Origin of the sequence: Alteromonas sp. AMM-1 (assembly GCF_047290655.1) — a bacterium.
GTDB classification, from domain to species: Bacteria; Pseudomonadota; Gammaproteobacteria; order Enterobacterales; family Alteromonadaceae; genus Alteromonas; species Alteromonas mangrovi.
Genome location: NZ_JBLBUE010000001.1, coordinates 115,343 through 157,557, shown reverse-complemented (window position 1 = coordinate 157,557; position 42,215 = coordinate 115,343). Strand labels below are relative to the sequence as shown.

The window sequence follows — 42,215 nt, the reverse complement described above, 5'->3', positions numbered from 1 at the left end:
GAAATACAACTGTGTTCTCGCAGCAAAGCTGAAACCCCCGTAACGGCGAAGTGAGTTCTATCTGCTCCAGTTTTAAAGAGAGCAAGCTTAACCAATCCTGAGCATTGTGAAGGGGCGCACCTGAACGGATATCAATCTGTAGCTGAGGAGAATCGGCCAAATGCAACATTAACACGAGTGAGTCTGTGGTGAGGTTATGGCTTTTCAGAAATGCACAGCATTGCTCTACCGGGTGAGTTAAAAAGCGGAGTAACCTGGTACTGTCTTCTAATTCAAAAGGTAATTCACACTGATACTGAAAACGCTGTGAGGGATGGAAAACGGGTCGTGGAGTGTGCTTGTTTCCTTTCAGTGCCAGCACATAACTAATTAACGTATTGTCGAAACGCTTGCCTAATTCTTCCAATGGTATCTGAAATACGGCATGTAAGCTGCGGATCCCCATACGGTTAAACTGGGTGATGTGTTTTTCTGACAGCGCAGTTACGGCCAAACTGGCCGATTGTAATGCGCAAATCGCCTGAGCGTTTGTTTCATATATTGTATCTACTTTACCCTTTGCCAGCGCCTGTGCGGTTTCTACAGTTGGGCCAGTGGCAAAGTGATATCGCAATCCAGTTTGTTGAAGCGTGTGATGAAACAACGCCACGAAATTTCCCACAGACTGGTAATAATGAATGATAGGGTCCAGTTTAATGGCTAACCCCTGAGGCGCTAATAACACAATGTCTGATGCGATCTGGTAAAGTTGACTTGCTAACAGTGTGAGTAACCGGTTTTCAGACTCAAATGAATACGGTAAAAGCTGAATGCTGCTTTGCAGAGCACTTGCCTGAGCCAGGCCCATGCCTCGTTGAATGCCTGCACTGGCAGCTGTGCCAGATACTTGTAATATCTCATTGTTAACAGGGCAGAACACAACCAGCGCTGCGTGCTTATCTTCAGCAAGCTCATGAATAAAGTGATCGAGCTGCAAAAAGGGAAAGTCAACATAAAGCCATTGCATAATCGCGTACTGCCTAACTGGCGGTGAGACTGGCTTCATGCAGGGTACTTGTTTGGCGCATGGCTGATTGAATAGCTTCATTGCTGGCAGGCAAGGGATTGCTAAGCCTGATGCCTGCTTTGGGCCAGCTGCCAACTACCCGGTGTACGTCAATAAACCATTGCTCTCCCTGCAAATACAACTCGCAATCTATATTTACCGGTAAGGTAGCGAGTGAATGCCGGGTATAATCTACATTCAGTACCAAACACTGATATTGTTTGCTCAAAACCTGCAATCTGCGTGCAGCTCGGACATCCAGCGTATCGAAACTATATACAATCAGACTGCAGGCCTGACTGCGAATACACTGTTCGCACGCCCACAATGCTTGTTGCGAGGTAGAGGGTGTTATCAGCCAACTGTGTTCGATTAGTTGTTGCCTGGCAAGCCATACCGGATTAATCCGATAGTACCCGTAGATCCAGAGTATTTTTTTTCCTTGATGAATAAGCGGGTTGAAGATGGCTTGCAATAACTGTAATTCGCCACTCCCTACACCACAGCGAATGCGCGACAAACCAGCACGGGGAATGCCTCCCGCAAGCGCACTATCCAGTGTTTCTATGCCGAGCGGAAGCCGCTCAATCCCTTGATGAGAAGATGAGTTTGCGTTCCCCAGATAGATATCCGGGTGTTTGGTGAGAGATTGGATTGCGCTTTTCATAATTCAATTTACTGTATTTATATACAGTATTGTAGCGCAAAAAAATGCCTCTGCAAGAGGCATTCATGGTGTTCAGTTGTGGGTAAAATCCCTAATTGCTGGCTGCTTCCGTTTTTGTTACGGGAAAGCTCATGCCTTTACAGGCAATAATAAAACCTTCCAGCGTATTTTGACTCCAGGCCACACGGATTTCACTGGGTTGCAGTTTTACTTTTTCCCGCACGGCTTCAATGGTTAAGTCGGAATCGTGTAACACAGAATTCAGCGCTTCTTCAACAGTCATGCCCTTGTCCATACAGAGTACAGCGATGGTGCTGATATTGTGAAAAACGAATTGAAATACTTCAAATGCGCCCGTCTCTATCAGGCCGCGTTTGTGCGACGATTCAAGACGTTCTACCAAAAAAAGCTGAATTTGTTTAGCCAGAACAACCATACCGCTGGTTGAGTCATTGATGCGGCGATTACTGGCTTTTAAATTGGATTGCGATAACACTAGCGCTCTTTGCAGATTCTGCACGCGCATTACAAAATAAATGAGTAACAAAATCAGCGCAGCTATAAAAGCAAACATCACCATCGGTTTCTTAATCCTGTTTTATTGGTGTTTATATTGTCAGTCTTTCTTCGGTGTATAAATTGGACTGGGGAATGCAGTTACTTTATCAGATAGTTGGGTGATTTTGGCAGTCCCTTGTTTTTTTACTGTATCAATTCGTAACACATTGTGCATTGGAATATAGGTACGAGTGACGTCAGCAAACTCATTCTTGAGTTTTTCATGAGACGGGTCAAGGACTAACTGGGTGTGGTTGTCCCAAACAAAATCGCCAATTTCCACAAAGCCAAACAGTCCGCCCTGAGACAATTCCCTTACGTACAGCTCATAACGTTCACCGTTACTAACAAATTGAATACGATACAAAATTTGCTTATCGGTCATAACTTCTCGCTAATTACACAACAGATATACGTGGATGAAATTGATGTTGAACGTGGCAGCCAGGCTGCCAACAGCGAATTATAACTATTTCTGACCGGCGTACCAGAGGAGGTCGATGTGATTATGCCGCCAGAATCGGGTTGATCAACGCGTGAGTCGCTATGTGCAGTTCTTCTTTGGATTCGGCCAGAATACTGTTAATGGCAAAGCCCTGAACAAAGCAGGTAAGCTGAAGTGCGATAGCCTCCACGTTAATCCCTGCTTTAACAGTTCCCTGGCGCTGAGCTTGTTCCAGGCAGCCAATAAACCCAAGCTGCAAGCGATCAAGGTAATGGCGGCCCATCGATCGAATCGTGTCATCGTCATGACCCAATTCCGTAACCATATTGATCAATAAACATCCGCGGCCAAACATGGCGGAAATATACGCGTCAAAAAAGGCTTCAACAGAGGCAATACCGTGATGGTTTTCTAACTGCGCAACAATGGGCGCCAGCTTATTTTCCTGATAGAACTTCAGGGTTTCGTACAGAAATTGCTGCTTACTGCCAAATTCCAGATAAAACCCTCTGCGGTTGAACTCGGTGCGCGCAATAATTTCTTCCATCACTGCACCGTGATAGCTGTGCTCAAGGAAAATATCAATGGCTTCACCCATGATAGTGTCTACATCATACAAAGACTGTCGTGGCATGCGCTCGCCCGGCTCAATAAAGAATAAACGTTCTAAAGGTAGTGCGAATTTTCAAAAATGCAAGCAGCGGTGCAACACACCGCTGTATCAAACTAAATGAAAAAAGACTGCTTAAAGCACGCCCAGTGCTCGTTGAAATGCTCGGTAGGTTTACGCTGAAAACCACTGCGAATAAACTGATTAATTCTGCCGTCGGTAAAGCAAATCATTGTGTTAGCAATTAAGGCTTCGTCGGCAGACAACTGCTTACCTTCACGTAAACGGCGTTCGCGTAGAATTTGCTTGAGTTGTGTTTCCAAACGTTCGAACAGCTTGGCAATCCGCAAGCGCAAGCGCTCTTGCTCACCCAATAGTGCATCGCCATTTAAAATTCGGGTAATGCCCGGATTCTTTTCCGCAAAACCCAAAATCAGATGCAGAATCAACTGACAACGCGCTGCGGAGTCCTTTTCTTCATTAATGATTTTGTTGATACGCGAAAACAGGGTTTCCTCAATAAATTCTATCAGGCCCTCAAACATCCTGGCTTTGCTGGGAAAGTGCCGATAAAGAGCCGCTTCTGACACGCCTACTTTTTCTGCCAGTTTGGCTGTGGTAATGCGTTCACCCGGATTGGTCTCGAGCATCCCGGCTAACGCCTGAAGAATTTGTGCTCTGCGATTGGTTTTTTTTGCGGCAGGCATAATGAGCGTGCTTCCTCCATTGTCGGCGTGCCTTCTGGCTTACCGAATAATGCGTTCAATATAAAATTAACTGTTTTTTAATTGGTATCGTTCGTTAATCAGCTTTAATAATGCCAACGCCAATTCCGTTTTTGGCTGCGGCGGTAGTTCAATGCTGCCGTCTTTCCAAAATACCTGTAGCGCATTTGCGTCACTATTAAAGCCAAGTCCTGCCCGTGTAATATCATTGGCAGCAATCATATCCAGTTTTTTATCGGCCAGTTTCTTTTGAGCATAAGCTTCAACATTCTGGCTCTCTGCCGCAAACCCTACACAAAAGGGAGGATTAGGCAATCCGGCAACCGTTTTTAGGATATCAGGGTTTTTTACAAAAGTAAGTGTTAACGTATCGGCTTGCTTCTTTATTTTGTTGTCTGCAATATCCGACGCCCTGTAATCGGCAACAGCAGCGGTAGCAATAAAAATATCATGGGCAGACACATGTGCCATCACGGCTTCAAGCATTTGCTCAGCACTTTCAACATTAATGATGTTGGCGCCAGGCGGCGTTGCCAAATTAACCGGACCCGCAACCAGTGTTACCCGCGCGCCCAAAGCAAGGGCTTGCCGGGCAATGGCAAAGCCCATTTTTCCAGAGCTGTGGTTTGAAATAAATCGCACCGGATCCAGGCTTTCCCGCGTTGGGCCTGCGGTGATGAGTATGGATTTCCCAGTCAGGGGCTGCTCCCGGCTAACAAAGGTTATCAGGCTTTCAACAATATCCTGTGGTTCCAGCATACGCCCTGGCCCAACATCGCCGCATGCCTGCTCCCCATCAGCGGGTCCTACCAATAACGCGCCATAGTGCTGAATGCGATTAAGATTGGTCTGGGTTGGTATGGCTTTCCACATTTGCTGGTTCATTGCGGGGGCAATAACAACCTGCGCGGTCGTTGCAAGAAACAGTGTAGTGAGCAAGTCGTCGGCAATACCATTTGCCAGTTTCGCAATGGTATTGGCGGTGGCCGGGGCAATCAGTAAGATGTCTGCCCATTTAGCCAGCTCGATATGGCCCATTGCAGCTTCGGCTGTTGGATCAAGTAAATCCGTACTCACCGGATTGCCGGATACCGCCTGTAACGACAGTTCACTCACAAAGTGTGTTGCTGACTGGGTTAACACCACTCTGACTTTTGCGCCCTGAGCAGTGAGTTTTCTTACCAGATCCGGGGTTTTGTAAGCAGCAATCCCACCGGTAACACCCAATACAACATTTTTACCTGCTAACGACATATATATTCACCTGACTGAATAAACGCCGAAAGACTACCACGCACACACTTTTCTGTGTAGCGATAGATCAACAGCATGGTGCACTTTGCCAGAGTGTGCGCCAAAAATGTGCATAAAACCCGGCATAAGTGCAGTAGGCAGCGATTTATTGTCTGTTTAAGCTATCGACTTCATCACTGGCAGGGACCATTCATGACATTACTGAAGTTGCCTGAACAAGCCCGGCCCCGGGAGAAATTATTGGCACAAGGGGTGGCACAGCTTTCTGATATTGAATTGCTGGCAATTCTCATTCGCAGCGGCAATCAGGGGCTATCGGCACTGGATATTGCCCGTTGCCTTTTGCAGACATTTGGATCGCTACGGGGTGTAATGACCGCCTCAAAAGCGCATTTGTGTAAGGTAAATGGTATCGGCGACACTAAATACTGTGAGTTTCAGGCGGCGCTGGAAGTCAATCGTCGTCAGCTGGCAGAGCCATTACACGAGCGTTCAATGTTTCACAGCGCCGACGACGCCAAGCTCTTTTTGCGCGCGCAGTTGCGCGATCTCAACCAGGAGGTATTTGCCATAATGATGCTCAATAGCCAGCACCATTTACTGGCGTTTCGCAAGATGTTCACCGGTACGATTAATGCGGCCGCAGTATACCCTAGAGAACTGGTAAAGCAGGCCCTGACCGATAACGCCGCCGCGGTCATTCTGGTACATAATCACCCTTCTGGTAACCCCACTCCCAGTCAGGCAGACATTGCTCTTACTCGTGATGTAAAAAAAGCCATGGATTTAGTGGATATTCAGGTACTTGACCATTTTATTGTGGCAGACAATCAGGTAAGCTCACTGGCTCAGCAAGGATTGCTGTAGAAAATTTAGCCAGATTTTATTGTAAAACAGCTTTTTTGGCATGAAACATGGATAGTTTTCAGACTCAGGGCAAGGACAATTAATGACTGATTAATTTTTCTTATCCTATAGTCATCTTGTGCAAAATGCACTAATATGCCTCACTGGCGGATATCCAAAGAAAGGACTAATCATGAAGAAAACATTACTTGCTACGTTGATAGGTGCGTCTACTATCCTGTCAGCTGGTACTTATGCCCAGGACCAAGGTACTGGTGGTGCAGGTGCTACTGGTGCTGCGAGTGGTAGCGTGGTATCTGCTGCTATTGCAGCGGGTGCAATTGTAACCTCTCTGGCTGCATCAATCATTGCTAACAACAAAGGCAAATCTACAATCATTGGCGACGGTGATGGAGATGGCGACGGCGATGGTGATGGCGATGGTGACGGTGATGGCGATTGTAACGGCGACGACGAGTTGGTTGATGGCGTTTGTATCGGTACCACCGTAACAAACACAGTTACCGTATCTGGTACGCAAACAATCACTGTGCCTGTAACAGTTACCTATATCTACGCGCCTGGCGAACAGTAAGCGTAAAAGGTTTTGAAAAAGCCGCCTTCTGGGCGGCTTTTTTATTGTGTACTATGGAACCTGTTTATTCTAAGGCTTAATTTGCAGCATGACCGTTAGATTATTTCGCAACCTGGTGTGTATCGGCCTGGTTGCCACATTTCTTGCAAGTTGTTCCTCAACGCATCGCTTATATCTGGATTCACTGCGATTGGCGTTTCGCTCCGGTCCGGAAAAAAGTCTGGCTGATATTCAACAAAGCAACATCGATTTATTGCAGCTGAAGCTTGGCAATAAAAATGCGGTTTTTCTGGCGCTGGCTTACATAGAAGACAATACGGCGAAGTGGGTATCAGCCGATCACGCGGTGTTTGTATTTCATCACGATAAACTGGTTAGAACGTCTGGTTTCCCTAACGATTTACTTCAAACCAGTAATCTCACAGAAAACCATCTTGCGCCAGCGTTGAAGCCCAGCAGTTCATCCTGGCAATACACCCTGGACATTGCCAATCACGAATACGGGTTACCGGTGAATGCAACGCTGGAAGCTTCTGGCAGCGAAACCATGGAATTTTACGGGCACACATTTCAATTGCAGAAATGGGTTGAGACCCTGCAGATAAAACCCTCCACGCCTTACTGGGATTCTTCGTATACCTGGGAGAATATTTATCTGGTGGAGCCTGAATCTGGCTATGTGTTCTATAGCGAACAACGCGCCTCGCCGTTTACCGACGAAATGGTGATCACCTATGTGAGTCGTATTGCCAGACACCTTAAAGCACAAGAGGAGCAAGTACATGAGTAAGTATTGCGTTGCTCTGATGTTGGTGCTTGCAATGGTTAACGGTGCAGTGGCTGCACAATTATCTTTTAATGCTCAAAACACCATTATTACCTTTGATAACCCGGTAAAACTGGCTGACGTATTGGAAAAACTGCCCAATCCGCATGCCGCTTATTGGGCGGGAGCCGGTATTTACGAGCTCGATAGCGCCCAGGCTGAAGCGCAGCGTGCACACGTGATGAATCTGTTGGCAGCACTGATCCGCGAGCAAACCGCCGGCTCGGAACGTCACATTTTGCTCAGCAATATGTACAGGGATATCAGTAATTGGCATTTAATGCGGCGTTTGAATATTGATGTCGATTACGATCAGGCGCGGTTAAATCCAAAGCGCAATCCTGGCTTTGTGTCGGGCCGATATTACATTAAAGCGAAACCACAAGTAGCCAGTATCGACCTTATGGGTCAGCTACAAGAATCGGTTACGCTGGCCTTTGACAATGCGTTGACGGTAAGTGATTACCTGGAAAGCGTTGAGTCTTCCGACTACGCAGACAATGATTATGTGTATGTTATTGAACCTAATGGCAAGCTGACAAAACAGGGGATCGCTTACTGGAATGACACACACTACAAGCCCATGCCGGGCAGTGTGATTTTTGTGCCGCTTCAAACCGGTTTGTTCAGCAACGACATTGACCAGCTCAATGACCAGATTGCCAAACTGCTACAACACAGGATGTAACTCTTGACTGCATTAAACTTAAGACTTGCCGTTGCAACGGCATTAATGAGTGGTGTGGCGGTAGCAGATGAGATACCGGCCGCAGATAACCCGTACAGCGTTACGCCATCGCAGATGGTGCAAGGTGGCGTGGGATTATGGCAAACGCCAACGGCCAGAATGATGCCCGAAGGCGCGCTGTCGTTAAACTATACCGATAACAATGAGTACCGTTTCTGGTCGGTGAGCCTGCAGCTTTTCCCCTGGATGGAAGCCACGGCGCGCTATACCGATACCCGCACGCGCTTATACAGTAACGTAGACAGCTTTAGCGGCGATCAAACCCTGAAAGACAAAGGGTTGGATGTGAAATTCCGCCTGTGGGAAGAAAGCTATTACTTGCCTGATATTTCGATTGGCTTCAGAGACTTTGGCGGAACGGGTTTCTTCGACAGCGAATTTGTGAACATGAGCAAGTCGGTAGGGCCATTTGATTTCCACGCAGGTTTAGGCTGGGGATACATGGGTACACACGACGACCTCACAAGCCCCTTCTGTAAGCTGCGTGAAAGCTATTGTGAGCGGCCAACGGGGTTTTCTGGTCGGGGTGGTAAGGTTGACTATCAAAACTTCTTTAAAGGTCCTATGGCGTTCTTTGGTGGGGTTGAATACCGCACGCCGGTAGACGGGCTTACCCTGAAAGCAGAATACGAAGGTAATAATTACGTTGACGATCGCGCTGGTGAGCTGCCGCAGGATACGCGCTGGAACATTGGCGCCTTGTATCGCTGGAAAGGCTTTGATTTCTCGCTGAACTATCAACGCGGCAACACCGTCGGGTTTGGGGTGAGTTATCGATTGAATATGCACACCATGAAGCAGCAAAAAGTTGACCGTCCGCCCATGGATATTACCAACCGTACGCCTGCTGCCGATGTGGAATCCATTAACAAGCAACGCCTGGTCAGAAATTTAGTGTTCAGGGGCGGGTTTGTTCCCAACGACATGGACATCGAAGCAACCAGCGCAACGATTTACGGTGTGCAAACCTCTTATCGCGACAACGAAGAGGCCACTGAGCGGGTGGGGCGTATTCTGGCGGCGGAATTGCCCGATTCCATTAAGGAATACCATATTGTAGAGCACGCAGGTAACCATCTCATGGTGGATACCGTAATCGATGCCGACAAGTTTAAGCAGCATGCCAGATATGAAGTGCCGGAAACGGACCTGCCGTCCACCTACCACAGACAGTCTCCTGACGACAAGGCGCGGGCTAATTTCACACCCAAAACCGAGTCAGGACTGTTGTACGGGGCGGAATTCTTCTGGACCCAGTCTATTGGTAACCCGGAAGCATTTTACATGTACCAGGCAGGCTTGATGTTCACCGGCGGCTATCAGTTTAACCGCAATTTTGGCGTGTATGGCACGGTGAGCGCCACTGTGCTGGAGAACTTCGATAAGTTTAACTTTAAGGTAGATAACGAAGACTCAGCATTACCCCGCGTACGTACCCAAACCCGCGAATACGTTACTAATGGTGTGTTGTCGATGAACTCGCTGTATGGCGCGTGGCACGACACTTACGGCGAAGACTGGTATTACGCTGGCTATGGCGGTTACCTTGAAACCATGTATGCCGGTGTGGGCGCCGAGGTGATGTACCGGCCGCTCGACAGTCGCTGGGCATTTGGGATTGATGCAAACTACGTACAGCAACGCGACTTTGAAAATGAATATGGATTACTGGATTATAAAGCCTTTACCGGTTTTGCCAGTGCCTACTGGCAGCCGGAAGTGCTGCCCGATGCGCGCATTCGTGTGAGCGTTGGTCAGTTCCTGGCACGCGACAAAGGGGTCAACATTGAATTTGCCAAGCGCTTCGACAGCGGCGTAGTGGTAGGGGCGTTTGCGTCTATCACCAATGTGTCGGCTGAAGAATATGGCGAAGGCAGTTTTACCAAAGGGTTCTTTATTTCTGTGCCCTTTGATTTATTTGTGTTAAAACCAGCAACCGGACGCGGAACATTCCCATGGATCCCCATCGCACGCGATGGTGGACAAATGCTGAATCGCCCGGTTAACCTGATTAGCACTACAGAAAAACGGTCGCCCTTTTTTGACTGATACCAGCCGCAAACGCAGGCCGTGATCGGGTTTGCGCGACTTTTTTCGCTTTATGAGTTGAATTTGTCGCGCATTTGCTGTATAAAATGCGCCCTCTTTATTAAGGTTATATCGTCATTTGCGTTGCCATAAAAATATGAGCGAAAACAACTGACGCGACAAAATTCGTTGTTCTGGAGACAAATAATGTCAAGAGTATGTCAAGTAACAGGTAAGCGTCCTGCGGTAGGTAACAACCGCTCACACGCTCGCAATGCGACTCGTCGTCGTTTTTTACCTAACCTTCAAACTCACCGTTTTTGGGTTGAAAGCGAAAACCGTTTTGTGAAATTACGCCTTACTCCAAAAGGTATGCGTATTATCGATAAAAAAGGCATTGATTCTGTATTAGCAGACATCCGTGCCCGTGGTGAAAAGATCTAAGGAAGCCAAATCATGCGTGATAAAATTAAATTACTTTCTTCAGCTGGTACTGGTTTTTTCTACACCACTGACAAAAACAAGCGTAACATGCCGGGCAAAATGGAAATCAAAAAGTATGATCCAGTTGTTCGTAAGCACGTTATGTTTAAAGAGGCCAAAATCAAGTAACAAAACTTGCTTTTGTCTCCACGAAAACCCGGCCCGCGCCGGGTTTTTTGCGTGATAAAAATTCAAATTAACAGGTAGTCAACATGGCCCGAATGTCTAAACGTGGATTTAACAACGTGGTGATTTTTGCCATGCTGGGCATGATATTCCTGTTTAATCTGAACAGCTTTTTACCTTCTGCGCCTGTTCCTACTGCTGTGCCGCTACTTCCCGCAGACAGCTATGTGTTGAAAATCGAACAGGGCAACTACAAACTTGAGCGCGTTGGACAGCAATGGCGCTGGAGCGGTGTAAGGCAATCTCTTGCCAGCACCCCTGAACAACATATTGACGTGTGGCGAAGCGCCACCATGGAAATCACACAACCTCCGCGAACCGTGTTACAAACCGAGCCATTGATCACTGTGGTCTGGTTGGCCGGTGCATCGCAGGGTTTGGTATACGCAATTGTGCCTACTTCCCAAAAGGTCTGGATCCAGTTTAATGGCGACTGGTATGTGCTTAATCAGGTGTCGGTGAATGCACTGTTACCCTGGTTAGGTGATTCGGAGGAAATGTAATGCCCGAATTACCCGAGGTCGAAGTATCCCGAATGGGCATTGCCCCGCATTTAGAAGGGCAAACCATCAGCCAGGTAATTGTTCGTGATGCGAGGTTGCGCTGGCCGGTCCCTGACACTATTCAGAATGCCGTTGGCAATGACGTTATCTCAGTTGAACGACGGGCAAAATACTTACTGATCCGGCTGTCCAACCAGGCTGTGATTGTGCTGCACCTGGGGATGTCGGGAAAGCTACGCGTATTGCCTTCTGCCACACCACCCGTGAAGCACGATCACATTGATATTGTGCTGAACAATGGCGTGTGTTTGCGCCTGAACGATCCGCGCAGGTTTGGTGCTTGTTTGTATCAGGAGCCACATGAGCCGCCAGGTAAGCTATTTGCTAACCTTGGACCCGAACCACTCACTGACGAATTTGACGCCAAGCGCCTAATCACCCTGGCAAAAGGCAAGCAGGTTGCGATAAAGAACTTCATCATGGATAACGCTGTGGTGGTAGGGGTGGGAAACATCTACGCCAACGAAGCCTTGTTTATGTCGCGCATCGATCCACGACGCAAAGCCGGTAACGTAAGTGCAAAACGCTACACAGTGCTAACCGAATCTATCAAGATAGTATTGGCAAAAGCCATTGAGCAGGGTGGCACTACACTCAAAGACTTCACGCAAAGCGACGGTAAGCCGGGGTACTTTGCACAATCTTTGAATGTGTATGGGCGGATGGGTGATCCCTGCTTTATTTGCGAAACACCCATAAAAAGTGTGGTGATAGGGCAACGCAACACATTTTATTGCCCAAACTGTCAGTCTTAGCGAACGTTAGCGCTTGTGAAGCTTTTTCTCCAGCGCTGCTTTTACTGCCGGGTCGCAAAACTGGCCAACGTCGCCGTGGTGAAGTGCCACTTCTTTCACCAGCGTAGACGAAATAAATGAGTTTTCTTCGGCCGGGGTTAAAAACACGCTTTCCAGATCAGGATTCAAGCGGCGATTCATGTTCGCCAACTGAAACTCATATTCAAAGTCGGCTACCGCGCGCAATCCCCGAATCAAAATGGTTGCCTGCTGCTGACGAGCAAATTCTGCCAGCAAACCACTGAATCCAATCACAGTTACGTTCGCTAAATCCTTTGTCACTTGCGTGATCAGGCTCACCCGCTCTTCCAGCGTAAATAACGGCTGTTTACTGGGATTGGCGGCAATACCCACGATCACTTCGTCAAACATTCGCGCGGCACGCTCAATCAGGTCGGCATGGCCGTTGGTAATGGGATCAAAGGTTCCAGGGTAAATAGCTCGGGTTTGCATAGTAAATACCAAAAAAGTGGATAGGGTAAAGGACTGACACTAACGGGTATTGAGCTAACTTGCAATTGGCTGCAAATAGCCCGCAGTGAGTGCCTGCCAGTTGTCGTCATTGAAATAATAGTGTTGCTGCGCTCGCGATTGTTCCTTTAGCAAAGAGCGCTGTAAACGGTCCAGATTACCGGGCTTCCAATCGCTGCCCTTTTTTAAACCGCATTTATCAAAGTCGATGAGCCAAAGTTTGTCGTGCTGATCAATCAGTATATTGTGGATATTCAGGTCATGGTGGTAAACCTGCTTATCGTGCATGCGCCTGATCACGTGGCCAATATTCTGCCATACCTGATTATCAAGAGGTGCACCAAGCAAACGCTGGTGGACTTCCTGACAGTGGGGGATTTGCTCCATCAGTATCGAAGCCTCATAGGCCAGCCCAAATCGACTCACCCGGCCAGCCAGCCCCATGGGGACCGGTAAACCAGCCTCACGCATAAAGTGCAGTAGTTGTAATTCGCGAAAGGGTCGTGAAGACTCCAACGTGGTAAACATAAACCGGCGCTGGGAAAAATGCCGGATTAACCCGCCCCTGCAATAGGTGCGAAGTACCATGGGCGCCGGTTGATCAATCATCACAGCGTCGCCACGGCCACTGCCCGGGACGCTATGTGTGCGCTGAGTCCAGTAAGTGGTGAATAACCAGTCTGGCGCGGGAGGCGAAATCCCCATCTCTTCACATGCCTGCAGGTTGTAAAGCACAATGTTGCGGCCATGTCGTGTTGGTACAAGATCAATCAAACGTGTTTTTCTCAGACATTAGACTTGTTTCTTGCTCTTGATTGTAATCAAATTACGGCGGTTTATCAGTGAAATGTGGAAGTTTATTTGTCTACCCTCAGTAAAATTATCGTTCCTCAAAATGGGTCGTTATGCCTGTTGCGGCTCTCTGCCATTGGTGATGTGTGCCACGCCGCTGCAATGGTGCATCGCATAAGAACACACCGTCCGGATATACGTATTACCTGGATCATCGGTAAGATTGAATACCAGCTTATGAAAGGCTTGGATGGCGTTGATTTTGTGGTATACGACAAGAAAACCGGCCGCCAGGGAATGAAAGCCATTAAGGCGCAGTACAAAAACATGCATTTTGATGTGCTATGCGTTATGCAAATAGCACTGCGGGCTAACTTCTTGTCACGGGCGATCAGAGCCAGAGTACGGCTCGGCTTCGACAAAGCGCGTAGTAAAGAAGGGCACAGCTTGTTTATAAACAAGCGTATTGCGCCACAGCATCATCCGCATGTGCTGGAGGGGTTTATGGCCTTTGCCGATGCAATGAGTATACCGCCCGCTGAGCAATTGCAATGGGCATTGCCCTTGTCATCCGACGACCTAAAGGTGGGTGAGGGGCTTGCCGATACACTCGGAAGCTATGCCGTTATTTGTCCTGCGGCATCTAAAGCCGAGCGCAATTGGACTGCAGAAGGATACGCAAGTATATCAAAATGGCTGGTAAACCAGGGTTTTAAAGTATTATTGTGTGGTGGGCCTGCACCCTTGGACCGTCAAATTGGCGACGCCATTTTAGCTGCCGGTGGCCATGTTGAGCAGGACTTAATTGGAAAAACCACGCTTAAAGAACTTGCTGGCGTGCTGGCGAAGGCAAAAGTGGTTATTGCGCCAGATACCGGGCCGGCGCATATGGCAACAACGGTTGGCACACCTGTGGTTGGGCTATACGCACATTCAAACCCTGTGCGTACCGGACCTTACTTGAATCGGGACGATGTTGTATCTGTATACGCTACTTGTGTTGAAGAACAATTTGGCAAGCCTTGGCAGAATTTACCATGGGGTACTCGTGCCAAAGGAAGCACTTTGATGGAAAAAATAACGCCTGAACAGGTTACACAGGTACTATCCCGGGTACTCAATCAATAGAATTTCACAGACTGTTGCTTTAATTATTGCTGTTCTTTTCTACACTTAGAGAAGGCTTTCTTTTGCAGTATGATGTTAAGTCCGCAAGGGGATGTACCAGGCTGAAACCGAAGTCTGTTTGTTAAGGAGCAACGTTGCAAAGCGGAATGAATCGAGCGCTGTTTTTAGTATTGTTCATATTGGTGTGTTGCCCTGTCAGGGCCACTGATACCGTGATCAATATACTGGCGAATGAGACGGTGAATACCGAGGCTCTGTCGCCGGCACAAGTGCGCTTAATTTTTGCTGGCAGAACCCAGTTTTGGCCAAATGGCGAACGGGTGAAAGTATTTGTGTTGCCCGCTTCCAACCCCACTCACACCGATTTTTGTCGCAGTGTTCTGCAAATCTATCCTTATCAGCTGGAAAGGATCTGGCAACGGATCACGTATTCCGGGCAGGGTGATGCACCTGTCATTGTTACATCAGTTGAAGATATGGTGGCAAAGGTTGCCGCCACTCCTGGATCCATTGGCTATGTCAATTTCAACGGGACTCCACCAGAAGGAACGTACTTATTACAGATTGGGGAGCGGGAATAATGCAAAAACTCGCAGTTAAAGGGTTTATTGCCTTTTTGGGGTTGTTCGTTGGTTGTGTGCAGGCCAATGATGATCTTTCCTGGCACGGCTTTATTGCGCAAGGAATAACACAGTCTCAGCACAGCGCTTATATCACTGACGACAACGCATTTACCTTCGAGTCTACTGAAGTTGGTATCAATGCCATCTATACTTTTAATTCAAACGTAAGCGTAGCGGGGCAATTGGTATATCTGGATGGCGGAAACCGCTATCGCCAGGGATCGCGAGTAGATTACCTGTTTTTAGACTGGCGGGTTGCTCAGTATTTCGACTGGCAAATGAACCTGCACCTCGGTCGTTATAAAAACCGTCATTGGTTGTATTCCGCCACGCAGGACGTTCCCCATACGCGCCCTTCCATTATTCTGCCGCAATCGGTGTATTACGATGGCAATCGGGATATGGCGCTGAGCAGTGATGGCATCGCTTTACAGAGCACCAAAGTGGGTGATTCTGGCAGTTGGGAAGTACGTTGGAGTCTGGGGCGCTCGCCACTGGCCAGGGAAGAAACAGAAAAGTTCTTAAGTCCTCTAGCGCAAGGGCGCGTAAAACAGGACATCGTTCATCAGTTTAGTACCTACTGGCAGCCAAACTTTTCTCAGTGGCAAATTGGTTTCAGCTTGCTTCAATCTGATTTTACGTACAAGCCGGCAGAGCAGGATATATTGCTTAATGGCAATTCTACTATTGAACGATTAACACTGGCGGTGCGTTACGACAGTGAAAACTGGGAATTCAGCTCAGAACTGTTGCGCGATCGCTTGCGATACAGAGGCGACTTCACTCAAGGTGTTACGCTGGATATCGACAAAACCGGCGAAGGCGGCTATGCACAATTTCGTTATTTCCTTACCGACGCTATCACCGGATTAATGCGAATCGATAGCTACGACGTAGACAGAAAAGACCGTGATGGCAGGTTGCTCGATCTGAACCCGCTGGGACCGATTCCGCGCTACTACGGCTACATGGACACCGCTACGCTGGGTCTCAGCTGGGATTTTGCCCAGCAAATGCGGGTAAGTGCAGAGCTCTCCAGAACGCGCGGTGCGGGCAGACTGGCAACGGTATTATTTCCTAGCTCACTCATTCAGGCCGATCCTTTCTGGAATACCTGGTCGGTGCAGTTTATGTACTGGTTCTGACCATGCGCCGATTATCCATTAGCTACAAGGTACTGTTCGTTATGCTGATCATGGTCAGCATAGTGTGTACGCTAGTGGTTGGCTTACTGCTGAAACAATCCTCCAGCCAGGAACACGAAATCAATCAATCGTTATTTGCCAGAGATGTTACCCGTTATCACCAGCTTCAGTCTTTACTCGGCGACAGGCTGTCGGTTTGGGTAGAAAGCCTTAAGCACCAGGGCGAATGGGAAACGTTAACCGAAGCACAGTTGCAGCTACAGTTACAACGTAGCAGTGACTTTTTGTTGCTGCAATGGGATGTATCCAGTGTATGGCTGATAAATGAGCTTGGTGAAGTAAATTTCAGTGAAGGTATGTTGCTACCCGATTCACTCAGGCCGATGGTGATGCAAACTCTGCAACAAGGGCGCCCTCAACAGGGTGTATATTGCGGCAATTTTTGCGAAATGGTGGTTAGCACGCCGATAATGTTAGCCGGTGGCAAAACCTATGCAGTTGTCATGACCACATCGTTACAGGAGTTACTTGCGCTGCTGAGCGAAGCCTCCCAGGCTGAGCTTGCTTTGGTGAGACAACCTGATACCGAAGTTGGCTATCAGTCCAGCCGGCTGTATCTCAATAGCACATTAAGCGACAAGCAGTCGCTTATGATGCGAGGTGTGCTAAGAGATTTACCTAAGCAAACAACTATTAAACGACTGATTACCCGGGGCATCGAAGTAGTAAGTGGCAATAACGCCTATTACGCCATGTTATTGCCTTTGTTCAATAGCAACGCCAACGGGCATTATGTGATGTTTGTTCACGATATTGACGATCGCAAGCGCACCTTCAAAATTCAAAAGCTGATTATATTCTTAGGTGGACTGGGTTTGGTACTTACCTTTGTGGTGAGCATGTTTGTATTGTTACGCCGATACTCGCAAAAGCTTGAAGCGCTCTCTAACATGCTGCCATTATTGGCTAACAAGCGATTTGACGAATTTAAAGAGCAAAATAAGCGAAGCTTTTTTCGCAACCAGTGGTTTTCTGATGAACTGGATGTCTTGGGTAGCGCAGCCGAAGAACTGGCTGAAAAGCTGGAAACGTTGGATCAACAAGTAACAGTAAATACAGCAAAATTAGAAAAAATGGCTATGTTTGATAGCCTGACCGGTCTACCCAACCGTAACATGATGACCTTTCAAATTAATAAGTTGCTGGCGTCAGTTAATCGCGAAAAAGGGGGCATTGCACTGCTGTTTATTGACCTGGATAACTTCAAAAAGGTTAACGACAGCCACGGCCATCACTTTGGCGACGAGGTGGTAAAAGTAGCCAGTGAACGTTTGTCCAGAGCTCTACGTGAATCAGACCTTATCTCACGCTTCGGCGGCGACGAGTTCGTTATATTGCTGAATCATGTTGAAACCAACGAACAAGTGGAAAGTGTGGCAAAAAAACTCACGGCTGAATTCGTTGAACCCATGTGCATCGCTGAGCATACGTTTTATATTACTATCAGTATTGGTATTGCTTTCGTGCGGGATTCAAAGAGTAATGCGCTGGAAATGATGCGCCATGCCGACACGGCCATGTACGAAGCCAAATTACTCCGGGGATCCAGCTACCGGTTCTTCGACGCGAACATGAATAAGAAAGTCATGCGTCAGGTTGAGCTGGAGAGTGAAGCGCAGATAGCCATGAAAGAACAACAATTCTTCCTTGCACTGCAACCCCAAATATCACTTAAAACACTCAAGCTGGTGGGCTTCGAAGCATTACTAAGATGGCGTCATCCGCAGCGCGGACTGGTTTCACCTGGTGAGTTTCTGCCATTGCTGGAACATACGCCCATGATGGCAGAGTTGGATTTCTGGGTAATGGAACAAGCTATTATGTTGCTGTCGGAACTTCGAACACGGGGCTATCCGGGAGTGAAAATGGCGATTAACCTGTCGGCTGCGCAATTTGCTAACGAATCCCTGCAACCCTATCTTACAGAATTGATCGCCAAGTACTCGGTAGATGCCAGTTTAATTGAGCTGGAACTTACCGAAACTGTACTGGTAGCCGACATCGAGCGCGCCGTTCAGGTAATTCAGCAAATTCGTTCGCTGGGCTGCCAAATCGCTGTTGACGATTTTGGTACTGGCTATTCATCACTGACTTACCTGCGTTCGATCCCAAGCGACATCATTAAGATTGATCGTTCTTTTATAGCGGGCATGATGGAGGCGGGTACCGATCGCAATATCGTGGATTCAACCATTTCGATGGTGCGCAAAATGGGGCTGGAGGTGATTGCTGAAGGTATTGAAACCGCCGCCCAACTCAATCAGCTGCACAGTATGCAATGTCAGTACGGACAGGGCTATTTTATTAGTAAGCCCATAGAACAACATGTACTTTGGCAGGTGCTACAATCTCAGGTAATAAATGGGCGCTGGGTACTGCTTCACAACACCTGAGAACGTTTTTCTTTATCGTGGTAACTTCCAAGAAAGCGCAATGTTTACCTTTTGCGTGCTAAAAAGTTTACACCCCTCCCGTTTACGTAAAGGTCTGAAACGCGCTTCCGTAAGGCGTAAGTGCAGGCAGTTAGGTACAATAATCCGCATATTAAAACGAAGGGAGCCGCGCTATGTCAGCGTCATTCATTTCTCATATCGAAGCACAACTTGCCGCCACCAAAGAAGAAGGGCTGTACAAAGTTGAGCGTGTCATTTCATCGCAGCAGCAAGCCGATATTGAAACGCAGGACGGTTCGCACGTTATAAACTTCTGTGCGAATAATTACCTTGGTCTGGCTAACGATCCGGCACTTATCGAAGCGGCAAAAAATGGCCTGGACAGCCATGGTTTCGGTATGGCTTCCGTGCGTTTTATTTGTGGAACTCAAGACATTCATAAGGCGCTGGAAGCCAAAATAAGTCACTTCCTGGGCACTGAAGACACTATTTTGTATCCGTCTTGCTTCGACGCCAACGGCGGATTGTTTGAAACCATTTTAGGCCCGGAAGACGCGATAGTGTCTGATGCACTGAACCACGCCAGCATCATCGACGGCGTACGCCTTAGCAAAGCCAAGCGTTATCGCTATGCCAATAACGATATGGCGGCGCTGGAAGAACAGCTTATACAAGCAAGGGCTGATGGCGCGCGTTTTATTCTCATCGCTACCGATGGCGTATTTTCAATGGACGGCATTATTGCCAATCTGAAAGGCGTGTGTGATTTGGCCGACAAGTACGATGCCATGGTAATGGTAGACGACTGCCATGCAACCGGCTTTTTAGGCGATAACGGCCGGGGCAGCCACGAATACTGTGACGTTATGGGCCGCGTAGACATTATCACCGGCACATTGGGTAAAGCCTTGGGCGGCGCGTCAGGCGGTTACACGTCTGGTAGCAAAGCGGTAATTGAATGGTTACGTCAGCGCTCACGTCCGTATTTGTTTTCCAACTCAGTTGCGCCACCGATTGTATCGGCGTCACTTAAAGTGTTCGACATGATGGCTGACGGTCATGCCCTGCGTGAGCAGCTGTGGCGCAATGCAGCTCATTTCCGCTCGCGTATGGAAGCTGCGGGTTTTACCCTGGCAGGTAAAGATCACCCTATTATTCCGGTGATGCTCGGTGACGCTAAGCTGGCAAATGACATGGCAAACAAGCTGATGTCGAAAGGTGTGTATGTGATTGGTTTCTCGTTTCCGGTTGTACCGAAAGGGCAAGCGCGCATTCGTACGCAAATGTCGGCTGCACATACCATTGAGCATGTTGATAAAGCGGTCGACGCGTTTATTGAAGTGGGTCGTGAATTAGGGGTTATTGCATGAAGTCGCTGGTAAAAAGCCAATCCAAGCCTGGCATTTGGCTGGAAGATTCTGTCAAGCCAGAAGTCGGGCATAACGACTTATTAATTAAAATTCGCAAAACCGCCATTTGTGGCACCGACATGCACATTTACAACTGGGACGACTGGGCCCAGAAGACCATTCCGGTGCCCATGGTAGTAGGTCACGAATACGTGGGTGAAGTGGTGGACATGGGTCAGGAAGTGCAAGGCTTTAAAGTAGGCGACCGGGTATCAGGCGAAGGCCATATTACCTGCGGATACTGCCGAAACTGCCGTGCTGGTCGTCGTCACCTGTGTCGCAATACCCAGGGTGTAGGCGTCAATCGCGCGGGGGCGTTTGCCGAATATCTGGTTATTCCCGCGTTTAATGCGTTTAAGATCCCGCACAATATCAGTGATGACCTGGCGTCTATTTTCGACCCTTTCGGCAATGCGGTACATACGGCGCTGTCATTCGATTTAGTGGGCGAAGATGTATTGATCACCGGTGCTGGCCCTATCGGCATTATGGCTGCTGCAGTGGCTCGTCATGTCGGTGCGCGTCACGTTGTGATCACCGACGTCAACCCTTATCGTCTGGCGCTGGCTGAGAAAATGGGCGTCACCCGTGCGGTTAACGTAGCCAATGAAAGTCTGAAAGACGTTATGAAACAACTGGGTATGACCGAAGGCTTTGACATTGGTTTGGAAATGTCAGGTGTGCCGGTGGCGTTCCGCGATATGCTGAACAACATGAACAATGGCGGCAAAATTGCCATGCTGGGTATTCCTCCCCAGGACGTAGCAATCGACTGGAATCAGGTGATTTTTAAAGGTCTGGTGATCAAGGGGATCTACGGCCGTGAAATGTTCGAAACCTGGTATAAAATGGCCAGTCTTATCCAAAGCGGACTGGATATTTCGCCTATTATTACGCATCAGTTTTCAATAGATGAATTCCAGCAGGGATTTGATACTATGGGCTCAGGACATTCAGGAAAAGTAATCCTTAACTGGCAGTAGCTCATATTATGCAAGCGTTTAAACATATTTCTGTGGCACAAGTTGCCGAACAACTTGGTGATGTTGTGGTAGCCGACATCCGTGATGCCGGCTCATTTCAGGCGGGTCACATCGAAGGGGCGGTTAACCTGTCGAATGACAACCTGGCTGAGTTTATGGAAAACACACCCAAAACTCAGCCCGTGGTAGTGGTGTGCTACCACGGCGTAAGCAGCCAACAGGCAGCGCAATACCTGGTTGGACAGGGCTATGAACAGGTATACAGCATGGACGGCGGTTTTGAAGGCTGGCGATTAGGTCAACCTGTGGCAACCAAATAACAGTGGCCAAACCCCTCATAGCGATTCGCCAGCTACGGTATGCCGACCTGCTGGCGAGCTATTTAACCTCCCAACATATCGATGTCACTGTTGTTCACGACGCCGCACAAGACCAATACGTCGTGCAGCTTCATAACGAGCAGGACATGGATAAGGCATTGGCAATTTGTCATGCGTTTGTGAAGGCCCCTAACGATCCAAAGTATCAGCAGGCGGCTTGGCAACACTCTGAACGCACGGATGTTATTACACCATCCAAACCCACATTCGATACAAAACGCTGGCTGATCTGGCTTCGCAGAGCACCATTTTGCGGGTCAATGTTGTTTATCTGCACCGCTGTGTTTGTGTTGTCGTTTCTGGGCTTGTTCCCCTTTATTAAAGACCAGCTAATGATTCAGCCGCTGGGGCAGCTTGCTCAAAATAACCAGTGGTGGCGATTACTTGGGCCTGCGTTTATCCATTTCAGTATGCTGCACTTTGTGTTTAACCTGCTGTGGTGGTGCATGCTGGGTGGGCGTATTGAACACAAGCTGGGTAGCAGTTTTTTGATTCTGCTATTTGTCATTACTGCGCTAGTGAGTAACCTGGCGCAACTGATCGCTGCAGGGCCCAACTTTGGTGGCTTGTCTGGCGTGGTGTACGGTGTACTGGGCTTTGTTTGGATCATTGGCTGGCTTCGCCCTACTTGGGGGATTAACCTGCCTAAACCGGTAATTGGCTTTATGCTGTTGTGGCTGGTGCTCGGCTATGTCGACATTCTGTGGGTGAGCATGGCCAATGCGGCCCATACTGCCGGCTTAATCAGCGGGTGTATCATTGCCTGGATGTTGCACCTGGGCTCGGGTAACAAGGCCAGTCCCGCACAGTCAGCGGAAACCGGTGCAGACAGATAAAACAAAAACGGCAATACACCGTATTGCCGTTCAGTTCATTCGCACCTCGCATCGCGCTAGCTTTGATGCAGGTACTTGGTAAAGATAATTTCTTTAATCACCGGAGCGCCGGTTTCTTTCGACATAGAGTCCTGAAACGCAGCTAAAATAGCCCGGCGAATGTCTTCGCGTCCGGTTAGTGACTTCACTTTTTCTTCTGGCTGGCGGCCAAAAATTTCAATCGCAGTAGAGCGCAGCAATGGCATGTGGTGCTCAACTAGCTCGAGTTGATCAACGTTGCCTACCATCACTTCAATCATTACCCGAACGTAGCCCAGTTTAATAGCACTGGTGCCCAGGTAATTGGTAACAATTTCAGGTTCAATACCAATATAGGCGTAAGAAGGTTTGTCCTGGGCAAGCGCCGGGGTGGCGAAGAATACGGAGCCCACTAACATAACCAGCAGAGCAAATTGCTTCATTAAGAAGATTTCCAGAAAATTTAATTGCTTAAATTCTAGTTGAGAGAACGAACACGTACAACCTACTTTAGATTAATGTCGTAGGCTTTAAAGGGTGTTACACTGCCATTTTTAAGCATTAAGCCCTGAAACAGAGCTAAATAGCCTGTTCGCGGCAGAGTACTTTGATTGTAAAACATGTTGTTGACGCTACAAAACCTTCCTCACTATAAACGCTTAATGCGGCTGGATAAGCCCATAGGTATTTACCTGCTGTTCTGGCCTACATTGTGGGCGTTAATGCTGGCAGCCAAAGGCATGCCGCCGCTGCTGGAACTGGTGGTGTTTACGCTGGGCGTGGTAGTGATGCGTTCGGCCGGGTGTGTGATCAACGACTATGCTGACAGGCACTTCGATGGCAGTGTTAAACGCACGAATACCCGCCCGCTGGTGGCAGGGGATGTTACCGAAAAAGAAGCATTACAATTGTTCGCCATGCTCATTGGCGTGGCGTTCGTGCTGGTTTTACAGCTTAGCTGGCAAACTATCTTATTGTCGGTAGTGGCGCTTGGACTCGCCGCCTGCTACCCCTTTATGAAGCGTTATACGTATTTGCCTCAAGCTGTGTTAGGTGCGGCTTATGGCTGGTCGATTCCCATGGCCATTATGGCGGTGTACGGCGATATTCCCGCCTGGGGTTGGCTGCTATTCATCGCTAATCTGCTGTGGACGATTGCTTACGATACCTTGTACGCGATGGTCGACCGCGACGACGACGTGATCATTGGCATTAAATCAAGTGCCATTTTGTTTGGCCGGTTCGACAAACTGATTGTCGGCACGTTAGATATCATTGTGCTGGCTATGCTGGCAGTTGTGTTTGAACTAACCGGGCGGGGCTTGCTTGCTTACGTGGGATTGCTTGCGGCTGCTATGCTGTTTATTCACCAACATTACAGCATACGTTTTCGCGACAGAGACGCTTGCTTTAAAGCGTTCCTCGACAACCACTATGTGGGAATGGTGATTGCCATAGGATTAGCAGCCGACTACGCGTTCGCGCTGTAGCTGGCTATTTACCGGCTTGCTGGGCTTCAAGGGCAGCGATGCGGCTTTCCATGGCTTCCAGCTTTTCGCGGGTGCGAATTAACACCTGAGTTTGAATGTCGAACTCCTCACGTGTAACCAAATCCAGTTTGGACAGTTGTGCCTGCAACACCTGCTTAATTTTTCCTTCTGCTTCTTCAGCCATGTGTTTTACGCCGGGCGGAACAGAATCGGCAATCTGACGGGCAATCTCTTCCAGTTTCTTTGGATCTAACATGTGGGTGTCCTGATATTGCGTTTTACGTGATGCTCTATTCTAAAGTGATTACCCAGCGATGCAATACAATCAACACTCGGATTATTGCGCGGGGTCGATTACAATACCGCTCCTGCGTGTTCGCTATGCGCATCTGAGTCTGAAACTAAATTCACCGAGCCTTTTACGAGCTATTTGCGTACATGAAATTAAATCCCGCCCAAGAAACTGCTGTTACTTATGTGTCCGGCCCCTGTTTGGTGCTGGCCGGAGCGGGCAGTGGTAAAACCCGGGTGATCACCAATAAAATTGCCCACCTGGTACGCAATTGCGACATGCCAGCGCGCTACATTGCGGCGGTAACGTTTACCAATAAAGCGGCGCGGGAAATGAAAGAGCGTGTGGCACAAACGCTGGGTAAACCTGAGGCCAAAGGTCTGAAGGTGTCTACCTTTCACACTTTGGGCTTAAACATTATCAAATCAGAAGTAAAAGCGCTGGGGTTAAAATCGGGTTTCTCGTTGTTCGACGATAAAGACACCATGGCACTGCTGAACGACCTGACCGCACATTCCATAGACGGCGATAAAGATCAGCTGAAACTCTTGCAGTCGTGCATTTCAAACTGGAAAAACGACCTGCTCACGCCTGATGTGCTGCTAAATAAGGCGACCAGTCAGGGTGAAAAAGAATTCGCTGGTTACTATCAGGAATACCAGAATCACTTAAAAGCGTACAACGCCTTAGATTTCGACGACCTTATTATGCTGCCCACGTTGTTGCTGAAAGCCAACGAAGCGGCACGTACCAAATGGCAGTCGCGCATTCGCTATTTGCTGGTGGATGAGTACCAGGACACCAACACCAGTCAGTATGAACTGGTAAAACTGCTGGTGGGTGAGCGCGCAAGGTTTACCGTGGTGGGCGACGATGACCAGTCTATCTACTCCTGGCGGGGCGCCAGACCACAAAACCTGAACCTGTTGCAGGAAGATTTCCCGCGCCTGAAGGTAATCAAGCTCGAGCAAAACTACCGCTCCTCCGGTCGCATTCTGCACTGCGCGAATATCCTGATCCAAAATAACCCGCATATCTTCGACAAAACCCTGTTTTCAGCATTGGGCTACGGTGATCACCTGCGCGTACTGGTGGCAAAAAACGAAGAGCACGAAGCTGAGCGGGTGGTGGCAGAACTGCTGGCGCATAAGTTTACCAATCGCACGCAGTTCAAAGATTACGCCATCTTGTATCGGGGTAACCACCAAAGCCGGTTGTTTGAAAAGTTGCTGATGAGTAACCGTATTCCCTACAAAATCAGCGGTGGGATGTCGTTCTTTGGACGCACCGAAATTAAAGACATCATGTCTTACCTTCGCCTGCTGGTGAATCAGGACGACGACAACGCGTTATTGCGTATTATTAACACCCCAAGCCGGGGCGTAGGCAGGGCAACCCTGGAAAAACTGGGTAACTTTGCCAACCACCTGGGTGTGTCGATGTTCGAAGCGGCCTGTCACGACAGTTTAAACAGCGTATTAAGCGGCAAGGGCTATCTGGCGGTACACAACTTTGCGCGCTGGATTGTTACGCTGTCGGATGAAGCTGTTCGCGGAGATACCGCCGCCACACTGCGCGGCATGATCCGCGCAATGAGTTATGAAGAATGGTTGTACGAACATAGCCCAAGCCCTAAGGCGGCAGAAATGGCCATGGCCAACGTGAGTACGTTATTTGGCTGGGTAACCGACATGCTGGAAGGCAATGAACTTGATGCGCCCATGACGTTGCAGGAGGTGGTAAACCGCCTGATCCTGCGTGACATGATGGAGCGTGGTGAAGAAGACGGCGAAGCCGATCAGGTTCAGCTGATGACCTTACACGCCTCTAAAGGTTTGGAATTCCCGATTGTGTTCCTGGTTGGTATGGAAGAGGGATTGCTGCCGCATCAAAGCAGCATTGACGAAGACAACGTAGAAGAAGAGCGCCGGTTAGCCTATGTGGGTATTACCCGGGCGCAACGCGAACTCATTTTTACGTTGTCGAAAGAACGCCGCCAGTTCGGTGAGCTGATTCAACCCGAGCCGAGCCGTTTCCTGTATGAGCTGCCACCCGACGATCTGCAATGGGAAGATAAAAAGAAAACCGTAACAGCCGAAGAGCGCCAGCAAAAAGGGCAGGCGAGTATTGCCAATTTACGCAGTATGTTAGGGCAGTCGAAAAGTTAGCTTGTGCGCAGTTTAGCCTGGTTGGGATGACCTATTTGGCTTCTGCGCTGTGGCTCTCGGTATTTACCTGCATGCTGGGCAGCAATTGCGGTGGCTCTAGGAATCGTCCTTGTCCGTACACACATTCTATTTCTTTGAGGGCGTCCAGTTGTGAGATGGAATCTATCCCTTCTGCGATCACATCAAACTTCAAATGGCCCGAAATTAACATAACCGACTGGATCAGTTTTACGTTGCGCAGTGAGCGTGGCAGCGACTTAATAAACCGGTGGTCTATCTTGATAAAATCGAAGGGGTACGAGAACAAATAGCTCAGTGACGCCAGTCCACTACCAAAGTTATCCAGTACCAGTGTTACACCGGCGCGTTTGAGCTTTTTAATGGCTGGCAATATGTACTGTGAACGGCGGTTCAAATCGTTTTCGTCAAACTCAAATACCAACTGCGACGGCTTCACGCCAGACTCACTAATAATGGTCAGGATCTTGTTAACCAGCGAAGCTTGCAACAAGTGGTTAATAGACACGTTAACGCCAATACGCGGCTCGCGTCCGGCGTGGGCGGTTTTCGGCCACGATGCTAACAGCTGACATGCAGTGCGAAGCTGATACATATCCAAATCGAGGATCAAACCACTGTGCTCGGCAACCTGGCGGAATTGCTCGCGCGCCACTTTACCAATGGTGGGGTGTACCCAGCGAACATAAATTTCGTGGTAAAGCGGTTGCTGATTACGAAGATCAACAATGGGCTGTATATAGCACTCAAATTCTGAGTCGCGCAGCGAACGGCGAAATTCGTTCTCCAGCTCCAGTTCTTCCAGTAAGCGCTCGCGCATACTCTTATCGAACATCACATAACGGCCACGGCCCAGAGATTTGGCCTGATACATGGCTGCGTCGGCGTCGCGGATCACTTCGTCGGCGCTACGGTAGTAGTTTTCAAGATGCGCAATGCCAATACTCGCACCCGAATACATTTCTTTGCCGTCTAAAATAAACGGCTCAGAAATAGACTGGATAATGCGAGCAGACACTTCCTGCACATCATTGGAATCGGCAAAAGCGTCCAGCAACAACACAAATTCATCGCCGCCTAAACGGGCCAGTAAATCGTGACCGCGAATACAGTGGGTGATGCGTTTGGACACTTCAATTAAGAATTCGTCGCCGGCATGGTGACCCAGTGTATCGTTAATGATTTTAAAGCGGTCCAGATCGATAAACAGCACCGCAAACATGTTTTCCGGATGGCGCTGCTTGTTGGCAATGGCCAGTTCAAGGCGGCTGGTGAACATAGCGCGGTTGGGCAAGTCGGTAAGTGCATCGTGATGGGCGTCGTGGATCAGCTTGCGCTCAATTTCTTTACGTTCTTCAATTTGCTGGCGCAACACTTCGTTGGCTTCGTTTAGCTCCTGCGTGCGGGCTTCAACGCGCTCTTCCAGCTGCTCGTTGTATGCCTGAATCGCATCTGCCCTGAATTTGCGCTCCAATGCTACCGCAATGTGGTGCGATACAAAGCGCAGTAATTCCAGATCGCGCGGCGTGTACTTGGCCGACTTACCGTAGGTTTGCACGGCAATCACACCGTAAACTTCGCCGTCGATAATCAGTGGTGAACCCAGCCAGGAGTTCGCTTGTTGCAAAATTTCCTGGGCTACCGATACATCAATTTCACCCGATTCGGTGAGCGATAAAATACGCGATGGGTCAATTAATTCCGCCTGCCCCTTGCGAATAACGAATTCGGTAAGGCCAAGGCCCAATGCCCGGCGACCCGGCATTAACGCCTGGGTATCGCTAAAATACGGAAAATCCAGGTACTCGCGGGTTTCATCCAGCGTGGCAATGTAACAGTTTGGTGCACTGATCAGGCGGGCCAGAATATCGTGCAGTGCCTCGTAAAACGAATCCATATCCTTGCCGGCGGTGGCCGACAATTCCGATATTTCAAACAGTGCCTGTTGTAACGACTCTACCTTTTGGCGCTCCAGAATTTCTTCTTGTAAATCGTCGTTAATTTGGCGTAACTGGCGTGTGCGTTCACGAATGGTGCGCTCGGTTAACTCGCGGTTTTTAACCCGGTCTACCGTGGTAACAATGTGCTGAGATACGAACAGCAATACTTCTAAATCTTCGTGGGTGTAGGCAACATTGGGATCGTAGGTTTGTACCACCATGGCACCAATTACCTGGTTACCACGTTTTAGGGGAACACCCAGTAATTCATGTGGCGGGCTGCCAATTTCCTCAACCTGAACCTGTCGTTTGAATTCTTCTTTGTCTTCGTTGCGATAAAAGATGTGGTTGCCGGTATTGAGTATGTAACCAGTGAAGCCGTGCTTGAGCTTTTCTGCGGGGAGTTGCTTAATTACCTGCTCGTCGAATTCGTCAACAAAATACGCCATGTTCACGTATTCACTGTCGGCGTCGCAAAACGCAACGAAGAAATTCTCGGCTTCCATAAAGTCGCCGATAATTTCGTGAATAGCCGTATACAGATGAGACAAATTGCTCACCGAACTGGCTAATTCAGAAATATTAAACAGTGCCTTTTGAACGCGTTCGGCACGTTTATATTTGTCGGTAAGTTGTTGAAGTTGAGGAATAAGCTCCCTTAACTCCTCTTCAGACAACTCATATTTTGACGAATCGGATGACATGAAATTTGCTGCCAGCGCTCCTGCACACGATAAACGATTAACGTACCTTATTCGCAACAAAAATTCTAGCGCTTATTCAAGCGCCAGAATTCTAAAAATAAGGCAAATTTTTCCAGCAGTGAGAAGCGTTTACCTGAACGCAGAATTGGCTCAGGCTGGCTAAATCAGCTTATACGCCTTCGATCATGTACTCGATGGCAGCTTTGATATCATCATCGCTACACGCGCCACAGGTACCGCGAGGAGGCATTGCATTGAAGCCATTAATGGCGTGAGACAATACGGTGTCGAAACCTTGATCAAGACGCGGTTTCCAGTCTGCTGCGTTGTGTAAGCGAGGTGCACCCAGCACACCAGAGCCATGACACGCTACGCACGCTTTGTTGTAAACATCTTCACCAGACATAGCACCGGCAGGAGCAGCGGCAGCCGCGCCAGCAATGTGAACAGCGCCCACTGGCTTAATACGCTCTTTAATTGCGTCGTTAGACATTTGTTGTGCATTTACTGCGAAAACTGCAAAAAAAGCAGCGCCCATAGCTAACAAAGTTTTTAATTTCACTTTCGTCTCCAGGCAATACGGTCTTAAAAACATTAATCCGCATGATTATAATGGTTAATTGTGCGGCGACAACTGTTTGAGACTAATTGATTAGCCAAACTACAACAAAATAGCTAGAAAACTGTATTTTTTAGCCGCCTCACAGGCATTTAGATCACCGAACCTGCCAATATTCAGGCCCGTTCAATGTAAAAACACAGCAGATTAGTGTGCAAGCAATTGTGCCATGCTTTGATCCAATGTGGCTTGCATCGCCATAGCGGCCCTGCCAACCGCAGCATCGTTAATGCCTGGCACTTCTGACTGCACGGCTAACGTAAATTCCCGGCCGCCCTGAACTTTGGGCAAACATACATGCGCAAGCAGTACTGTTTCACCCTGTTGCCGGGTTTCACTGGGGCCTGCGCCGATTTTTTGGAATATACGCCATTTACCCGCAGTGAGTTCATCCAGCACCACGTTAGGTTCGCGTTTATCACCTGGCGCCAGGGTAGCAGCAATCGATCGAGCCAGCATCAGCCCAATCCCCGACATCATACCGCCCACGTTGCCAGCCGCACTGCTATGGCCCGGTGCATAAAGCAGCATGGTGAGGTCGCTGTTATCAAACCCGGGTAATTGTGTAAGTGGTTCGCGTTCGCCCGACATCAGGCGCTTTAAAAACTCCGCTTCGGCCAGCGTAGACATTGGCTTGTTACCGGTTAGTCCGCAATCGTCGCAGCGATAGGTTTGATAACCCGGATCGTCTGGCCCTTCCGCATAGTGTGCAACGGGGTGGGAATAGCTCAGCGACGCGGAAGTCCATAACTCAGATTCAGGTATAAACGCCAATGGCCCATAAGCCCCACGAAAACGCACGTTGGCATTAGGTGTATGAATCCAGTCAGCGTGAAACAACTGCGTTAAATAATCGCGCCCCGCCACATTAGCAAAGTACGTTGCAATGGCATTAGAATTGCCATCGGCCACGCCCGCTTCGGCATAGCTGTGTACACTCGTTACCAAATCGGCCAATCGCGTATTACCTACCAAGGTATCTGCCGCAACACCCGGTTCAAATTTGCTGAGCGCCCCCACAATGGCCATTACCTTAGACGAGCTCCAGGGCTCATACACCGCACTCTGTGTATTGGCATTGGCTAAGTAGCGATACCCCAGGCCTGAAGGGGTTTGCGCGTAGTCGATAACCGTAATCTTACTTTGCGAAGCCGGTACGTTAAAAAAGGCCCAGTCATGGGCAACACGATTGTGCCAACCCGCACCCATTCCAGACTCAGCAACCGTTTTATAGTCAGCAGAATCCAGCGCCCGCGCACACGAGGGTAAATAATGCGACGTATCCGCCGGTTCGTAAGGAGCCGCACTAAACACATCTTCATAAAACGCCAGATCACTTTGCTCATCGGCGGTACACACGTTAATTCCTGCCACAAAACAGGCCAAAAACGGTGAGACAAAACACAGTAGTTTACGCATAAAATGCCCGAGTATTGAACGAGTTAACCAGCCTAGGGTATTCAAATGGAATAAGCAAAACCTGTGTGCATTGACCAAAAACCAACCAACCCAACACCCCATTTGAATTTTTACTGTAAATCTTGCAGCCGACCTCTTATAATGCGCCACTCAATACGCACCCGTAACTCAGCTGGGTGAGTACCGTTCGCCTCAGGCGATTCGGGGTGACTTAACGTCACGCCGAAAGGCACGCAACGCCGCAACAGGACGTTGCGGCTGGAATGACCCACCAGGGACGGGTCAGAAACAAGTTCATAAAGTACGCACCCGTAGCTCAGCTGGATAGAGCGTTGCCCTCCGGAGGCAAAGGTCATAGGTTCGAATCCTATCGGGTGCGCCAGATACAAAAGAACCAGCCTCGTGCTGGTTTTTTTGTATCTGCTGTATTCCGTGGATGAGAACCTCAGTTCGACAAAATTGCAGGGAGCAATTTTGAACGCGCTTTAGCGCGGCCCGAAGGGCGAGGCGCAGGACGCGCCGAGTAATCCTATCGGGTGCGCTATTCCTTTTGTGAGTGATGGCAATGCAAGTCAACGGAATTTCGCCAATGCACCAGAAGTGAAAATAACCGCGAACGCATATATTTTGGATTATTAAGCCAGTTGTATGTCAATTTAACTGCGAACGCATAAATTCATTCAGCAATGCCGCTCACTTCTGCCTACTCAGACTGCGCTTAAATTACACGCTCACATAATCCGCAACGGATCCGCCAACACATTTTGTACTCGCATCAAAAGCATGAAATACTGAGCTTCTCATGGAGGTGAGGAGTAAAGCCTTGAGTGTAAGTAATCTTAACTATCAAACCGATACTGCTGCGGTTGAGCAGTTAACTGCCAGTCTTTACGAGCAATTAAAAAAGGTAGCCAGCACACAGCGATGGATCATTGGCACTGGCAGCGAAACATTGTGTACTACGGTGCTGGTACATGAATCGTTTTTACGGCTTCGCGATGTACACAACTGGCAAGACGCAAACCACTTTTTGCGCACCGCCAGCAAGGCAATGCGATTTGCCCTTATCGACTACATTCGTTCGCAAACGTCCAGTAAACGCAACGCGCTGGACTTGCAAAGCTGGGTCACAATTTTAGATGGGCAAACCCCACCCGGAGACTGGTTGCTTGAGCTTGACCAGGCCATTGTTGCGCTGGAAAAGGAAAACGAGCGGCTTGCCCGGGTAGTAGAATGTTTGTTCTTTGCTGGCTTAACCGAGCAGGAAACCGCCAGCTTGCTGGGCATAAATGAACGCACCGTGCGGCGCGACTGGCAAAAAGCCAGAAGCTGGTTGTGCGTAACGCTAAGCGAGCAGTAACGCTAGAAACTGGCCTGCTGCTTTGTCATCTCGTGATGAAAAGTAAAATACGCACTTTGCCGCGCGGTCCGAAATTTGTTTTTAAAACACACGATGTACTGCGCGCTTGTAACAATAACCACTACTTAATCTTCCAATAATCTTTCAAAAAATCACTAGCCCTTGTCCGCTTTTAAGCGCGTTTTGCGATTAATCAGGTAAACCCCAATACCCAGTGTGAGTGATTGTTTGTTATGCGCGTTCTGAAATTAATGGTTTTGCTGCTGCTCTGGCAGGGGCCGGTACTTGCCGATACCTGTTGCCCGGTGATCTATACCGGTAACCAGGGGGCAACCCTGAATCCCGGTGAGGTAGTAAGCTCGCCTGATGTACCTGTAGCGGATCCATCGGGCTTATTTGCCTGGGTAAAAACCGGCCAGCATGACGGCTACCTGATACCTGTTGAAGGCGATGCCAGTAAGCTGCATTTTAACCTGTTATGGCACCCAGCGTTGCCGTGGCAGGGCGGGCAGGCGCAAATTGTGTTAACCAACGGTGAGACTGCCTGCCCGGCGGTTACCGTTAACATTGCACCGTTGCAGCGGGCTGATGGTGCGTTTGATGCCATGTTAGCGTTGCTGCGGCAAGGCGTAGATAACGAAAGCGTGCCATTGGGGCAGGATTACGAAAGTCTGAGTACCCAAACCGACAGCGACGTGCCGGCATGGCAGGTGCTGGCGGCATTTTCGGCATCGCTGTACGACAATGACGATCCAAACGGTTTTGCCAATGCGCTGGCGCAGTTGCGTGCCGATCCCGAATTAAGTGAATCGCTGGCACTCATGGAAGGCTTGTTATTTGCCACTGGCATATTGGAAACCATGTACAACGACCTTGATTTAAGGGCTGAGGCATTGCGAGCGCCGGATAACACCGAACCTATGCCGCCGCAGTCGCAATTGTGGCGGCTGCCCGATGCGGGGCTTCGCCAATTGTATCCCCACACAGAATTAACCCCATTGTTATACGAGCCCGAGCTACACGATACCGCGCTTCAGGTGCAGGTGAATGCCACTACAAATGCCCCAGCGCCGTCACTTAATATTGCCGTATTTAAGGATGCCAGGTCGTTGTCGGAAGCCATGTATGCGCAGTTTCACTCTGAAACCGGCTTATTGCCCGATGTGCAGATATATCGCGACGCGGCGGGCTCATTACTTACTGCAGGCAGTGCGCTTGCCACGGCGCATGGTGCCAAGGCGCTGGCCTCTTTTTACAGTCGGGTAGGCGAGGGATTGTTCCTATGGACCATGTTAGACAAACTGCGCGACGGCCTGTACCCCAACGCCATGATCGACATGAAAATAGACGCGTCGAACAACCTTATTTACGTTCAGTCTAAACCCGACAGCGGTGTAGTGAATGCGATTTGGGTAACGCCCAAGGCCAAAGGGCTGGATATGAGCAAGATTGCACTGGACTTTGTATTGCAGGTGTTGCCAGTGAATAAGGTGGCTGGCGCGCGCACTGGATCACACGCCCGGCGAACCGCAAATCACGAAATTCTGGGGCGACCACTCACTGGCGCGGCTGAACAACAGTTTCAGCGTACCTTACAAAAAGCCCACCTGAACGACGGCATGCTGGAAGGGGTACTCGATACGTCAAAGTGGACAATACTGGGTAAGATCATTGAAAAACTACCGGGCAATGGTGTGATTGCGCCATTTACTTATCCGCCGGTGAATATTTATCAGCGCGGCTATGTGGATTTGAAACTGTCTAAAACCGGCGTGGTTACGGTGGATTTTCCGGAAGACGGACTTATGGTGTATCAGGCGTCGGCGGCAGGACGGGTGCTGTTAAATGCGTACACCCGTTCAGGCAAGTTTGGTAACACCAACGCCACGGCAGAATACGAAGTGCGGGTAAGAGAAAGTCAGGGGCTTTACATTAGCCCGGCCAATCCCATTGTGATGCCCGGTGAATCGGTGCGGTTATTTATTGCCTGGGGTGGTGAAGAGCAGGCGCTGCCGCCTCAGTTTGCAGTGAATGTAGATACTTTACCGGCTGGGCATCAGTTTAGGCTTTCCAGTAAACCCGAACGCCTTACCATAAACGGGTATCCGCAGTGGGCATACACTCTGGATGTAACCACCCAAAGTAACATGCAGTTGTTTCCGGTGCACGTAACGGCTTCATTAAAAAGCCGGCCTGAAATATCGGCAAAAGCGCGCATCGACCCCACTGCCATAGTGCCCGGCACCGGCTGTATAGAACCTGATAGCAGCGTAACGTTCTCAGTGCCGATAACCGGCGGTAAGAGCATGCCGGGTATAAGCTGGCGGGTGGCGCAGGGGCCAGGGCAAATTAGTCAGAGCGGCCTGTATGAGGCACCCGCCAACGCTAAAAAAGGCGAACAGGTACGTATTGAAGCCCGCTCACCCAAAGGCATGGTACTTACCCGTGACATGCGTTTGTCTTGCGGGTGCGAATGGCGCTTAAACGCCTATGGGCAGCAGTGGGAAGGCAACAATGTGTATGTTACCCGCTACAACGACACTAACAACCAGCCCAGCCATATGTTGCATGCGGGTAATGACGATTCAACCATTGTGGTGGCGTCGGGGCAGGCACCGCAACTGGGCTCACTGCTGGGCGTACTGAATGCAACGGTGGGGGCGTATAACCTGTTCACCAACGGCTGCAACGACGAAAACCGCGATAATCTTTGCGATCCGGATGAGCCGCGCGAAGGCGACCCGGTTGCACCGCCTCCTGCCAGTTATACCATTACCGCCACCGACGGCGGCTTTGTGCAAGGCGTGATCTCGGGGCAAGCCATTGAAGGACACCGGCTCACGGGTAAACAGTCTGTTCTGCCTGCCACGCCATTTAGTTTTCATTTTCGCGCAAAAGTGGCGCAGTTCAACATGCAGGATTTGGGCATTGCTCAGGCACTGGCGATGTCTGCGGGGGATACCTCTGAACAAACGCTGGCGCAATTTGCGCAATTAGGAGCCTTGTTTGGTGGCGAGAGCTGCAATACCGATCCGGAATGGGAAGATGCAAAGCGCAAGCGGGGGCCTAACGTGCAAGACGATGATGACGCGTATACCTACCCGGAGGAAGACGACGGCGCACAACCCCCTGAGGATGAATCAGGGCAAATGGATACCGAAGAGACGGACAACCCCTATGACTACGCCGATAACGAAGAAAATGCCGACGGCGCCGATTCATCACAAAGCACTAATGCGTTGCCCGATCACAGCATTCCCTTGCTGCCGGAGCTAACCTGCATAGCGCCGGGCCAGGTAATTAATTTTCACTTGCCGCCCACCCATAGCCCGCTGCGCGAGATGCTGGTGATAAAAGTAGATGAAACAAGGCAACTGGGGCCCGACTGGCGCTACCAGGCACCGGCAGTATTCAGTAGCCCATTTGTGCGCGTAGGCTTGTATGAGAAGTATACAGGCATGCGACTAGCCAACTATATTTACCCGGCTGGCTGTAGCCAGTCGCACTAAAGGATTAGCCCAATGAAATATACTTATTTGTTTTCAATGATGTTTATGCCGCTGGCGTTTGCCAGTAATACACCGCCTGCTGATGTACCAGCCAATGTAGCAGCCAATGTACCTGCCGCGATTATTGTGGATGCGTCTAATTCGATGTGGGGGCAGGTAAATGGCGTAGCTAAAATCGCTACCGCCAAAACGGCATTGCAACAGCTTTTGCAAGACTGGCCAGCCCATCGGCCGCTGTCGGTGTGGGCGTACGGCCATCGTTCCAAATCGTCTTGCGATGACATAGAGCAAATCGCCACGCCAGATAACGCCGATCCGGCCGCGCTTAAACGCAGTATTCTGGCGCTGTCTCCCAAAGGCAGAACCCCGCTCACTGCAGCGGTAGAGCAGGCAGCTACCGCCATGCAAGCCACTGGCGGTACCATCATCCTACTTACCGATGGCATTGAAAGTTGCGACCGCGACCCCTGTGCGCTGGCTGCTGAATTACAAGCCAAAGGCATTACCTTTACTGCCCACGTGGTGGGATTCGACATAACCAACGAGCGCGACAAATCCCAGCTGAGCTGCCTGGCTACCAGCAGCGGCGGGCGCTATTTTGATGCTGGCAACGAGCAGGCACTGCTCGATGCGTTAGAACAGGCTCAACAGCCGCAAGAACCAGCCCCGGCGCCGCAAATTGTATTGAATGGCGTAGAGCAAGTTGTTGCGACCCATCGGTTTACCTTAAGTTGGCAGGGGCAAGCACAAATCGAAGACAAAGTGGTATTAGTGCCGTTAGGCGTTGCGCCTTCGCCGGGCAATGGGGTTGCTGAAGCCAAAACCTATGGGCGTAGCGAGGCTGAATTACTCGCCCCGGCCCAGCCGGGTCAGTATCAGGCGCATTATGTGTTCGATAGTTATAACCGGCGCGAAAGTATTGCTACACACACGCTTAATGTGGTGCCACTCACTGCCACATTACACTGGCAATCTGCCCCAATGGCCGGTAGCGAACTCACGGTACAAAGCGATATTCAATCCGACGCCGAATTAAGCCTGGTGCTGGTGGAACGTGGGCAAAACAGGCTAAGTGCAAGTTCTCGCGCCAGTTTTGCTAACGGCACAGGTAAACTGCGCTTAAGTAACCAAAGCGGTGAGTACGATGTTATTCTGGTGTCGAACTGGCATGCCAATGCAGAAGAACTGATCCGCCAGCCACTCACAATTCAGCCATTGCAAACCCAGCTAAACGTAGCCTCGATACAGGGCCAAACCTTGCACATTGAATGGCAGGGGCCGGGTGCCGAGGGAGATAAAATCGTGCTGGTGGCTAAAGGTAATCAGGATAGCTGGGGCGGGGCACTCGACGGTGATTTTCCTGCGGGTACCACGCTTACGTTAACTGCCCCGGCACCGGGCCAGTACGATGTGCTGTATATCAGTGACTACTATGGCAATCAAACGGAGCTGGCGCGGATAAGTGTGGATCTGCCCTGAGCGGGCAGATCACAACGCAGATCACACTGCAGATAGTTATGCAGATTCTCATGTGGGTAGTCATGCAGACCACCACGTAGTTTAGAACTTGCCCTGCTCGCTAATGTGATTTAGCACCTGCTTAACGGTGTCGGGCGAGAGGTTGGCGGCAGACACCACTACCAGCAGATCGCCAACCCGCAATATACCCTGAATTTCTTTGAGTGAGCCTACCGCTGTCTCGCGAACAAATCCCTGGCCACGGCCCATCTCTTCAACCGCTTGGTTGCCGCTGATCCTGTCCCAGTGTTGGTTGAAGTCCAGGCTTGTGCCATTGCCTTTTTCTTCCCGCAGCTTGTTTCCGGCCGCATAACTGTCTGGGTTATACAGGCTTAAAACGATCGACGGTTGTTTAAACTGCTCCGCAAAGGTTTTGGGTGCGGGCAGATCAACAAACAGCACTTTGCAGCGCGAACCTAACCCGCTTTTTCGGCGTTCAAAGTTATCAACTTGGGTAACCTCAAACGCCACTGGCGTTGCCAGAATGGGTTGCAGATTGTCTTTTTCAACTAAATTACATGCAGCATCGGCCTCTAGCGGCACACCTACTACCTCGTTACAGCCAATAAGCAGTGTTAGCAGGGCTAATGCAATTGTTTTACGCATAACCAATCCTTAAAAAATATCCTTCAGAAAGCCTTTAATCTTGTCTTTCACTTTATCTTTAGCCTGTTGCCGCGCTTCTTGTTTGGTCTCTTCAACCGCTTCTTCGCCAGCGTCTTGCATTAAACAAAGTGGGTTGTATTCAGCGCCCTCGGCGTTACAGTCCAACATGGCTGATGCAATGGAGAGATCCTGTATGCGGGTGTTGGGTGGCAGTGCGTAATAATCATCGGGCATGTCTTGCTGCGAGAGCGACAGCAGAACCATGCTGTTGTCTTGCCTCAACAGCCCGCCGTATTGATTTAGTTCGGAGCTGGTTTGAGCGAAGCTGTCTGCCGCCGACATATTCGCGCCTGCCATTTTTGCCCAGGTGGATGTCATGCTCATTAACGCACTGCGCACCTGCGCCAGTTGCGGATCCTTACTCAGCACTAATTCCGAACGCATTTTTTTTCCGTCCTGACGGTACGTTAAAACAAACACGTTGCCTTCAAAGCCGGCCACGGTTTCGGTTTTTCCGGTATTTACCAAACTGAATTCCGGATCCTCGCCGGTTGATGTGTTGTCTTGCGAGCCAAACGATACAGCGGCTATGTCGTTTAACGAGATCGCGGTGTAGCCTTGCGCATCGCTGCCACTTACGCTGTAAATATCGTCGCCTTGTTTCAATAAAAACTGGCCCTGCGACATGTTCATGCGAATGTGCTGGTTGTTGCTAACCACTATTTCAACCTGTGCGCCAGACGAACGGTACGTTGCCTGAATGTCGGCCAATACAGGAGCCGACACACTGCCAGCTAACAGGCTCAATAAAAGGGTAGAGTGTTTCATGGGGTTATCCTCTGGCCAATTTACGACGACACGCAATACCCACCAAACCCAGCATAAACAGCATTAAGCCGGTAGGAGAGGAGGCGTTTGTGGTGGTATTTGGCTGTTCGCCATAAAAGTTAACCGTGTCTAACCAGGCATCCACGTAGGTGTAGGTTAGGTTGCCGCCGCGCTGGGTAAAGTTAAAAAATGCGCAGCGCACAAAAGTATTTGGCTGATCGCCACAGCCGTAGGCAGGATCGCTCCAGCTGAACGACTGGGCTACGTCTACACCATTCAAAATGGCCGCTTCGTATTCTTCAACAAAAAACGATTTCGAAATCGACGTATTACCCGTCGGCGAAGGAATGAGGTTGTAGTCGTGTACGCTTACATAATCTTTGGCTTGAGAAGTGGTATAAGACAGCGCGTCGTAGCTGGCGGTACCCGTGAGTAATCCTTCAATATCGAAGTCTTGCAACTGCCATTGAATATCAACCCAGTTGTCATTCAAATCGACGTCTTCGTAGCGCGCAGAATTGGCATTTAAGTCGCGGTCTACCACCTGGGCCGCAGCCGTATTAATGGTAAAGGTGCCAAACACGCGCTTGCCATTCGCAAAGCGCTGACCCAGCGAAATATCGTTGGAAAAGCTGTTGTATACAAAGCCGGAAAAATCCCCGGATATCAGCGCGGCATTCACGTTACCGCACTGAGTAAACAAACCCATTGCAAACGCAACAGGTATAAGGCGTTGAGAGTGTTTCATTTAGTATCCCTGTGAGTATGTTGTAGTGATAAATCGTAACAACACAGGAAATCCGGACAGGGGTTGGGGAATTTTATTTGGATAGCGTTATTTTATTTTTTGTCTTTGAGTAATGGGTTGGATTCTTGTCTGCGAAGATATTGTTTTTTTGATTAACCTACAGCTAGTTTTGCGGCATGTTGCCACATAAAGTTAGGCATAGATGTTCTTAGTTTCCAATTAATATTCATTGGCTGTGAGCCTGTGTGCGAAACATAGTCAACTTCTCCGAAGTTTACGAAACCCATTGTGCGGCCATGCTCGTCTTTTGTTTGCTCCCTAACGAATAGAAATAGCCGCTTGCCAATTTTCTTATGATGAATGTATTCCTTACCTTTACCTCGATCTGGTCTTGCATTATTTTGCGACTGCCAGTGAAATAGGTGCTCGCTGATTGCGTAATCGTGGTACATGGTGGTTGGAGAAAATTGCTTTTCGTTTTTATTCAGCGTGACAAACATCAGCTCTATATTGTCGGGTTGAATAACAAAAACACCTTCGCGTGCTGGTGGCTGGCGTTCAAATGTCGTTGCACCAAAGGCAACTAAAATCTGTTCTCTACTGTATCGAGCGTGAAGTTTTATCGGAACGTCTGGCAAATTTTCCATAATTTGCTGTTGATGTTTTATGCGCTGCATCTGCCAACTGATTACGTCCGCTAATTCTGTATTAATACCAATTTGCTCTAGCTGAGAAAGGCTCTGTTCTAATGACTTAAAACCGCAATCTGGTCCGGGCTTTTGCCAAAAATCGTAGTGGCACATCAATGCATAACGATTGGCGTTATTCTCTAGTGTAAATCGGTTCTGGCACAACTCTTTTATAAAACTCAGATAGGTATAGTCGTCACAAGTGAGAAGCCGGTTATGTATTGCTTTTCTAAGTATTTTATAGTCGTTTTTTTTTGAAGCGACTGTGTCACTATTTTCGCGTGATTGAAGTACTAAGTCTGTCCAGCATCCCCGCTTGTATAGTTCATTTAAATCCAATTCCGGGTGTTGGGTTAGGAAATTTGTCAAAGTTAAGGGTAGCGTTGTATGTTCAGGAAACTGCCTGATCATAGCTATTAATCGTCGTTGTGTAAGACTTGCCTGGCGAATGTTACTCAGTACCATTTCTTGAGTTCGCTTAGTTAGTTCTATGCGGCAACCTAAAGGTACATGGGGAAAGCCTTCTTTTATCTCTTCACTTATCGCTCGATTGCTCTTGCCTACAAGGGCTCTGAATTTATTGGCAAAGTCATATTCAGGTCTAGAATTACCAACAAAATCTATAACAGTGCAGCATTCTTTACCATCAGCTAAACGCAAGCCGCGTCCAAGCTGCTGCAAAAATATAGTTAAGCTTTCGGTCGGCCGCAGAAATAGTAGTGTATCAACTTCCGGTATATCTACACCTTCGTTAAAAATATCCACTACACATAAAATGTTTATCGAGCCTGCACGCAAGGCTTGTTGCTTTTGCTGGCGCTCATGACTGTTTTCACTAGTTAAAACGTCAGCACAAATGCCTTTCAAAAGTAATTGGCTACTCATGTACTTTGCATGTTCTTTACTTACGCAGAAGGCTAGAGCCTTCATTTTGCTGATATCTGTAATGATTTCTTGCAGGCTAAGTAATATTTTATCAATGCGTGATTGGTTATTTGTATAAACGTTAGTTAATTGTGCGATGTCGTAACGCCCTCGACTCCACGGAATATTACGTAAGTCTGTGTCGTCATCAATTCCGAAATATTGGAATGGGCAGAGGTGACGTCGATTAATTGCTTCTGGTAAGCGAATCTCGGCAGCAATCACGCCACCAAAATCTGCAAGGATATCTCCCCCATCATGGCGTTCTGGTGTTGCTGTGAGCCCTAACAGAATTGTAGGGGTGAAGTAATCGATAATTGCTCGGTAACTGCTTGCTGTGATGTGGTGTACTTCATCGATAACGATATAGTCGTAGTAATTTGAAGATAATTTGAGTTCACTGATTTTACTATTGAGAGTTTGTACCGAAGCAAATAGCTGGCGATAGTTCGAAGGTGTATTTCCGGCTACCCACAACTCACCAAAGTTGTTATTTCGCAAAACGCCGCGATATGCCGTTCTGGCTTGTTTCAATATCTCTTCTCGATGAGCAACAAACAGAAATTTTGCATCCGGTTTTGCTTTTACAAAGTTTGCAAAATCAAACGCAGAGATTAAGGTTTTACCCGTTCCTGTTGCTGCTACTACCAAATTGCGGAAGCGTGTGTGCAGAGTTCGTTCAACAGTAAGTTGCTCAAGTATGTCACTTTGATGTGGAAAAGGTTTTACATCAAAAAAATACACCGCGTTATTTTCTTGCACGCCACGTTGT

General features: G+C 48.9%; 40 protein-coding genes and 1 tRNA gene (1 of these 41 cut by a window edge). 23 read left to right on the top strand and 18 right to left on the bottom strand.

From position 1 onward, the window contains the following. From ACLR2L_RS00665 to coaBC, 7 genes are all read right to left on the bottom strand, one after another. Positions 1–1,045 (bottom strand): Y-family DNA polymerase (locus tag ACLR2L_RS00665; protein WP_413364785.1); only part of this gene is annotated, 1,045 nt, incomplete at its 3' end. Then, positions 1,020–1,712 (bottom strand): hypothetical protein, encoded by a 693-nt coding sequence (locus ACLR2L_RS00660; RefSeq protein WP_413364782.1) that lies wholly within the window; start codon positions 1,710–1,712, stop codon positions 1,020–1,022. The genes ACLR2L_RS00665 and ACLR2L_RS00660, both read right to left, overlap by 26 nt. 91 nt (positions 1,713–1,803) lie before the next feature. Further along, positions 1,804–2,292 carry a hypothetical protein gene (locus tag ACLR2L_RS00655; RefSeq protein ID WP_140960678.1) on the bottom strand — a complete coding sequence of 163 codons (489 nt, stop codon included), beginning with the start codon at positions 2,290–2,292 and terminating at the stop codon, positions 1,804–1,806. Positions 2,293–2,328: 36 nt separating this feature from the next. Further along, positions 2,329–2,655 carry a DUF1820 family protein gene (locus ACLR2L_RS00650; RefSeq protein WP_140960680.1) on the bottom strand — a complete coding sequence of 109 codons (327 nt, stop codon included), beginning with the start codon at positions 2,653–2,655 and terminating at the stop codon, positions 2,329–2,331. A 121-nt stretch (positions 2,656–2,776) separates the two neighbouring features. Then, the gene (locus ACLR2L_RS00645; protein WP_140960682.1) at positions 2,777–3,349 is read right to left on the bottom strand and encodes a TetR/AcrR family transcriptional regulator; all 573 of its coding nucleotides are present in this window, start codon (positions 3,347–3,349) and stop codon (positions 2,777–2,779) included. 92 nt (positions 3,350–3,441) lie between these two features. Continuing rightward, entirely contained in the window at positions 3,442–4,032 is a 591-nt protein-coding gene (gene slmA, locus ACLR2L_RS00640; RefSeq protein WP_140960684.1) for a nucleoid occlusion factor SlmA, read from the bottom strand. 66 nt (positions 4,033–4,098) lie between these two features. Then, the gene (coaBC, locus tag ACLR2L_RS00635) at positions 4,099–5,304 is read right to left on the bottom strand and encodes a bifunctional phosphopantothenoylcysteine decarboxylase/phosphopantothenate--cysteine ligase CoaBC (RefSeq protein ID WP_413364778.1); all 1,206 of its coding nucleotides are present in this window, start codon (positions 5,302–5,304) and stop codon (positions 4,099–4,101) included. A 192-nt stretch (positions 5,305–5,496) separates the two neighbouring features. Here coaBC and radC point away from each other — a divergent pair, with 192 nt between their 5' ends. From radC to mutM, 9 genes are all read left to right on the top strand, one after another. Next, a complete protein-coding gene (gene radC, locus ACLR2L_RS00630) occupies positions 5,497–6,171 on the top strand; it encodes a RadC family protein (RefSeq protein ID WP_413364776.1) in 675 nt (224 codons plus the stop codon). A gap of 172 nt (positions 6,172–6,343) precedes the next feature. After that, positions 6,344–6,745 (top strand): hypothetical protein, encoded by a 402-nt coding sequence (locus tag ACLR2L_RS00625; RefSeq protein ID WP_413364774.1) that lies wholly within the window; start codon positions 6,344–6,346, stop codon positions 6,743–6,745. Positions 6,746–6,833: 88 nt separating this feature from the next. Then, positions 6,834–7,535: a YjbF family lipoprotein gene (locus tag ACLR2L_RS00620; RefSeq protein ID WP_413364772.1), complete on the top strand. Its 702-nt coding sequence runs from the start codon at positions 6,834–6,836 to the stop codon at positions 7,533–7,535. Further along, positions 7,528–8,259 carry a capsule biosynthesis GfcC family protein gene (locus tag ACLR2L_RS00615; protein ID WP_413364769.1) on the top strand — a complete coding sequence of 244 codons (732 nt, stop codon included), beginning with the start codon at positions 7,528–7,530 and terminating at the stop codon, positions 8,257–8,259. Before ACLR2L_RS00620 ends, ACLR2L_RS00615 begins: the two co-directional genes overlap by 8 nt. A gap of 3 nt (positions 8,260–8,262) precedes the next feature. Then, positions 8,263–10,368, top strand: coding sequence for a YjbH domain-containing protein (locus ACLR2L_RS00610; RefSeq protein ID WP_413364766.1), 2,106 nt, complete (start codon positions 8,263–8,265; stop codon positions 10,366–10,368). 186 nt (positions 10,369–10,554) lie between these two features. Beyond that, positions 10,555–10,791 carry a 50S ribosomal protein L28 gene (gene rpmB, locus ACLR2L_RS00605; protein WP_140960695.1) on the top strand — a complete coding sequence of 79 codons (237 nt, stop codon included), beginning with the start codon at positions 10,555–10,557 and terminating at the stop codon, positions 10,789–10,791. Positions 10,792–10,803: 12 nt separating this feature from the next. Continuing rightward, the gene (rpmG, locus tag ACLR2L_RS00600) at positions 10,804–10,959 is read left to right on the top strand and encodes a 50S ribosomal protein L33 (protein ID WP_413364764.1); all 156 of its coding nucleotides are present in this window, start codon (positions 10,804–10,806) and stop codon (positions 10,957–10,959) included. 83 nt (positions 10,960–11,042) lie between these two features. Beyond that, a complete protein-coding gene (locus ACLR2L_RS00595; protein ID WP_140960697.1) occupies positions 11,043–11,519 on the top strand; it encodes a hypothetical protein in 477 nt (158 codons plus the stop codon). After that, positions 11,519–12,334 (top strand): bifunctional DNA-formamidopyrimidine glycosylase/DNA-(apurinic or apyrimidinic site) lyase, encoded by an 816-nt coding sequence (gene mutM, locus ACLR2L_RS00590; RefSeq protein WP_413364762.1) that lies wholly within the window; start codon positions 11,519–11,521, stop codon positions 12,332–12,334. The genes ACLR2L_RS00595 and mutM overlap by 1 nt, the downstream gene beginning before the upstream one ends. A gap of 6 nt (positions 12,335–12,340) precedes the next feature. On the opposite strand, the gene coaD is transcribed toward mutM, so the two are convergent. Both coaD and ACLR2L_RS00580 read right to left on the bottom strand, forming a co-directional pair. After that, entirely contained in the window at positions 12,341–12,826 is a 486-nt protein-coding gene (gene coaD, locus ACLR2L_RS00585; RefSeq protein ID WP_140960700.1) for a pantetheine-phosphate adenylyltransferase, read from the bottom strand. Positions 12,827–12,880: 54 nt separating this feature from the next. Next, positions 12,881–13,618, bottom strand: a complete 738-nt coding sequence (locus ACLR2L_RS00580; protein WP_413364759.1) for a 3-deoxy-D-manno-octulosonic acid kinase — start codon at positions 13,616–13,618, stop codon at positions 12,881–12,883. A gap of 87 nt (positions 13,619–13,705) precedes the next feature. Between ACLR2L_RS00580 and ACLR2L_RS00575 the strand changes: the two genes are divergently transcribed. The 8 genes from ACLR2L_RS00575 (at position 13,706) to glpG (ending at position 22,593) form a co-directional block, all read left to right on the top strand. Next, positions 13,706–14,764 carry a glycosyltransferase family 9 protein gene (locus ACLR2L_RS00575; RefSeq protein ID WP_413364757.1) on the top strand — a complete coding sequence of 353 codons (1,059 nt, stop codon included), beginning with the start codon at positions 13,706–13,708 and terminating at the stop codon, positions 14,762–14,764. 146 nt (positions 14,765–14,910) lie between these two features. After that, the gene (locus tag ACLR2L_RS00570; RefSeq protein ID WP_413364755.1) at positions 14,911–15,345 is read left to right on the top strand and encodes a hypothetical protein; all 435 of its coding nucleotides are present in this window, start codon (positions 14,911–14,913) and stop codon (positions 15,343–15,345) included. Then, positions 15,345–16,532, top strand: a complete 1,188-nt coding sequence (locus ACLR2L_RS00565; protein ID WP_140960706.1) for a hypothetical protein — start codon at positions 15,345–15,347, stop codon at positions 16,530–16,532. The genes ACLR2L_RS00570 and ACLR2L_RS00565 overlap by 1 nt, the downstream gene beginning before the upstream one ends. Positions 16,533–16,534: 2 nt before the next feature. Continuing rightward, positions 16,535–18,985, top strand: a complete 2,451-nt coding sequence (locus tag ACLR2L_RS00560) for an EAL domain-containing protein (RefSeq protein ID WP_413364753.1) — start codon at positions 16,535–16,537, stop codon at positions 18,983–18,985. Positions 18,986–19,158: 173 nt separating this feature from the next. Beyond that, on the top strand, positions 19,159–20,355 hold the full coding sequence (locus ACLR2L_RS00555) for a glycine C-acetyltransferase (RefSeq protein WP_140960710.1): 1,197 nt from the start codon (positions 19,159–19,161) through the stop codon (positions 20,353–20,355). Beyond that, complete coding sequence (tdh, locus tag ACLR2L_RS00550) at positions 20,352–21,377, top strand: L-threonine 3-dehydrogenase (protein WP_140960712.1); 1,026 nt, start codon at positions 20,352–20,354, stop codon at positions 21,375–21,377. The genes ACLR2L_RS00555 and tdh overlap by 4 nt, the downstream gene beginning before the upstream one ends. A gap of 8 nt (positions 21,378–21,385) precedes the next feature. Next, positions 21,386–21,697, top strand: coding sequence for a thiosulfate sulfurtransferase GlpE (glpE, locus tag ACLR2L_RS00545; protein WP_413364750.1), 312 nt, complete (start codon positions 21,386–21,388; stop codon positions 21,695–21,697). Between the two features lie 2 nt (positions 21,698–21,699). After that, positions 21,700–22,593, top strand: coding sequence for a rhomboid family intramembrane serine protease GlpG (gene glpG, locus ACLR2L_RS00540; protein WP_413364748.1), 894 nt, complete (start codon positions 21,700–21,702; stop codon positions 22,591–22,593). A gap of 56 nt (positions 22,594–22,649) precedes the next feature. Here the strand turns inward: glpG and ACLR2L_RS00535 are convergent, their stop codons facing one another. Further along, complete coding sequence (locus ACLR2L_RS00535) at positions 22,650–23,054, bottom strand: flagellar basal body-associated protein FliL (protein WP_413364746.1); 405 nt, start codon at positions 23,052–23,054, stop codon at positions 22,650–22,652. A gap of 177 nt (positions 23,055–23,231) precedes the next feature. Between ACLR2L_RS00535 and ubiA the strand changes: the two genes are divergently transcribed. Then, positions 23,232–24,101 carry a 4-hydroxybenzoate octaprenyltransferase gene (gene ubiA, locus ACLR2L_RS00530; RefSeq protein WP_140960720.1) on the top strand — a complete coding sequence of 290 codons (870 nt, stop codon included), beginning with the start codon at positions 23,232–23,234 and terminating at the stop codon, positions 24,099–24,101. Positions 24,102–24,105: 4 nt separating this feature from the next. On the opposite strand, the gene ubiK is transcribed toward ubiA, so the two are convergent. Next, the gene (gene ubiK, locus ACLR2L_RS00525; RefSeq protein ID WP_140960722.1) at positions 24,106–24,357 is read right to left on the bottom strand and encodes a ubiquinone biosynthesis accessory factor UbiK; all 252 of its coding nucleotides are present in this window, start codon (positions 24,355–24,357) and stop codon (positions 24,106–24,108) included. Between the two features lie 182 nt (positions 24,358–24,539). Between ubiK and rep the strand changes: the two genes are divergently transcribed. Continuing rightward, positions 24,540–26,561, top strand: a complete 2,022-nt coding sequence (gene rep, locus ACLR2L_RS00520; protein WP_413364743.1) for a DNA helicase Rep — start codon at positions 24,540–24,542, stop codon at positions 26,559–26,561. Positions 26,562–26,592: 31 nt separating this feature from the next. Here the strand turns inward: rep and ACLR2L_RS00515 are convergent, their stop codons facing one another. From ACLR2L_RS00515 to ACLR2L_RS00505, 3 genes are all read right to left on the bottom strand, one after another. Then, on the bottom strand, positions 26,593–29,223 hold the full coding sequence (locus tag ACLR2L_RS00515) for an EAL domain-containing protein (protein WP_413364741.1): 2,631 nt from the start codon (positions 29,221–29,223) through the stop codon (positions 26,593–26,595). Between the two features lie 169 nt (positions 29,224–29,392). Further along, entirely contained in the window at positions 29,393–29,785 is a 393-nt protein-coding gene (locus ACLR2L_RS00510) for a c-type cytochrome (protein ID WP_413364739.1), read from the bottom strand. A 204-nt stretch (positions 29,786–29,989) separates the two neighbouring features. Beyond that, on the bottom strand, positions 29,990–31,261 hold the full coding sequence (locus ACLR2L_RS00505; RefSeq protein ID WP_413364737.1) for a hypothetical protein: 1,272 nt from the start codon (positions 31,259–31,261) through the stop codon (positions 29,990–29,992). A 305-nt stretch (positions 31,262–31,566) separates the two neighbouring features. Here ACLR2L_RS00505 and ACLR2L_RS00500 point away from each other — a divergent pair. From ACLR2L_RS00500 to ACLR2L_RS00485, 4 genes are all read left to right on the top strand, one after another. Continuing rightward, positions 31,567–31,643, top strand: a tRNA-Arg gene (locus ACLR2L_RS00500). Positions 31,644–32,084: 441 nt separating this feature from the next. Beyond that, the gene (locus ACLR2L_RS00495) at positions 32,085–32,621 is read left to right on the top strand and encodes an ECF-type sigma factor (protein ID WP_413364735.1); all 537 of its coding nucleotides are present in this window, start codon (positions 32,085–32,087) and stop codon (positions 32,619–32,621) included. Between the two features lie 233 nt (positions 32,622–32,854). Then, entirely contained in the window at positions 32,855–36,130 is a 3,276-nt protein-coding gene (locus ACLR2L_RS00490) for a hypothetical protein (RefSeq protein WP_413364733.1), read from the top strand. Positions 36,131–36,142: 12 nt separating this feature from the next. Further along, positions 36,143–37,609, top strand: coding sequence for a vWA domain-containing protein (locus ACLR2L_RS00485; RefSeq protein ID WP_413364731.1), 1,467 nt, complete (start codon positions 36,143–36,145; stop codon positions 37,607–37,609). 81 nt (positions 37,610–37,690) lie between these two features. Here the strand turns inward: ACLR2L_RS00485 and ACLR2L_RS00480 are convergent, their stop codons facing one another. From ACLR2L_RS00480 to ACLR2L_RS00465, 4 genes are all read right to left on the bottom strand, one after another. Then, positions 37,691–38,254 (bottom strand): hypothetical protein, encoded by a 564-nt coding sequence (locus tag ACLR2L_RS00480; RefSeq protein WP_413364729.1) that lies wholly within the window; start codon positions 38,252–38,254, stop codon positions 37,691–37,693. Positions 38,255–38,263: 9 nt separating this feature from the next. Continuing rightward, positions 38,264–39,082 carry a hypothetical protein gene (locus ACLR2L_RS00475; RefSeq protein ID WP_413364727.1) on the bottom strand — a complete coding sequence of 273 codons (819 nt, stop codon included), beginning with the start codon at positions 39,080–39,082 and terminating at the stop codon, positions 38,264–38,266. Between the two features lie 4 nt (positions 39,083–39,086). Then, a complete protein-coding gene (locus ACLR2L_RS00470) occupies positions 39,087–39,830 on the bottom strand; it encodes a hypothetical protein (RefSeq protein WP_413364725.1) in 744 nt (247 codons plus the stop codon). A 152-nt stretch (positions 39,831–39,982) separates the two neighbouring features. Next, positions 39,983–42,215: the 3' portion of a DUF3427 domain-containing protein gene (locus ACLR2L_RS00465; RefSeq protein WP_413364723.1), read on the bottom strand. The gene runs 908 nt beyond the window's last position; only the last 2,233 of its 3,141 coding nucleotides appear in the window; its start codon lies off the right edge, out of view — the gene reads right to left on this strand; the stop codon is at positions 39,983–39,985.

Coding starts and splice junctions, on each gene's coding strand:
- ACLR2L_RS00660 (WP_413364782.1), bottom strand. CDS start 1,712: ATGAAAAGCGCAATCCAATCTCTCACCAAACACCCGGATATCTATCTG.
- ACLR2L_RS00655 (WP_140960678.1), bottom strand. CDS start 2,292: ATGGTGATGTTTGCTTTTATAGCTGCGCTGATTTTGTTACTCATTTAT.
- ACLR2L_RS00650 (WP_140960680.1), bottom strand. CDS start 2,655: ATGACCGATAAGCAAATTTTGTATCGTATTCAATTTGTTAGTAACGGT.
- ACLR2L_RS00645 (WP_140960682.1), bottom strand. CDS start 3,349: ATGCCACGACAGTCTTTGTATGATGTAGACACTATCATGGGTGAAGCC.
- slmA (WP_140960684.1), bottom strand. CDS start 4,032: ATGCCTGCCGCAAAAAAAACCAATCGCAGAGCACAAATTCTTCAGGCG.
- coaBC (WP_413364778.1), bottom strand. CDS start 5,304: ATGTCGTTAGCAGGTAAAAATGTTGTATTGGGTGTTACCGGTGGGATT.
- radC (WP_413364776.1), top strand. CDS start 5,497: ATGACATTACTGAAGTTGCCTGAACAAGCCCGGCCCCGGGAGAAATTA.
- ACLR2L_RS00625 (WP_413364774.1), top strand. CDS start 6,344: ATGAAGAAAACATTACTTGCTACGTTGATAGGTGCGTCTACTATCCTG.
- ACLR2L_RS00620 (WP_413364772.1), top strand. CDS start 6,834: ATGACCGTTAGATTATTTCGCAACCTGGTGTGTATCGGCCTGGTTGCC.
- ACLR2L_RS00615 (WP_413364769.1), top strand. CDS start 7,528: ATGAGTAAGTATTGCGTTGCTCTGATGTTGGTGCTTGCAATGGTTAAC.
- rpmB (WP_140960695.1), top strand. CDS start 10,555: ATGTCAAGAGTATGTCAAGTAACAGGTAAGCGTCCTGCGGTAGGTAAC.
- rpmG (WP_413364764.1), top strand. CDS start 10,804: ATGCGTGATAAAATTAAATTACTTTCTTCAGCTGGTACTGGTTTTTTC.
- ACLR2L_RS00595 (WP_140960697.1), top strand. CDS start 11,043: ATGGCCCGAATGTCTAAACGTGGATTTAACAACGTGGTGATTTTTGCC.
- mutM (WP_413364762.1), top strand. CDS start 11,519: ATGCCCGAATTACCCGAGGTCGAAGTATCCCGAATGGGCATTGCCCCG.
- coaD (WP_140960700.1), bottom strand. CDS start 12,826: ATGCAAACCCGAGCTATTTACCCTGGAACCTTTGATCCCATTACCAAC.
- ACLR2L_RS00570 (WP_413364755.1), top strand. CDS start 14,911: ATGAATCGAGCGCTGTTTTTAGTATTGTTCATATTGGTGTGTTGCCCT.
- ACLR2L_RS00565 (WP_140960706.1), top strand. CDS start 15,345: ATGCAAAAACTCGCAGTTAAAGGGTTTATTGCCTTTTTGGGGTTGTTC.
- ACLR2L_RS00560 (WP_413364753.1), top strand. CDS start 16,535: ATGCGCCGATTATCCATTAGCTACAAGGTACTGTTCGTTATGCTGATC.
- ACLR2L_RS00555 (WP_140960710.1), top strand. CDS start 19,159: ATGTCAGCGTCATTCATTTCTCATATCGAAGCACAACTTGCCGCCACC.
- tdh (WP_140960712.1), top strand. CDS start 20,352: ATGAAGTCGCTGGTAAAAAGCCAATCCAAGCCTGGCATTTGGCTGGAA.
- glpE (WP_413364750.1), top strand. CDS start 21,386: ATGCAAGCGTTTAAACATATTTCTGTGGCACAAGTTGCCGAACAACTT.
- ACLR2L_RS00535 (WP_413364746.1), bottom strand. CDS start 23,054: ATGAAGCAATTTGCTCTGCTGGTTATGTTAGTGGGCTCCGTATTCTTC.
- ubiA (WP_140960720.1), top strand. CDS start 23,232: ATGTTGTTGACGCTACAAAACCTTCCTCACTATAAACGCTTAATGCGG.
- ubiK (WP_140960722.1), bottom strand. CDS start 24,357: ATGTTAGATCCAAAGAAACTGGAAGAGATTGCCCGTCAGATTGCCGAT.
- rep (WP_413364743.1), top strand. CDS start 24,540: ATGAAATTAAATCCCGCCCAAGAAACTGCTGTTACTTATGTGTCCGGC.
- ACLR2L_RS00515 (WP_413364741.1), bottom strand. CDS start 29,223: ATGTCATCCGATTCGTCAAAATATGAGTTGTCTGAAGAGGAGTTAAGG.
- ACLR2L_RS00505 (WP_413364737.1), bottom strand. CDS start 31,261: ATGCGTAAACTACTGTGTTTTGTCTCACCGTTTTTGGCCTGTTTTGTG.
- ACLR2L_RS00490 (WP_413364733.1), top strand. CDS start 32,855: ATGCGCGTTCTGAAATTAATGGTTTTGCTGCTGCTCTGGCAGGGGCCG.
- ACLR2L_RS00485 (WP_413364731.1), top strand. CDS start 36,143: ATGAAATATACTTATTTGTTTTCAATGATGTTTATGCCGCTGGCGTTT.
- ACLR2L_RS00480 (WP_413364729.1), bottom strand. CDS start 38,254: ATGCGTAAAACAATTGCATTAGCCCTGCTAACACTGCTTATTGGCTGT.
- ACLR2L_RS00475 (WP_413364727.1), bottom strand. CDS start 39,082: ATGAAACACTCTACCCTTTTATTGAGCCTGTTAGCTGGCAGTGTGTCG.
- ACLR2L_RS00470 (WP_413364725.1), bottom strand. CDS start 39,830: ATGAAACACTCTCAACGCCTTATACCTGTTGCGTTTGCAATGGGTTTG.